Annotated in this window: 73 protein-coding genes, 1 tRNA gene and 1 other RNA gene (2 of these 75 running past the window's edge); 13 read left to right on the top strand and 62 right to left on the bottom strand. The window is 38.7% G+C overall.

Annotated elements, in window-relative coordinates; genetic code table 11:
- Positions 1-234 carry the 3' end of a Cof-type HAD-IIB family hydrolase gene (locus AUF14_RS04895; RefSeq protein WP_016182166.1) on the top strand. It extends 573 nt beyond the left edge of the window, so the window shows 234 of its 807 coding nt (coding positions 574-807); its start codon lies beyond the left edge, outside the window; it ends in the stop codon at positions 232-234.
- 196 nt (positions 235-430) lie between these two features.
- Here the strand turns inward: AUF14_RS04895 and AUF14_RS04890 are convergent, their stop codons facing one another.
- From AUF14_RS04890 to AUF14_RS04875, 4 genes are all read right to left on the bottom strand, one after another.
- Positions 431-1213, bottom strand: a complete 783-nt coding sequence (locus tag AUF14_RS04890) for a DUF4357 domain-containing protein (protein WP_016182165.1) — start codon at positions 1211-1213, stop codon at positions 431-433.
- A 180-nt stretch (positions 1214-1393) separates the two neighbouring features.
- Positions 1394-2071, bottom strand: a complete 678-nt coding sequence (locus AUF14_RS04885; RefSeq protein WP_016252573.1) for a DUF2922 family protein — start codon at positions 2069-2071, stop codon at positions 1394-1396.
- A gap of 63 nt (positions 2072-2134) precedes the next feature.
- Positions 2135-2518: a hypothetical protein gene (locus tag AUF14_RS04880; RefSeq protein ID WP_016182163.1), complete on the bottom strand. Its 384-nt coding sequence runs from the start codon at positions 2516-2518 to the stop codon at positions 2135-2137.
- A gap of 699 nt (positions 2519-3217) precedes the next feature.
- Entirely contained in the window at positions 3218-3445 is a 228-nt protein-coding gene (locus AUF14_RS04875; RefSeq protein ID WP_016182162.1) for a hypothetical protein, read from the bottom strand.
- Positions 3446-3865: 420 nt separating this feature from the next.
- Here AUF14_RS04875 and AUF14_RS04870 point away from each other — a divergent pair, with 420 nt between their 5' ends.
- A complete protein-coding gene (locus AUF14_RS04870; RefSeq protein ID WP_016182161.1) occupies positions 3866-4636 on the top strand; it encodes a homing endonuclease associated repeat-containing protein in 771 nt (256 codons plus the stop codon).
- A 276-nt stretch (positions 4637-4912) separates the two neighbouring features.
- On the opposite strand, the gene AUF14_RS04865 is transcribed toward AUF14_RS04870, so the two are convergent.
- Together AUF14_RS04865 and AUF14_RS04860 are read right to left on the bottom strand one after the other, a co-directional pair.
- Positions 4913-5000, bottom strand: a tRNA-Ser gene (locus tag AUF14_RS04865).
- A gap of 41 nt (positions 5001-5041) precedes the next feature.
- Positions 5042-5614 carry a TetR/AcrR family transcriptional regulator gene (locus tag AUF14_RS04860; RefSeq protein WP_016182160.1) on the bottom strand — a complete coding sequence of 191 codons (573 nt, stop codon included), beginning with the start codon at positions 5612-5614 and terminating at the stop codon, positions 5042-5044.
- Positions 5615-6005: 391 nt separating this feature from the next.
- On the opposite strand from AUF14_RS04860, the gene AUF14_RS04855 reads away from it, so the two are divergent.
- From AUF14_RS04855 to AUF14_RS04840, 4 genes are all read left to right on the top strand, one after another.
- The gene (locus AUF14_RS04855; RefSeq protein ID WP_016182159.1) at positions 6006-6758 is read left to right on the top strand and encodes a threonine/serine exporter family protein; all 753 of its coding nucleotides are present in this window, start codon (positions 6006-6008) and stop codon (positions 6756-6758) included.
- Positions 6759-6784: 26 nt separating this feature from the next.
- The gene (locus AUF14_RS04850) at positions 6785-7234 is read left to right on the top strand and encodes a threonine/serine exporter family protein (RefSeq protein WP_016182158.1); all 450 of its coding nucleotides are present in this window, start codon (positions 6785-6787) and stop codon (positions 7232-7234) included.
- A gap of 188 nt (positions 7235-7422) precedes the next feature.
- Positions 7423-8019: a TVP38/TMEM64 family protein gene (locus AUF14_RS04845; RefSeq protein WP_049219434.1), complete on the top strand. Its 597-nt coding sequence runs from the start codon at positions 7423-7425 to the stop codon at positions 8017-8019.
- A gap of 417 nt (positions 8020-8436) precedes the next feature.
- Positions 8437-9900 carry a glycerophosphodiester phosphodiesterase family protein gene (locus tag AUF14_RS04840; RefSeq protein WP_225844259.1) on the top strand — a complete coding sequence of 488 codons (1464 nt, stop codon included), beginning with the start codon at positions 8437-8439 and terminating at the stop codon, positions 9898-9900.
- 48 nt (positions 9901-9948) lie between these two features.
- Here the strand turns inward: AUF14_RS04840 and AUF14_RS04835 are convergent, their stop codons facing one another.
- From AUF14_RS04835 to gdhA, 5 genes are all read right to left on the bottom strand, one after another.
- Positions 9949-10749 carry an ABC transporter permease subunit gene (locus tag AUF14_RS04835; protein ID WP_016182155.1) on the bottom strand — a complete coding sequence of 267 codons (801 nt, stop codon included), beginning with the start codon at positions 10747-10749 and terminating at the stop codon, positions 9949-9951.
- On the bottom strand, positions 10742-11686 hold the full coding sequence (locus AUF14_RS04830) for an ABC transporter ATP-binding protein (RefSeq protein ID WP_016182154.1): 945 nt from the start codon (positions 11684-11686) through the stop codon (positions 10742-10744). Before AUF14_RS04830 ends, AUF14_RS04835 begins: the two co-directional genes overlap by 8 nt.
- Before the next feature lie 294 nt (positions 11687-11980).
- The gene (locus AUF14_RS04825; RefSeq protein WP_016182153.1) at positions 11981-12208 is read right to left on the bottom strand and encodes a hypothetical protein; all 228 of its coding nucleotides are present in this window, start codon (positions 12206-12208) and stop codon (positions 11981-11983) included.
- Between the two features lie 309 nt (positions 12209-12517).
- Positions 12518-13864, bottom strand: coding sequence for a glucose-6-phosphate isomerase (locus AUF14_RS04820; RefSeq protein WP_016182152.1), 1347 nt, complete (start codon positions 13862-13864; stop codon positions 12518-12520).
- Positions 13865-13948: 84 nt separating this feature from the next.
- Positions 13949-15292 carry an NADP-specific glutamate dehydrogenase gene (gene gdhA / locus AUF14_RS04815; RefSeq protein ID WP_016182151.1) on the bottom strand — a complete coding sequence of 448 codons (1344 nt, stop codon included), beginning with the start codon at positions 15290-15292 and terminating at the stop codon, positions 13949-13951.
- Positions 15293-15453: 161 nt separating this feature from the next.
- Here gdhA and AUF14_RS04810 point away from each other — a divergent pair, with 161 nt between their 5' ends.
- Positions 15454-16710, top strand: coding sequence for a BaiN/RdsA family NAD(P)/FAD-dependent oxidoreductase (locus tag AUF14_RS04810; protein ID WP_016182150.1), 1257 nt, complete (start codon positions 15454-15456; stop codon positions 16708-16710).
- Here AUF14_RS04810 and ybaK read toward each other — a convergent pair.
- Complete coding sequence (gene ybaK / locus AUF14_RS04805; RefSeq protein WP_016182149.1) at positions 16707-17192, bottom strand: Cys-tRNA(Pro) deacylase; 486 nt, start codon at positions 17190-17192, stop codon at positions 16707-16709. The two genes, AUF14_RS04810 and ybaK, sit on opposite strands and share 4 nt — an antisense overlap.
- Positions 17193-17322: 130 nt before the next feature.
- On the opposite strand from ybaK, the gene AUF14_RS04800 reads away from it, so the two are divergent.
- Entirely contained in the window at positions 17323-18360 is a 1038-nt protein-coding gene (locus AUF14_RS04800; protein ID WP_016182148.1) for a tagatose 1,6-diphosphate aldolase, read from the top strand.
- A gap of 101 nt (positions 18361-18461) precedes the next feature.
- On the opposite strand, the gene aroD is transcribed toward AUF14_RS04800, so the two are convergent.
- The gene (gene aroD / locus AUF14_RS04795) at positions 18462-19211 is read right to left on the bottom strand and encodes a type I 3-dehydroquinate dehydratase (RefSeq protein WP_049219083.1); all 750 of its coding nucleotides are present in this window, start codon (positions 19209-19211) and stop codon (positions 18462-18464) included.
- A 22-nt stretch (positions 19212-19233) separates the two neighbouring features.
- Positions 19234-20403, bottom strand: a complete 1170-nt coding sequence (locus AUF14_RS04790) for a class I SAM-dependent rRNA methyltransferase (protein WP_048721999.1) — start codon at positions 20401-20403, stop codon at positions 19234-19236.
- Positions 20404-20580: 177 nt separating this feature from the next.
- Here AUF14_RS04790 and AUF14_RS04785 point away from each other — a divergent pair, with 177 nt between their 5' ends.
- The 3 genes from AUF14_RS04785 to AUF14_RS04775 all read left to right on the top strand — a co-directional run bounded on the left by AUF14_RS04785 (position 20581) and on the right by AUF14_RS04775 (position 25048).
- Positions 20581-22692, top strand: a complete 2112-nt coding sequence (locus AUF14_RS04785; protein WP_016182145.1) for an LTA synthase family protein — start codon at positions 20581-20583, stop codon at positions 22690-22692.
- Positions 22693-22817: 125 nt separating this feature from the next.
- Positions 22818-23474 carry a hypothetical protein gene (locus AUF14_RS04780; protein WP_016182144.1) on the top strand — a complete coding sequence of 219 codons (657 nt, stop codon included), beginning with the start codon at positions 22818-22820 and terminating at the stop codon, positions 23472-23474.
- A 134-nt stretch (positions 23475-23608) separates the two neighbouring features.
- On the top strand, positions 23609-25048 hold the full coding sequence (locus AUF14_RS04775; RefSeq protein WP_049219086.1) for an NCS2 family permease: 1440 nt from the start codon (positions 23609-23611) through the stop codon (positions 25046-25048).
- Positions 25049-25081: 33 nt separating this feature from the next.
- On the opposite strand, the gene AUF14_RS04770 is transcribed toward AUF14_RS04775, so the two are convergent.
- Both AUF14_RS04770 and AUF14_RS04765 read right to left on the bottom strand, forming a co-directional pair.
- Positions 25082-26563: a sensor histidine kinase gene (locus tag AUF14_RS04770; protein WP_016182142.1), complete on the bottom strand. Its 1482-nt coding sequence runs from the start codon at positions 26561-26563 to the stop codon at positions 25082-25084.
- Entirely contained in the window at positions 26560-27282 is a 723-nt protein-coding gene (locus AUF14_RS04765) for a response regulator transcription factor (protein ID WP_016182141.1), read from the bottom strand. The genes AUF14_RS04770 and AUF14_RS04765 overlap by 4 nt, the downstream gene beginning before the upstream one ends.
- 211 nt (positions 27283-27493) lie before the next feature.
- Here AUF14_RS04765 and ssrA point away from each other — a divergent pair.
- Positions 27494-27860, top strand: a transfer-messenger RNA (tmRNA) gene (gene ssrA, locus AUF14_RS04760).
- A gap of 175 nt (positions 27861-28035) precedes the next feature.
- Here ssrA and AUF14_RS04755 read toward each other — a convergent pair.
- The 44 genes from AUF14_RS04755 to AUF14_RS04550 all read right to left on the bottom strand — a co-directional run bounded on the left by AUF14_RS04755 (position 28036) and on the right by AUF14_RS04550 (position 55369).
- On the bottom strand, positions 28036-29112 hold the full coding sequence (locus tag AUF14_RS04755) for a GH25 family lysozyme (RefSeq protein WP_102865934.1): 1077 nt from the start codon (positions 29110-29112) through the stop codon (positions 28036-28038).
- A gap of 1 nt (position 29113) precedes the next feature.
- Positions 29114-29500 (bottom strand): phage holin family protein, encoded by a 387-nt coding sequence (locus AUF14_RS04750; protein WP_102865933.1) that lies wholly within the window; start codon positions 29498-29500, stop codon positions 29114-29116.
- A 62-nt stretch (positions 29501-29562) separates the two neighbouring features.
- Entirely contained in the window at positions 29563-29691 is a 129-nt protein-coding gene (locus tag AUF14_RS04745) for an XkdX family protein (protein ID WP_083284995.1), read from the bottom strand.
- A complete protein-coding gene (locus tag AUF14_RS04740) occupies positions 29691-30065 on the bottom strand; it encodes a hypothetical protein (protein WP_102865932.1) in 375 nt (124 codons plus the stop codon). Before AUF14_RS04740 ends, AUF14_RS04745 begins: the two co-directional genes overlap by 1 nt.
- A gap of 11 nt (positions 30066-30076) precedes the next feature.
- Positions 30077-30571 carry a hypothetical protein gene (locus AUF14_RS04735; RefSeq protein ID WP_028020977.1) on the bottom strand — a complete coding sequence of 165 codons (495 nt, stop codon included), beginning with the start codon at positions 30569-30571 and terminating at the stop codon, positions 30077-30079.
- Positions 30571-31080, bottom strand: a complete 510-nt coding sequence (locus AUF14_RS23220; RefSeq protein WP_102865931.1) for a hypothetical protein — start codon at positions 31078-31080, stop codon at positions 30571-30573. Before AUF14_RS23220 ends, AUF14_RS04735 begins: the two co-directional genes overlap by 1 nt.
- 4 nt (positions 31081-31084) lie before the next feature.
- On the bottom strand, positions 31085-31879 hold the full coding sequence (locus tag AUF14_RS04725) for a hypothetical protein (RefSeq protein WP_070510234.1): 795 nt from the start codon (positions 31877-31879) through the stop codon (positions 31085-31087).
- 2 nt (positions 31880-31881) lie between these two features.
- Entirely contained in the window at positions 31882-32757 is an 876-nt protein-coding gene (locus AUF14_RS04720) for a phage baseplate upper protein (RefSeq protein ID WP_028020958.1), read from the bottom strand.
- A complete protein-coding gene (locus AUF14_RS04715) occupies positions 32750-33205 on the bottom strand; it encodes a CHAP domain-containing protein (protein WP_227656329.1) in 456 nt (151 codons plus the stop codon). Before AUF14_RS04715 ends, AUF14_RS04720 begins: the two co-directional genes overlap by 8 nt.
- A 46-nt stretch (positions 33206-33251) precedes the next feature.
- Positions 33252-36011 (bottom strand): phage tail spike protein, encoded by a 2760-nt coding sequence (locus AUF14_RS04710; RefSeq protein ID WP_102865929.1) that lies wholly within the window; start codon positions 36009-36011, stop codon positions 33252-33254.
- On the bottom strand, positions 36008-36757 hold the full coding sequence (locus AUF14_RS04705; protein ID WP_102865928.1) for a phage tail protein: 750 nt from the start codon (positions 36755-36757) through the stop codon (positions 36008-36010). Before AUF14_RS04705 ends, AUF14_RS04710 begins: the two co-directional genes overlap by 4 nt.
- Complete coding sequence (locus AUF14_RS04700; RefSeq protein ID WP_102865927.1) at positions 36754-39363, bottom strand: phage tail tape measure protein; 2610 nt, start codon at positions 39361-39363, stop codon at positions 36754-36756. The genes AUF14_RS04705 and AUF14_RS04700 overlap by 4 nt, the downstream gene beginning before the upstream one ends.
- Positions 39364-39377: 14 nt before the next feature.
- Positions 39378-39587 carry a hypothetical protein gene (locus tag AUF14_RS04695; RefSeq protein WP_102865926.1) on the bottom strand — a complete coding sequence of 70 codons (210 nt, stop codon included), beginning with the start codon at positions 39585-39587 and terminating at the stop codon, positions 39378-39380.
- An 8-nt stretch (positions 39588-39595) separates the two neighbouring features.
- The gene (locus tag AUF14_RS04690; RefSeq protein ID WP_102865925.1) at positions 39596-40099 is read right to left on the bottom strand and encodes a hypothetical protein; all 504 of its coding nucleotides are present in this window, start codon (positions 40097-40099) and stop codon (positions 39596-39598) included.
- The gene (locus AUF14_RS04685; protein WP_102865924.1) at positions 40099-40671 is read right to left on the bottom strand and encodes a major tail protein; all 573 of its coding nucleotides are present in this window, start codon (positions 40669-40671) and stop codon (positions 40099-40101) included. Before AUF14_RS04685 ends, AUF14_RS04690 begins: the two co-directional genes overlap by 1 nt.
- Positions 40672-40683: 12 nt before the next feature.
- Positions 40684-41001, bottom strand: coding sequence for a hypothetical protein (locus tag AUF14_RS04680; RefSeq protein ID WP_102865923.1), 318 nt, complete (start codon positions 40999-41001; stop codon positions 40684-40686).
- Entirely contained in the window at positions 40998-41384 is a 387-nt protein-coding gene (locus AUF14_RS04675) for a hypothetical protein (protein WP_102865922.1), read from the bottom strand. Before AUF14_RS04675 ends, AUF14_RS04680 begins: the two co-directional genes overlap by 4 nt.
- Positions 41384-41701, bottom strand: a complete 318-nt coding sequence (locus AUF14_RS04670; protein WP_102865921.1) for a phage head closure protein — start codon at positions 41699-41701, stop codon at positions 41384-41386. Before AUF14_RS04670 ends, AUF14_RS04675 begins: the two co-directional genes overlap by 1 nt.
- Positions 41694-41966 carry a hypothetical protein gene (locus tag AUF14_RS04665; RefSeq protein ID WP_102865920.1) on the bottom strand — a complete coding sequence of 91 codons (273 nt, stop codon included), beginning with the start codon at positions 41964-41966 and terminating at the stop codon, positions 41694-41696. Before AUF14_RS04665 ends, AUF14_RS04670 begins: the two co-directional genes overlap by 8 nt.
- Positions 41967-41968: 2 nt before the next feature.
- Complete coding sequence (locus tag AUF14_RS04660) at positions 41969-42340, bottom strand: hypothetical protein (protein ID WP_102865919.1); 372 nt, start codon at positions 42338-42340, stop codon at positions 41969-41971.
- Between the two features lie 11 nt (positions 42341-42351).
- On the bottom strand, positions 42352-43638 hold the full coding sequence (locus tag AUF14_RS04655; RefSeq protein ID WP_102865918.1) for a phage major capsid protein: 1287 nt from the start codon (positions 43636-43638) through the stop codon (positions 42352-42354).
- A complete protein-coding gene (locus AUF14_RS04650) occupies positions 43638-44228 on the bottom strand; it encodes an HK97 family phage prohead protease (protein WP_227656328.1) in 591 nt (196 codons plus the stop codon). Before AUF14_RS04650 ends, AUF14_RS04655 begins: the two co-directional genes overlap by 1 nt.
- Complete coding sequence (locus AUF14_RS04645) at positions 44225-45421, bottom strand: phage portal protein (RefSeq protein WP_102865917.1); 1197 nt, start codon at positions 45419-45421, stop codon at positions 44225-44227. The genes AUF14_RS04650 and AUF14_RS04645 overlap by 4 nt, the downstream gene beginning before the upstream one ends.
- A gap of 4 nt (positions 45422-45425) precedes the next feature.
- Positions 45426-45647 carry a hypothetical protein gene (locus tag AUF14_RS04640; RefSeq protein ID WP_102865916.1) on the bottom strand — a complete coding sequence of 74 codons (222 nt, stop codon included), beginning with the start codon at positions 45645-45647 and terminating at the stop codon, positions 45426-45428.
- Positions 45629-47413, bottom strand: coding sequence for a terminase large subunit (locus tag AUF14_RS04635; RefSeq protein ID WP_102865915.1), 1785 nt, complete (start codon positions 47411-47413; stop codon positions 45629-45631). Before AUF14_RS04635 ends, AUF14_RS04640 begins: the two co-directional genes overlap by 19 nt.
- Positions 47414-47417: 4 nt before the next feature.
- A complete protein-coding gene (locus tag AUF14_RS04630; protein ID WP_227656354.1) occupies positions 47418-47774 on the bottom strand; it encodes a P27 family phage terminase small subunit in 357 nt (118 codons plus the stop codon).
- A gap of 92 nt (positions 47775-47866) precedes the next feature.
- Positions 47867-48205, bottom strand: a complete 339-nt coding sequence (locus AUF14_RS04625) for an HNH endonuclease (protein ID WP_102865913.1) — start codon at positions 48203-48205, stop codon at positions 47867-47869.
- 131 nt (positions 48206-48336) lie between these two features.
- Complete coding sequence (locus AUF14_RS04620; protein ID WP_102865912.1) at positions 48337-48540, bottom strand: hypothetical protein; 204 nt, start codon at positions 48538-48540, stop codon at positions 48337-48339.
- A 342-nt stretch (positions 48541-48882) separates the two neighbouring features.
- Positions 48883-49350, bottom strand: a complete 468-nt coding sequence (locus AUF14_RS04615) for an ArpU family transcriptional regulator (protein WP_102865911.1) — start codon at positions 49348-49350, stop codon at positions 48883-48885.
- Positions 49351-49446: 96 nt separating this feature from the next.
- On the bottom strand, positions 49447-49752 hold the full coding sequence (locus tag AUF14_RS04610) for a hypothetical protein (protein WP_048719862.1): 306 nt from the start codon (positions 49750-49752) through the stop codon (positions 49447-49449).
- Positions 49753-50148 carry a YopX family protein gene (locus AUF14_RS04605; RefSeq protein ID WP_102865910.1) on the bottom strand — a complete coding sequence of 132 codons (396 nt, stop codon included), beginning with the start codon at positions 50146-50148 and terminating at the stop codon, positions 49753-49755.
- Positions 50149-50159: 11 nt separating this feature from the next.
- Positions 50160-50321 carry a hypothetical protein gene (locus AUF14_RS22480; protein WP_193756242.1) on the bottom strand — a complete coding sequence of 54 codons (162 nt, stop codon included), beginning with the start codon at positions 50319-50321 and terminating at the stop codon, positions 50160-50162.
- A 228-nt stretch (positions 50322-50549) separates the two neighbouring features.
- Positions 50550-51077 (bottom strand): DUF1642 domain-containing protein, encoded by a 528-nt coding sequence (locus tag AUF14_RS04595; RefSeq protein WP_102865909.1) that lies wholly within the window; start codon positions 51075-51077, stop codon positions 50550-50552.
- Positions 51078-51149: 72 nt separating this feature from the next.
- Positions 51150-51743, bottom strand: coding sequence for an N-6 DNA methylase (locus AUF14_RS04590; RefSeq protein WP_028020912.1), 594 nt, complete (start codon positions 51741-51743; stop codon positions 51150-51152).
- A complete protein-coding gene (locus AUF14_RS04585; protein WP_028020911.1) occupies positions 51718-52245 on the bottom strand; it encodes a hypothetical protein in 528 nt (175 codons plus the stop codon). Before AUF14_RS04585 ends, AUF14_RS04590 begins: the two co-directional genes overlap by 26 nt.
- A gap of 14 nt (positions 52246-52259) precedes the next feature.
- Positions 52260-53210 (bottom strand): site-specific integrase, encoded by a 951-nt coding sequence (locus AUF14_RS04580; protein WP_070509400.1) that lies wholly within the window; start codon positions 53208-53210, stop codon positions 52260-52262.
- A 30-nt stretch (positions 53211-53240) separates the two neighbouring features.
- On the bottom strand, positions 53241-53423 hold the full coding sequence (locus tag AUF14_RS04575; RefSeq protein ID WP_070504224.1) for a hypothetical protein: 183 nt from the start codon (positions 53421-53423) through the stop codon (positions 53241-53243).
- A 31-nt stretch (positions 53424-53454) separates the two neighbouring features.
- Positions 53455-53682 (bottom strand): hypothetical protein, encoded by a 228-nt coding sequence (locus tag AUF14_RS04570; protein ID WP_102865908.1) that lies wholly within the window; start codon positions 53680-53682, stop codon positions 53455-53457.
- The gene (locus tag AUF14_RS22475) at positions 53679-53855 is read right to left on the bottom strand and encodes a hypothetical protein (RefSeq protein ID WP_193756241.1); all 177 of its coding nucleotides are present in this window, start codon (positions 53853-53855) and stop codon (positions 53679-53681) included. Before AUF14_RS22475 ends, AUF14_RS04570 begins: the two co-directional genes overlap by 4 nt.
- Positions 53852-54163 carry a replicase gene (locus AUF14_RS04565; protein WP_102865907.1) on the bottom strand — a complete coding sequence of 104 codons (312 nt, stop codon included), beginning with the start codon at positions 54161-54163 and terminating at the stop codon, positions 53852-53854. Before AUF14_RS04565 ends, AUF14_RS22475 begins: the two co-directional genes overlap by 4 nt.
- Positions 54160-54507 carry a hypothetical protein gene (locus AUF14_RS04560; RefSeq protein WP_070504221.1) on the bottom strand — a complete coding sequence of 116 codons (348 nt, stop codon included), beginning with the start codon at positions 54505-54507 and terminating at the stop codon, positions 54160-54162. The genes AUF14_RS04565 and AUF14_RS04560 overlap by 4 nt, the downstream gene beginning before the upstream one ends.
- Positions 54504-54671: a hypothetical protein gene (locus AUF14_RS22470; protein WP_158408728.1), complete on the bottom strand. Its 168-nt coding sequence runs from the start codon at positions 54669-54671 to the stop codon at positions 54504-54506. The genes AUF14_RS04560 and AUF14_RS22470 overlap by 4 nt, the downstream gene beginning before the upstream one ends.
- The gene (locus AUF14_RS04555) at positions 54668-54877 is read right to left on the bottom strand and encodes a hypothetical protein (RefSeq protein ID WP_028020905.1); all 210 of its coding nucleotides are present in this window, start codon (positions 54875-54877) and stop codon (positions 54668-54670) included. Before AUF14_RS04555 ends, AUF14_RS22470 begins: the two co-directional genes overlap by 4 nt.
- Positions 54878-54901: 24 nt before the next feature.
- Positions 54902-55369 (bottom strand): class I SAM-dependent methyltransferase, encoded by a 468-nt coding sequence (locus AUF14_RS04550; protein ID WP_102865906.1) that lies wholly within the window; start codon positions 55367-55369, stop codon positions 54902-54904.
- Positions 55370-55393: 24 nt separating this feature from the next.
- Here AUF14_RS04550 and AUF14_RS04545 point away from each other — a divergent pair, with 24 nt between their 5' ends.
- Positions 55394-55681: a hypothetical protein gene (locus AUF14_RS04545; RefSeq protein WP_127478966.1), complete on the top strand. Its 288-nt coding sequence runs from the start codon at positions 55394-55396 to the stop codon at positions 55679-55681.
- On the opposite strand, the gene AUF14_RS04540 is transcribed toward AUF14_RS04545, so the two are convergent.
- Positions 55656-55877: a hypothetical protein gene (locus AUF14_RS04540; protein WP_102865904.1), complete on the bottom strand. Its 222-nt coding sequence runs from the start codon at positions 55875-55877 to the stop codon at positions 55656-55658. The two genes, AUF14_RS04545 and AUF14_RS04540, sit on opposite strands and share 26 nt — an antisense overlap.
- Positions 55878-55912: 35 nt before the next feature.
- Positions 55913-55917: the 3' end of a nucleoside triphosphate pyrophosphohydrolase family protein gene (locus AUF14_RS04535; protein ID WP_102865903.1), read on the bottom strand. 328 nt of this gene lie beyond the right edge of the window; 5 of the gene's 333 nt are visible here — the last part of the coding sequence; its start codon lies off the right edge, out of view; its stop codon occupies positions 55913-55915.

Genomic DNA, 55917 nt, shown 5'->3' with positions numbered 1-55917 from the left:
ATTCAAAAAGCTCATGGACTTAAACGGGTGATTAATAGTCTTAACGTGCAGCAAGAAGATATCTTAGCATTTGGCGATGAACACAACGATGTGGACATGTTAAAATTTGCCGGCTGGGGTGTTTCCATGGTAAACGGGACAGATCAATTAAAATCTGTCGCGGATGATATCACGGAAAAGCCAAATAGTGAAGACGGTATGGCCGATTACTTAACAAAATATCTAGACCTATAAAAAAGCATTTTCGTGAAATCGGGCATGAATATACCCGCTGTAAAGCGATTCATTCATGTGAAAATTTTATACTTTCCTTATAAAAATTGAGGGGGAAATCAGATGATTTTCCGCCTCAATTTTTTTGTATGGTTTGAAAACATAAAAAAGAAATTGACCTTTAATAAGCCAATTTCATTTCAGACTGAATTTCTATTTATTTTACCACGGTATATTCATCAATTGTTTTGCCATCCTTGTCCTTGAAGACGAGCCAGCCATTCGTTCCGGCATAATAAAGAAAGATACCGACTTCATTCACACTCTTAAAGATTATATCCTCTGTTGTTGTATAGTTAGAGATTTTATCGGCATAATCCGCTCTCAATTTTTCAGTTAAGCGTGCACTAAATCCCACCGAACCATCTTTGTTCAAAGGCATTTCCTGTGTTAATTTCGCACCAGCCAACAGCCGCATTTCATTGCGCTTTTGCCAGATAACTTCCCCTTTTGCATTATTATAATCAATATAAAATGGAATTTCGTTGACTTGCTTATTCCAGCGATGCTGAGCCTTTGCTGGTTTAGCCTTGACTTTTTTATTCTCAAAGCCAAAGGTAGTTAATAGCTCGAAAAGTCGTTCCTGATGTCTTGCTACAATAGGATAGCGGTTCACGGCAATTTTTTGCTCCTCAAATAACCCGGCCGTTTTCAGCGCGTTTTTTTGCCAAACCTCCAGCATTTGTTGAGCTAATTCACGGCCTTCAATATCCCACGGAACACTGATCGTTACCAGACTGTCCGCTTCCTTCAGGATTTTTTGGTCAATCGTCTGACCATAATCCACCGACTGCGCTTCACGGCCTTTGAAATACAGTACAAGCTGATCCTTAGTCAAGGCAGGCACCTTTTTCAAGTTGCGAAAAATCATCATCGTACCCTCTTCATCAAACTGGATGCTGGTTGTATCATGATCAATCTCCACTATTAATTTCATCATGGGATTTCCCTCAAATCTTTTTTCTTTAGCATAGTAAAAAAGTTTGATCGAGTCGAGTGATAGGCCTCAGCGAGTCAAAGAAAATCCCTGTCTAAATTTTGATAAAAATGGTACAGAACATTTTACTCAATGATCCACCTCATACCAACGTTGGATTTTTTGATGAGCTGAACACAATGATTACTCTCGTTTACGAATTCGCTCGAGTAACCGCTTTCGTTTTTTCTTAGGTTTTGCAGGTGGAGATTCCTTGTTCACCGCAGCGACGATCGCTTCCTGTGGTGCCTCTTGCGTGCGTTTTCCGGTGACAATCAGCTTCGCTGGGACGGATTGATCGTCTGCCTCGATAGTCAATGGTTCGATTCCCGCAGGAAAACACGCATTGATCAGCATGAATGCTTGACTCTCATTCAAATCCCACGAATGGTAGCCACTTGGCAGCTCAATTGTTTGGACGAAGCGATTCGGCTGCGGCCATTCTTCTGTAATGATTAAATCCTCCGGAATCCGAATCGTTTCCGGAACTTCTCGATTATTATCAGGTGTCTTCGCCTGTTTTATTGGTTCTTCCATTGTTTGGACAGCTGCTGTTTGGTCCGTTTGAGACTGTGCTGATTTTTTGGCAGCTTTTCCATCATTAAAAATGGTTCTTTCTGTTTTTTTGATGATTTTGGCATGGCGGACTTCCTGAAATAATTCAACGCCATTTTTTTCAAATAGTTTTAGTTTCGTCAATTTTGTTAGTGAAGCTTTAATCTCTTCTGCTGATTTGGATAAATCAACATCCTTTATGCGCAGTCGATGGGATTTGCCATCGCTTTTGCCGAATTCTGCTGCTAATGTATAGGTTGTTTGCATATTTTTAGTCCTTTCTAGTTTCTTTTATCTCACTATTTTCTCCATTTTCTCCGCAGGTCCTCGTCATGAGCCGACCAATCCTGCTAAAGGTTCTTTAATAAATTGTGTAAACAAGGTCTTCAGCTTTTCCACAACATAGGTCTTTGCTGGAAACAATTTGATTTCTAATAAGCGCCATTCCTTCTTCTCGAAGTATTCTGTAAAAAACAGATAGTAGCGGCGCAATGAACGATTCGAACGTGTCCGCATAAAAATGTGACGCACAAGATCGGCTAGTACAAAAGCGAAATCCGCCTCTGTTAATTCTTCTCGTACTTGAAGCGCTATCAAACATTCGAGCGCGCCATCGCCATCATTTGTGTCACGATAATACTGACTAATACGTTTTTCTAAATTCTTACGTGTTAAAGTGAATAGTTGGGACTCACTTAAGCCATAATTTTTCATTGATTTATCTCCTTTTTCAAAATAATACTTGTAACTCCTTTTTTAACCCACTGGTGACACCCACTCACCAACCAGAAACATTACTTGTCCACCCTTGAGGAAACCATAAGCCTTTTTCTGAGTTACTTCAACATCAATTTTTTTATATTTTTTAAAAAATAATTAGGGTTTAAGTGGAAAAACTGAATTTTCCGTCATAAATTACAATTATTTCAGCATTTCAAAAAACCTTTTGACCATTTTTAGTAGACGTAAATAACGAAAAAATATGTTTTCTTAATTAGAGGAAAGTATAAATCCCTCACATGAAGGAATAATAGGTATATTCATGACCGACTGCACGAATGAACTTTTCTACACAAGCTATGCATTGAGTTACTGCTAAACGCCGTTAAGCAGAACTAGCATGTCGACAATAAGCAAAAATACTTCAAGATTTTAAAAGCTGTTCTTAATAAAAGCCCCAAAACAAAGAGCTGATCCAAAAATCTCTTAGACTTTTGGATCAGCTCCTGTTCATGAATAAAAAGCAACTCATACGCAGAGTTAGCCGAAATAAACCGAAAATTCATAAAAATTTGAGAAGCACAAAGTAGGTTCCTTCAACCTCGATTCCTATGTTATTGATTTTCTTGGCAACTTGCGAAATTTCTTTCTTAACTTTTTGACACTGAGCACTTATGAATCAGCATTTTCTATTTACTCAATAATCTTTTTTACTTTAAAGGGTTCGGTCCGTTCTGAAGGTTCTTCTTGATCCGCTAAATCAAACAAGATCAGCGCTTCCTTTCCCTCACCCTCCACAATCACTAATTTGCCTAATGGGTCACGGTTATCCTTGACGATCTGAGCTTCTTTCATCAATTCTTTTGGGTCACGTTTTGAAGCGATCGCGTTGCCCAAATTAAAGAATACAGTCTCTTCCATCTTTATTCACCTCTAGTCGTAGCTTTTATAATGTTAAGCGATCAATTCTCTTCACTTTTAAAAAATAAAATTTGCTTATCCTTAGCATAACAGAACCAGCAGTGAACATTGAATAATTGAAAACTTTAGTCCTCTTACATCGATTTCTTAAGGTAAAAAAACATGACACTTATTATCTGTGTTTTAAGCTGAATAATTCTTTTAAAAGGTCCTTATTCATTCTTAATAAATAGAAAATCTATCTAACTTTTCTCGATCTATTGTTGCTATCGCTTAATCTATTAAGTGATAATCTCTTGTCTGTCTCGTCGGAAAATATTTTTTTCGTTTCAAAATTTTAAAATTATTGATAACAATCCTTCATTTAATTTATGGTATCGTTTTCTTAGTCATCGAATGATGTAAAGGAGGATATTGGCCGTGGCAGTAAGAATTACTGAAGAATATTTGATTAAAAAGCTGACCAAATTTGTCGAACAGCATCACCGAACACCAACCGTTAAGGAATTTGGCTATCAAACCCCGATAAGAACAATGTTTAAAAATTATACAACTTTCCTAGAAAGTCAGGGACTCGGCAAAAAACAAGTAATCGAGTATTATACAAAAATCGAAATAGCAGAAAAGCTCCATGCTTTTGTGAGATCGCATCAGCGTGCTCCCAAAGCAAGTGAGTTCGGCTATCGCTATGCCATTAAAAATTATTTTGATTCCTATTTTGATTTTATTAAAGCCCATGGATATGAGTCGTTGTATGACAAATCCCTAGAACTGAAACCTAGAGCTAAACCAAAAAGTAAGCCAAAAAAATCGAGAAAAACAAAACCTAGACAGCCTATGACAATAGACATGGTGATCAACGAATTGCATTTATTTGCAAAGGAGCATGGGCGAACACCGATTTCAACAGAATTGGGGCATATGCATATTATCAACAAATACTTTGGAACCTACAATAACTTTCTTCGCAGCCAAGGCTACCCGCTGAATACTCCTGGTAAAAACAAGCCGCTCACAAAAGATGGATTGATAAAAAAGCTGAATGACTTTATTTCAATAAATGATCGTGTCCCGACACGCAAGGAATTCGGTCAAATCAATCAAATCAAAAAAATCTATGGCTCATTTGACGCCTTTATTAGAGCGAACGGGTATGAACCACTTCCTTCTCGCAGAGCTAAAAAAAGTTAGTATGACCAAGTTTTTCATTGTATTTACCTAACAACTGTTACTTTAAAAAGGAAAAGTAGCGAAAGCAAGCAAAATTGACTTTTTATCAAATGCGAAAACTCATTTTGGATAGTTTAAGCCCCATTTAAGCTTTTTTCCTTATAGTCTACTCAACCCTAATAAACTTTTCATTTTGCTAGCTGCTTTAGTTACCGAAGCAGCTAGCCTCTTTTTGTTTTAACAGCAAAAAAGAGTTGCTCAGCCTAAGCTAAACAACTCTAAACAGGTTGATAAATAAGGAAGGTACGGGACTTGAACCCGTGCACCACATTACTGCGGCTCGCCGGATTTCGAGTCCGGTGCATTACCACTCTGCCAACCTTCCGCAACATTTATCTTACCTTTTTTTGCTTAAATGTCAAGATATTATAAACTATCCAAAACTGAAGTATCTTCATCTTCCAAGATGTTATTAAGGGTACGATTGATCAAATGAACGATCTCATCTTGTGTCGGTGAGATAATACCCGATGACATCAATGTCGCGATACCTGTAACGCAAATCCAAATTCCTACATGTAACGCGTTGATACGTTTTTCAGATAACTGGCTGTATTTCGGATGCTCTAAAATTAATTGGTGGAAGTAATTATAAGAGAAGTCGTGCATTTTCTTTCCGCCACCATACTCTTGTACATATAATGCATTGTATAGATTACTTTGTTCTTTCGCAAAATAAACATAGCTCAATCCTAGGTCAATGATCGTATCACCTGTGCGAACTTCTGGGAAAATATCGTAATATAGGTGATTGCAAATTTCATCTAACAAAGTGTTCTTAAGATCACTCATGTTTTTAAATTCTAAATAGATTGGTTGCGTACTGATTCCCATCTTCTTGGCAATGTTTCGTGCGGTAAATCCAGAAAAACCTTCATTTTCGACAACTTCATAGGCAGCCTTTAGAATCTGGTCCTTGGTGTAAACTTTTCTTCTCATTGTAATTCCTCCCAGAATGTTATTATTTTTCCCGTCATTTTATTTTAATCAAAAACTGATTAGTTTTGCAACCCCTATGTAGGATGTTATCTAAATTTACAGAAACTTTTTTCTAAAATGTGGTGAACTTATGCGGATTTTTTCTTACAAAGGCAGTGTAAACGTTTCATTATTTATGCAATATTTAACTTATTTCATTAAAAAACAAAAGTGTCGTTATACATTAGAATACATTTTTGTTTCTTTAAAGTAAAAATCGTAGCTCAAAAAAAAAGTTTGCTGTTACTTTATTATACTTTCTCTAAGGTTTTCTGACAATCCTTATTCTTTTTCTTGTCTAATTTATTCTTATTCTCTACTATAGTATAGAATAGTAAAGGTGGTTAGCTTGATGGAACAGCAAAATTATGCGCAACTTGTTTTAAATACCTGCTTAAAGGCCGGGAAAATTATGATGGAATCTGGGTCAGAGGTCTATCGGGTGGAAGATACAATGAAACGAATCGCCCTGAACGCGGGGCTTGATGATATACAAACCTACGTAACAGCAACAGGGCTGATCGTTGGCTTCCCATCAGAACAGAATAGCCAGGTGATTCAAATCACACCTCAGTCGATCAATTTGGAAAAAGTGACCGCAGTCAATCAAGGCTCCCGCCAATTCGCTGATGGCGAGCTTTCTCTACCAGAATTTTATCATTATCTAGAAGAAGTCGATCAGGACACACCCGACTTTCCTTATATTTGGAAAATTATTTCGGCTGGTATCGTCAGCAGTACCTTGATGATCATCTTAAATGGTACTTGGTTTGATTTTATTCCGACTTTCATTATCGGAATGATTGGTTTTGGTGTTCACACGTTTTTTGGGAATAAATTGCAGATGAAATTTCTGAATGATTTTGCGGCGGCGCTAATCATTGGCTGTTTGGCTTTATTGACAGTCTCAACCTCGTTTGCTCGTGACGTAAATAGTTTAATTATCGGCTCCATTATGCCTCTTGTTCCAGGTTTAGCTATCACGAATGCTTTTCGTGACATTATGGCGGGCCACTTAATCAGTGGTGTCGCTCGTGGAACAGAAGCTTTATTTATCGCTGGTGCGATCGGCGGCGGGATTATTGTCGCATTTAACTTCTTTTAACGAATAAATTTAGTTGGAGGTCACTCATGAATTTTATTGTCAATTTTCTATTTAGTATGTTTAGCACAATCGCCTTTAGCGTCATAACCAATATTCCTCGGCGAGCTTTTTTAGCGTGTGGTGTCACGGGAGCTGCGGGCTGGATGACTTTTTGGATCTTACAAACGTATTTTCATCAAAATATCGGTATCTCCAATTTTTTAGGTGCCTTAATGATCGGTTTGATTAGCATTCTCTTCTCTAAGATCATGCATATGCCTGTGATTGTATTCAACGTCCCCAGCTTGGTTCCATTAGTTCCTGGAGGCCCAGCTTACATGGCTGTCCGCCATATGATGAATCAGGAATTTACCGAATCAATGGAAAAAGTGGTTACTGTACTCGTCACAGCTGGTGCAATTGCAATCGGCTTTATGTTCACGAATGTAATCGAACGAGCCCTAAAAAGGACCCGTTCTAATTTACGAATGAGATAAACGTGTATAAAACAGAAATTTCTTTTTCTGTTTTATTTGTTTAACCGCTAATGTTGTAAGCGCAACCAATAAATATCTAAAAATATTTTAAGTTTCGCACGAAATTTACAAATTACTACCTCAGACCTATGCATTTTGTGAATTTATCCTTTATACTTCATTTTAGAAAGACAAAGGAGTTGAGTCAGATGAGTGTTGTTCAATCTAGGAAGCTATTAAATATTATTTCGTTGATGGGAATTGCTGTAACCATTAGTTTATCAATCTACTTCTATCGCTTAGGAGTATTTGATGATATGAATTCATTGCAGCAGCTCGTTGGACAATCCCCGATCGCTGGCCCGCTCATTTTTGTTTTGATTCAAATTATTCAAGTAGTCATCCCGATCATTCCAGGTGGAATCAGCCTTGCAGCAGGAGTGTTGATTTTTGGACCGTATTGGGGATTCGTTTATAATTATGTCGGTATCGTAATTGGCTCATTGATTCTTTTCCTAATGGGACGACAGTATGGCAAGCCATTTATTATGCATCTCGTCAGTGATAAGGTTTATCAGAAATACAACCATTGGCTTGATGATCCGCGTTTTGATAAATTGTTCACCTTAGCGATTCTCTTCCCTGTTGCACCAGATGATGCCTTATGTTTAATGGCCAGTCTAACCAATATGTCCTTTAAAAAATACAGCGCGATCATCTTTTTAACTAAACCGGCTTCAATCTTTTTATACAGCTTGGCCTTATTACAAGGTGGCGCCTTATTAGAAAAATTACTCCTCCACTAATTCGCGTTAGTGGTTTTTTTACAGTCTTGTAGGTATCCTTTGTGTAATGCTCTTCAGACACTTAAATACACATTTAATTGACAAATAAGCTGCGAGTTACGTTTTTCGCAGCTTATTTGTCATTCGATATAAGACATTTACAAAATGATCTGTATTAGAGACGCAGCTTCCTTATTTTCGAATGAAGGACCATTCCATTTTCGCGAATTTCATGAAATAATCAAACTTTGAATCGCAGACTTGTGATACCCTAAATAAAAAGCACGATTTATTTTAGATAAATCATTCACTGTTAGAATTGTAGGAGGAATAATGAATTACTTTCGACAACAAATAACGCATTTTTTTAATACGTTTTCCATATATAACTTTATCATGCTTGTCTTTGGTCTTCCTTTTTTATCAGAGGGACTCTTTTTGTTTTTTCGACAAAGCTTTCTAAATAATCTGTATCATCCTTTGTATTTGTTACTGTTTGCGGCTCTGATCTTTCTATACGGAAACTTTTTCAGCCAGGTACAGTCAAATGAAAAAGGGTTTCAGAACTTTTCTTTAAAGGCAGCATTTGTTAGCTTTGCCTATTGGCTACTTTTATCTCCAATTTTTTTCTTTCGCTTTTACCAACTATTGTTAGCTTGGCAGCCGCTTCCAGCTAGAATGCTTTCTTTTATTTTTCTTTATCGTTGGAAAATACTGCCGGTGATTATTTTCCTGTACTTGATTGTTCTTTATTTTTTATATCGGATGATATTAGTGCCAAAATATCTAAAGCAAGGAAAAAGTATAAAGGAAAGTCGGAAGCTTAGCTGGCAAAAAACGGAAAATAAATTGGGAAAACAGCTGCTGCTCTTCGTCCTAATTCCATTCGCCTTTTTAACTGTCAGTCTTTTGATGGAAATCGGCGTTATTTGGCTCTCGCAATTCTTGATCAGACAAACTAGCGCAATGATCTTTTTGGTCATCTATCGTGTATTACAAAACGTATGGTGGGGCCTTTTCTTTCTCTACTTGACTGCATCGGATAAAAAGCCGGTCATTGATGACTCTACAACAAAGGGAACAATCGTCTGGCTGGGCTTGACAATTCTTGTTTGTCTTGGCTTATACTCGCTGCATTATGCTCATGCCTTTCAAATAGAAGATGCAAATGAACCCTTCACAATCTCACATCGAGGGGTTACTAACCGCAATGGTGTCCAAAATTCAATCGCAGCTCTGAAAAGAACCAGCCTAAGAGATCGACCAGATTATATAGAGATGGACGTTCAAGAAACTGCAGATCACCAATTAGTCGTGATGCACGATGAAAATTTGAAGGATTTGGCTGATAAAAATTTACGCATTGATGAAACAAGTTGGGATGAATTAAAAAAAGTCACACTGGAGGATAACGGCTACACTAGTAAAATCCCATTATTTGCGGATTATCTCGCAGAAGCAAACCGTTTAAACCAAAAATTACTGATTGAGCTTAAGGTCACTAACAAGACTAAAAGTACAATCGTTCAACAATTATTACCATTAAAAGAGCAGCTAGCCAATCATCAACTACAAAGTATGGACCTAGACAGCGCCAATAAAATGAAACAACTTTTTCCAACAATGAAGGTTGGTTATATCTTGCCTTTAGATCTGATCGGGGCTCCAAAAACCTCACTGGATTTCATGAATATCGAAGCACGAACTGCCAACAATGATTTGATTCAAGTTTTGCAAAAACGCAATCAAGCTGTTTATGTTTGGCCGGTCAATTCAAATCGGCAAATGGCCGTCTATCGTTGTCAGAACGTGACAGGTATCTTGACAGATGATCTAAGTGTCTTTTCGGTTGACTCAAACCGTATCAGTATAAAGACAGCAAGTATTCTACAATTTGACTAAAATAAAAATCGTAAACAGTCCTCTATTGAAGGTTGTTTACGATTTTTATTATCGCTCTAATAGACGTTCGTAGGTGAAGCCAGTCATGGAAAATCTGAGTAGCAGCAGGGCAATCAACAGTAAAATAAGACCAATTGAAATCACTACCCATCCGCCAAAAACGAGAATACCAGTAAATTGGCCAATAAGAAGCAAAGCTATCGGCATGATCAAAAAGGCCGCTTTCTGTTGTGATTCTTCGATTGTCGTAGATTTTGCTGAACCTTTGACAATTAAGACAATCGAGATAATGGTGATTGCCGGTACAATGAGAAGCATCACCCACAGCCAATTAAGACTTAAAGGAAGCATCATCCCTGTAATAAAATACAGCTCTGCCTCGATCACGATGACAGTTAAAATAAACGAAACATAGGTCACAAAGATTGCTACAAAAAACGAGGCATAGACTTTCGCCTGAAAAATTTCACGAATCGATAAGGGAGAATAAAGCAATGTCTCCAGTGTTCGTTTCTCCTTTTCGCCTACAAAAGAACTTGCCGCCATGACACTCGCTGTCATAATCGGGATGATTAAAAAGAAAATCGGAATGACATTATTGATCATTAAAGACAACAAGTCGCGAATCAACTGTTCTTGATCCAGTTTTTGAAAATCTGGTAAAATACGAGCCATTTCAGTAAATGAAGAAGAATCCGTTGGACTTAGTAAAACCGTTAGCAGCATAATCGTTGGAAAAACTACTGAAAAGATCAACGGAAGAATTGTCAGCACAGAAAAGTAGCGTTTATTTTCAGTAATTCCTCTTACATCCTTGACCATAATCGCTTTTTGCCGATTATTAAACATGCGTCTCTCCTCCTTCCAATAAAGCAAAATAGATTTCCTCTAACGAAAAATCCTTTGGCGTTACTTGCGCGATATTGCCGCCCTGTTTGACAATTTCTCTCACCAGTTGAGGGATCTCTGCCTTTTCCTGGATCACTAATTCATAAATATTATCTTTGATCCGTTCGCTCTTGAGCAAAGGCGGCATGAAGTCTGTCTCGATCGTTACTTTATAGCTGTTGAAGGTACGCTTTCGTAATTCTGGTAGACTGCCTAATGCTAGAAGCTGGCCTTTGTCCATCAGACCATATTCATGACAAATTTCTTGGGCGTATCTTAATTGATGTGTACAAAGGAAAATCGTCGTCCTCTCTTCTCTTGAAAGCTCTAGCAGCAATTCATTAACCTTCTTTGTACTTTCAGGATCAAGTCCGCTGGTGGGCTCATCCAAAAAAAGCACACTTGGGCGATGAATCAAGGTACGTGCTAAGGAGAGTCTTTGACGCATCCCGGTAGAATAGCTCTTTAATGTTACTTGAGCCGCATCTGAAAGCTCTAGCTTTTCTAGCAATTGCATTCCTCTTGCTTGACTTTCCGATTTTGTCAGACCGAAAAGCTGCCCAAAGAAAATCAGATTATCAATACCAGTCAAATGATCATACATGCCTGCATGTTCCGTTAAGATGCCTGTGGATTGATGAAGCTTTTCCGCTTCGCTAACTGGATTAAGCCCTAAAACGCGAATCTCTCCACCAGTCGGATCTAAGATGCCATTTAATAATTTGACTGTCGTTGTCTTTCCAGCTCCATTCGGGCCTAAGAACCCAAAAATCGTCCCTTGAGGAACCGCTAGACTAATGTTGTCTAAGGCCTTCTTCCCATCTGAATAGACTTTTTCTAATTGTTTAATTTCGATTGCCTGCATTTGTGATCCCTCTCTCGTATCAAGCGGTGACATTCATCCTTACCCTCCCGCTATATCTTCTCTTCAACTTCTATTGTATTTCTTCTAACTTAAAGGTTCAATGGACTGTTTGTTAACTTTAAATCGGTAAAATCAACTAATACGATACCTAACTTTTTAAACATGAAATTAAAAAAACGCTTACGTCTCACCGACAGTTTGATAGAGCTCCTCGATTATTCTTAATAGCTAAAAGTAGCAAGGAACAAAAAAGATTCGAACCTCTTTTTTGAAGGGTCCGAATCTAATTCCTGTCAAAATAAATATTTCACATGCATAACTATAAAGTTACGCAGTACACTCAACTTCGATACATGCGTGTACATCTTCGTATTTTACTAATAAACGATTCTGCAATTCGATAACTGTCGCGCGGTCAGAAGGTGCGCAACGTACAACATTGATCAACACTGTATTATTGTAAAGTTGCTCAACAACACCAACAACTTCATTTTTGATTCCAATTGCTTTACACTCGTAAGCAAGTCCAATTTCAATAGTTTCTGTAATTTCCATAATAAATCCCCCTTTAATACTACGTTTTTATAATAACATAATTATTAAAAATTGAAAACGTTTTTTATAAGTTTTTTTGCTTTTATATCAAGGGTAATTCGACAATTGTTAGAAAATTCGTAAAACACCAACATAAACAACCTTGGTTATTTTTAATCTCCTATTCATTTTTTATTTATCTTTAATTGTTTAAAACCGGTTTCTTTATTCTTTCATTATGCTTTTTATCATTAATTTTGATTAGCTATGTATTACTTTTATTCACCCGAAAAAAAGAGCCCTCGTCAAACGAGCGCTCTTTTCTTGATTTTATAGACGATTATTCAATTCTTTTGCTAAATCTTCAAATCCTGGTTTTCCAAGTAGGGCAAACATATTTTTCTTATAAGCTTCCACACCTGGTTGATTAAATGGGTTAACCCCTAATAAATAGCCAGAGATACCAACAGCGATTTCGAAGAAGTACATAGCGTAACCTAAAGTATAAGCATCCATTGTTGGGATGTTTAATACAAAGTTAGGAACACCGCCGTCTGTGTGGGCTAATAATGTGCCTTGATAAGCTTTAGAGTTAACAAAGTCAACATCTTTACCTTCTAAGTAGCCTAAGCCATCTAAATCAGATTCTTGTGAAGGAATCGCCACAGATTTACGAGGTTTTTCCACTTTCACGATCGTTTCGAAGATATTACGACGACCTTCTTGGATGTATTGTCCAAATGAATGCAAGTCAGTTGAGAAGTTCGCACTTGATGGGTAAATACCTTTCAAGTCTTTTCCTTCTGATTCGCCGTATAATTGTTTCCACCATTCGTTGAAATATTGCATACCTGGTTCATAGTTGACTAAGATTTCAGTCACTTTACCTTTGCGGTATAGAATATTACGAAGAGCAGCATATTGATATGCTTCATTTTCGTCTAGGTTTTCGCTTGAATAAGCTTCGCGAGCATCTGCTGCACCTTGCATCAATGCATCAATATCTGCTCCACTAGCTGCGATTGGTAGTAGACCAACTGCTGTAAGCACTGAGAAACGTCCACCAACATCATCAGGAATAACAAAAGTTTCCCAACCAGCTGCATCAGCTTCTACTTTTACTGCTCCGCGAGCTTTATCAGTTGTAGCATAGATACGTTTGTTCGCTTCTTCTTCACCATATTTTTTGATCAATAATTCTTTGAAGACACGGAATGCGATTGCTGGCTCTGTTGTTGTTCCTGATTTAGAAATTACGTTAACAGAAAAATCACGATCACCGATCACTTCGATCAAGTCAGCGATGTACGTTGAGCTGATTGAATTTCCCGCAAAAAATACTTGCGGCGCTTTACGATCTTCCTTATCCAATACATTGAAAAAGCTTTGGTGCAAGAATTCAATTGCTGCACGTGCTCCAAGGTATGAACCGCCGATTCCGATAACTACTAATACATCAGAATCAGATTTGATTTTTTCAGCTGCTTTTTTGATGCGCGCAAATTCATCTTTGTCATAGTTTACTGGAAGATCTATCCAGCCTAGGAAGTCATTTCCTGCGCCAGTACCTTCGCGTAATTCTTTGTGAGCTAGAGCTACTTCAGATTTGATGTACTCCATTTCATGTTCGCTCACGAATGGTGCTACTTTCGAATAATCGAAATGAATGTGTGCCATTGTTTTTCCTCCTTGAAAATCACTTCATAACAATCTATACTTTACGTTTCTTTTACCGATTTTTCAAGCGTAAACCATTAAAATTTAAACAGTTCCTTGTGCCATCATCGCAGCAGCAACTTTCTCAAACCCAGCAATGTTCGCACCTGCCGCGAAATTATCTTTATCCGCATACTTCGCAGCCGTATCACGACAAGTTTCATAGATATTTTTCATGATGTCATCGAGTTTGCTATCGACTTCCTCTTTGGTCCAAGACAAACGTTGAGAGTTTTGACTCATTTCTAATGCAGATACAGCTACACCGCCAGCATTTGCTGCTTTTCCTGGTCCATAAAGTACGCCATTTTCATGATACAGTTTAACCGCGCCATTTGTGCTCGGCATATTTGCACCTTCTGCTACCACTTTTACTCCGTTTTTAACTAAGAGCTCCGCTTTTTTATCGTCAATCTCATTTTGTGTTGCACAAGGCAAAGCAATGTCTGCTTCTGTCTCAAGCTCCCAAACAGAACCTTCGAAATACTCAGCGGTTGAAGATTCTTTGGCATATTCTGTTAAGCGGGCGCGACGAACCTCTTTAATTTCCTTCAATAGTTCGACATCAATTCCGTTTTTATCATAAATATAGCCATTTGAATCCGAACAAGTAAGTGCTGTTGCCCCTAATTCTTGCGCCTTTTCAATCGCATAGATAGCTACATTTCCGCTACCTGAGACAATCACTTTTTTTCCATCGAAGGAATCCTTACGATCTTCTAATAAATGTTTCACGAAGTAAACTGCACCATAGCCAGTCGCTTCCGTTCGACCAAGACTACCGTTAAAGCCTAAAGGTTTACCCGTCAGTACACCCATATCATATTCACGCAGACGTTTATATTGTCCGAATAGGTATCCGATCTCGCGACCGCCGACACCGATATCGCCTGCTGGCACGTCTAAGTTTGGACCAATATGTTTTGATAATTCTGTCATGAAGCTTTGGCAATAACGCATTACTTCAGAATCAGATTTGCCCTTCGGATCAAAATCTGATCCACCTTTGCCGCCGCCAATTGGAAGACCGGTCAAGCTATTTTTAAAGATTTGCTCGAATCCTAAAAACTTCAAGATACTTAAGTTCACACTTGGATGGAAACGCAGACCACCTTTATATGGGCCAATCGCCGAGTTGAACTGAACACGGTAACCGCGATTCACTTGCCAATTGCCCTTATCATCTTGCCAAGGCACTCGGAATTGAACCATTCGCTCTGGTTCAATGATCATGCCTAGAATGTTTTTTTCAACATACTCTGGATGCTCTTCTAGAAAAGGAATCACGGTAGGTAAAAATTCTTCCACCGCCTGTAAAAATTCTTCTTGATTCGGATCTTTTGCCTCTAAGTTCTTTTGAATCTGTTCAACATATTCTCTTACTTCCATCAAATTCCTCCTCACATTTAATACTCATAGTTTACATCATTTTCTAATGGAAGTGAAAAAAAATTCATGATACGCGGCAAATTGACTGAAAATTGTTCGTATTTAAAGTATGATTATACAAGCAAAAACAACAAATCAATTAAAGATAGGAATTAATTAAAATGAGTGAAAAATTTGATGTAATCGTAATTGGTGGCGGTCCCGCTGGGATGATGGCAGCAATTACAGCTGCGATGAATGGCGCTAAAGTCGCCCTATTTGAGAAAAATAAACGACTTGGCAAGAAATTGCTTATGACTGGCGGCGGTCGCTGCAACGTGACGAATAATCGTCCAGTAGAGGATTTGATCACTCATATTCCCGGAAACGGCCGTTTTTTATATAGTACGTTTTCGCAATTTGATAACCAAGACGTCATGACCTTCTTTAACGAACGCGGAGTTGCGTTAAAAGAAGAGGATCACGGAAGAATTTTTCCAGTCTCAGATAAATCGGCTACGATCGTCAATACTTTAAAGGAGGAGCTAGAAAATTTAAACGTTGAGCTGCATTTTAAAGAATCGGTTGAACAAATAATTACTAACGGCTCAACCATTCAAGGCGTTCGCACCTCGGAGGGGGATTATTCTGCAAAAAGTATCATCGTTACGACTGGCGGAATCACCTATCCCTCCACTGGATCGCAGGGCGATGGCTACCGTTTTGCCAAAAGCGTTGGTCATCATGTGACACCCCTCTATCCAACAGAATCACCGATTTTTTTAACTGATGATTTTGTTTCAGCTAAAACATTGCAGGGCTTGTCTCTGCAGGACGTAAAATTATCTGTTGTTGACGAGAAAAGTAAATCAATTGCGAGCCATGAGATGGACTTGCTCTTTACCCATTTTGGGATTTCAGGACCTGCCGCATTGCGTTGCTCAAGCTTTGTTAATCAATTGTTGCGAACCCAACAAACAGTGACCCTGACACTTGATTGTTTTCCTGGAAAATCAAACAGTGAACTACTTGAAGAAATCAGCGAGCGTTCGGCAGCTTCCACCAAACAATTGAAAAACGCCTTAGCCGGTTTCTTACCTGAGCGTCTGTTGCTCTTTCTTTTAGAAAAAATCGGTATTAGCGAATTGTCTTACAACCAAACATCAAAAGAACAATTGAACCGCTTTGTTTCCTATTGTAAAGACTGGTCAATGACTGCAAACAAAACATTTGGTTTAGAAAAATCCTTCGTCACTGGTGGTGGCGTTGAGCTTAAGGAAATCAACCCCAAAGAATTAGCCAGCAAAAAAATCCCCGGCTTGTATTTTGCCGGGGAGGTTCTAGATGTAAATGGCTATACAGGTGGTTACAATATCACCACCGCTTTTTGTACAGGGTATGTTGCCGGAACACATGCCGCTTATAACGCCTTTGCTTAATGCGTCAGCTCCGCAAATTGTCCTCGCGTCAGTTCTAAGATGGCCGCGGGGGCAATTTCCATTTGCAGACCTCTTCTACCAGCCGAAATTGCGATTTGTTCAAAATTTTCAGCCGAAGCATCGACGAAGGTTGGAAAAAGCTTTTTCATTCCTATTGGCGAACAGCCGCCGCGTATGTAGCCTGTCGTAGCCTCTAAATCTCGCAAATGCAGCATTTCAACTTTTTTGTTGCTGCTGACCTTCGCTATCTTCTTCAGATCCAATTCATGATCACTAGGAATCACTGCTACGACTGGACCCGTTTTGTTTCCAACTGCAACGAGGGTTTTAAAAATTCTCGCAGGTTCAATTTCAACCTGTTCAGAAACGTGGCCCGCGCCTAAATCGTCCTCGCTCCAAGCATATTCATGCTCTTTATAAGCGATCTTCTTTTGTTCGACTAAACGAATCGCATTGGTCTTTTGAATTTTCTTCTTAGCCAAGTCAATCCCTCACTTTATTTATTTTCTAAAGTCTAGCAAAAAAGTCATTCCGAGACAAATTGGTCGTTTTATTTGGCTTTTTTTCTGAATCATCCTACACTGGATTTGTAAAGGAAAGGATGTTTTCAGTATGAAAAGAATTTCAAGAGGAAAGTTTGAAAAGATGCAACAATTGTCCAATGATCAAGGCGTCATTGCGGCCTTAGCAATCGACCAACGGGGCTCTATGAAAAAGATGATGCAAGCCGCTGTAGGAGAAGAGAATTTTTCAATGGATCAAGTGTACGAATTCAAAGAACTTGTTTCCCAAGAGTTGACCAAACGTGTCAGTGCGATCTTACTGGATGAACAATATGGCTTCAAAGGTATCCAGGCCAAAGATCCAAGTTGCGGCCTGATTATGTCTTACGAAAAAACAGGCTATGATGCCAATACTCCTGGACGTTTACCTGAATTATTACCTGATGAATCTTTAGAACGCCTATTAGAAAAAGGCGCAGACGCTGCTAAAGTCTTGGTTTACTATGACCCAGATGAACCGCAAGAAATCTTGGATGTCAAACATGCATTTCTTGAGCGATTAGGAACAGAAGCGTTAGCGGCGGATATTCCTATTTTTGTGGAACCGATCGTTTATGACAAGAAAATCACTGATGATCACTCCCCGGAGTTTGCTGAAATCAAACCGCAAAAGGTAATCGACACGATCAAAGAATTTACCAAAGATAAATATCATATTGATGTCTTGAAAGTCGAAGTTCCTGTGTTGTTTAAATATGTCGAAGGCTTCAATCAAGGGGCAGACCCAGTCGTCTATACGCAAGAAGAGGCTGCCGCTTATTTCAAAGAAGCCGGTGAAGCAGCCACTCGCCCGTTTATTTATCTAAGCGCTGGTGTGCCTGCTGATGTTTTTCGGGAAGAATTAGAATTTGCTGGTCAACATGGTGCCAACTACTGCGGAATTCTTGGCGGTCGAGCTACTTGGCGCAACGGTGTCCAAGTTTATGCCGATGGCGGCAGGGCCGCCCTGATTGATTGGCTGGATACGCAGGGTCGTGAAAATATCGAAGAATTAAATGAGATTTTAAACAAATACGCAAAACCTTGGTACGAAATCTACGGTGGTTTAGATAATATCGAAGTCTTTGATCTTGATGTTATGGATTAGATCGTATTTTAAAAAAAGTACAAAAGGAAAAGCCGAATGATCTTGTATTATCAAATTGATAAGACAAGATCATTCGGCTTTCTAGCTATCATTTTTAAGTTCTATCTTAACTCATTAATCATCAGAGTCAACTTATCCGCTTCAATCTGGGCATCAGAACAAACCTGCCCTTCTAAACAACCATAGGTCATGCAGGAGCCATCCAATGAACCGCTGATTTGTGAAAATTTCCCGAGTCTGCCTAGAGAAACGGACACGACTGGCAGCGTAACAAAAGTCTGAGCCTTCATTACAATACCCATTTGGCGCAAGACATCAGCCTCGTTCTGTGGTTCAAGGACGATTTTCGCGATATCTGCTCCCCAATGCTCCATTAAATTTAAGCGAAACAGAATCACTGCATCCTCTGGCGTTTCCTTAAAGTTGTAATAACTCAAAATCACCCGCACATCTAGGGCCTGCATCCATTTGATAAACGTGGTCGATAATTGATCGATGATAGAAACCTCCACATCAGCCAGATCAATCGCACGTGAAGAAACAGCAAATTCGTTAATATGACGGTATTGGTTTAGAGATATATCAAGCAGTCCACCAGCTTCTGTCGTCCGTAAATTAAAAATCAATGGAATATTCCTGATCTCATCCCTTAATGCTAGCAAAGTCGAATTCAACTTATCATCATCTAAGACATCTTCATAATAATCCGCTCGCCATTCGATCACTTCGGCAACCTTCTTGGCTTCATTTGCTTGCTCAATGATCTCCTCGAAAGTTTTTCCAACAATCGGCACGCAGATTTTAGGTTTTCCCGCATCAAATCGTACCTCTCTTACTTGAATATCCATCATATGCATCCCATCCCATTTTCTTCTATTTTTTTATCCTATAAAACAATACTTTCAAATAATTGCTTTCTTCAAAATTACTGGCTGGAAAATCCGCAGGCAATCGATAGCTTTCAGTCAATTGATACGTTACGTTTTTATTTTGAAAGGCTGTCTCGATCGCTTGCTTGAATTTTTTGATTGGAAGATTCGCTGCATTAGTTGACGCAATGATCATTCCATCGTTAGTAAGTATTTCCACACTGTCTTCGATCAAACGTCCATAATCTTTTGCCACAGAAAATGTTTTTTTCTTATTACGGGCAAAACTAGGTGGATCCAAGACAATCAAATTATAACTTAAACCCTTCCTTAATGCATAGCGAAAATAGTCAAATGTATCCATAACAATTATTTTTTGTTTTTCTAAAGGCAAATCGTTCACTTCGAATTGTTCTTGTGTTTTAGGCAGGCTTCGCTGTGCCAGATCAACACTTGTCGTTTCTAACGCTCCGCCATATGCAGCTGCCACAGAAAAGGCTCCTGTATAACTGAACATATTCAAAACTTTTTTTCCTGCAGCCAAGCCCTCTGTCAAGCGACCTCTGACTTCCTTTTGATCTAAAAAGATCCCCGTCATATAGCCTTCATCTAAGTACACGGCATAAGAAACACCATTCTCTAATACTATTAAAGGCTCCTGTGGTTTTTCTCCTGCTAACCAGCGACTTTCCTTCCCTTCGCTCTTAAAACGAATTTTCTCAACGATTCCCTTAGCACTTGGAAAAACTGCCAGCAAACTATCTACAATCAGCTTTTGAAAATGGTAAATTGTTTCGTTGTACCAAGATATCACTAAATAGTCCGCGTAGTAATCAATAGTCACGCCTCCGATGCCATCGCCCTCACCGTTAAACAAACGAAAAGTGTTCGTCCCCTGATCAGCAAAGAATGCCTGGCGTTGATTAATTGCCTGCTGGAATTTTTCCATTAGAAAAGCTTTGTTGATTGGGCGTTGTGTTTGATCTAACACCCAACCAAAGCCTTTGTTTTGTTTCCCTAAATAACCAGTTGCAATATATTTATGTTTATTATCGACAAACTTTACCCATTCTAGAGGAATTTTTTTTATATCTTGCTTCAGGTCGTCTTGCTGAATTAATGGGTTTCCCTGACGAATACGTTTAATACCGTAATTATTTAATTCTATTTCCACTCTCATCCCCGCTTTCTTCTATAGTATAGCAAAAAAAAAGCGTATATTTCGCTTATAAAGTTTTCTTTAAGCCTGATTGCTCAAAATTTAATAAGAATTGACTGACTTGATGGAACCGAGTAAACTAAGTAACAAGTGAACATTCGCATTTTTTCTGCGACAGAAAGGAAGTTACTATTGAAAAAACTAAAAGCTCCTACTTTTTTGAATAAACGTCTCGGCTTTTATGCGTTACTGACATTCTTATTATGGGCGAAAAGTGTTTTTGCATACTTATTTGAATTTAATTTAGGGATCGAGAGTCTGACACAATACTTCATCCTATTTATCAATCCAATCGCATCGACGATGTTCTTACTGTCGATTGCTTTATATGTGCGACGGTCCAAAGCCTCTTATGCCACGATGATGGTCATCTACGCACTGGCGAGTTTCCTGCTTTTTGCCAATGTCGTTTATTATCGTGAATTTACCGACTTTATTACCGTAAACACTTTCCTAGGTGCTGGTAAAGTTGCCAGTGGTTTGGGTGAAAGTGCAGTCCGACTATTCCGCCCTTACGACGTACTATACTTGATTGATATTGTGATTTTACCAATTCTTTTATGGCGGAAAGGCATTAAAAGAGAAGAACGACCTGTACGTGCTCGGATGGCTATCGCTATGACTGCTCTTTCGATCATGATTTTCTCAGGAAATCTTTTCCTAGCTGAAGCGGATCGTCCTGAACTATTGACTCGTACCTTTTCTCGCGACTATTTGATCAAATATCTGGGAGTAAATGCCTTCACTGTATACGATGGTATCCAAACCTATAAGACCAACCAAGTTCGCGCCGAGGCTAGTCCCAATGATTTAAAAGAAGTCGAATCTTATGTAAAAGATCACTATGCAGCTCCAAATAGCGACTATTACGGTATCGCTAAGGGACGCAACGTTATTACGATCCATTTGGAAAGTCTTCAGCAATTCGTGATTGACTACAAGCTAAAGGATGAAAATGGTCAAGAGCATGAAGTAACACCGTTCTTGAACAGTATTTTCCATAGTAACAGCACCTTCTCATTTGATAATTTCTTCCACCAAGTAAAAGCTGGAAAAACCTCAGATGCAGAAACATTGATGGAAAATTCTTTATTTGGTTTGAACCAAGGGTCCTTATTCTCGCAATTAGGCGGAAAGAACACTTTCCAAGCAGCTCCAAACATTTTGAAACAAACTGAAGGCTACACAAGTGCTGCCTTCCACGGAAACTCTGGAAGTTTCTGGAACCGTTCTGAAACTTATAAAAATCTTGGCTATGATTATTTCTTCGACTCTTCGTATTACGATGTAAACGATGAAAACTCATTCCAATATGGCTTACACGATAAACCTTTCTTCCAGCAATCTGTGAAGTATTTGGAACGTCTGCAGCAGCCATTCTATACGAAGTTTATCGCCGTTTCGAACCACTATCCTTACAGTGAATTCAAAAATGACGAAGCTGGTTTCCCAATGGCTAACACCAATGATGAAACCATCAACGGCTACTTTGCGACAGCCAATTATTTAGACAAAGCAGTTGAAGAATTTTTCAATTATCTGAAAGCTTCTGGCTTGTATGATAATTCGATCATCGTTATGTATGGTGACCATTATGGTATTTCAAATTCAAGAAACTCTGACTTGGCACCACTGCTTGGCAAGTCAAAGGAAACTTGGTCAAACTTTGATAACGCACAAATGCAGCGTGTTCCTTACATGGTCCATGTTCCTGGTCAAGATAAAGGCGGAATTAACCACACATATGGCGGTGAGGTTGATGCTTTACCTACTTTGTTACATCTTTTAGGAGTGGATACGAGCAAGTATATTCAATTAGGTCAAGATCTGCTATCAAAAGATCATGATCAAATCGTCGCTTTCCGTGATGGCGATTATGTGACACCAGAGTATACCTACTACAGTGGAAGCTTATACAGCAATAAAGATGGTATGGCAATCACTGAACCAGACGAAGCCTTGCAAAAACAATCTGAAGCATGGAAAGAAGCTGTTTCTACTCAGTTGAGCACCTCAGATAACATCAACAACGGCGATCTGCTTCGCTTCTACTCAGCCAGCGGGTTGAAACCGATTGACGCTTCACAATTTGATTATAAAGACGGTCTTAAAAAGATGGAAAAAACCGAGAATAAACTAGGAGATAAATCAACCAGTCTGTTCGATCAAAAAGGAAAAAAATCCACCCAAGAACTTTACAAGACTGAAACGTATAAGCAATATCAAGAACAAAATCAACAATAATCTCCAACAAAGACCTTTCACAAAAACTGTGAAAGGTCTTTGTTTGTTTGCACTTATTTCTTCCGATAGAATTCATATTTCTTTCAAATTAGGATTTTATACTTATTAGTAAGAGGTGGGAATCTATGGAACTTTTTTCAACGACGCTTTCAACTATCAAAAGACATCGAATTCAATTTTCAATATCTTGGGTGATCTATTTAGTCGCTCTCTTTATCCTAACCAGTTTAGGGATGTTGAGACTCGTTTTGAATCAGTTAGATTCTTCCCATCAAATCCAATTATTTACCAGAAAAGAAATTGAGCAGTTGCAACACTATTTTTCTTTCCGACTGCTTGTCAGCGCGATTACCCTATTTGCCATATTACTAGTATTTTTCGCTATTAGGATACATCGCCAAAAAAATTCGACAGCTTCAATCAAACAGCTGATCTATTCAACTGGACTAGAATTTATTATCGGTTTGCTGATCGCAGCTACTTGTTTAATTGTATTTTTTACCATTTTCGAACCTGTTTACGAATCCATTTTGCAGGCTATTTATCATCAAGGTTTGAATCAAATAAAGGAGTTGCCAAATTTTGTCTTGAGTAATGGTACAAGTGGAATTGCCTACTCTATTCGTTCTTCCTTATCATTTGAGCTATCCTCAACGACTTTGCTAGATCTATTTTTCTGCGCCCTTGCCAAAGCTGTTTTCTCCCTTTTCTTATATTTATGTGTACTAATCATCTCCTTCCGTTTGATTAGTACCACCACAAGGAAGAAGAATGTTCGCTAAACACGAACATTCTTCTTTTTATTTGTTCGCTTAATGAACTTATTATTGAAAGTCGATTGTTTCTTCATTATACTTTAAAAGTATTCGGTTTTTACCGATATAATGAACTTATTCTTAAGGAGCGTTTAATTATAATGGAGAAATTCTTTAAATTAAAAGAACAAGGTACCAACATTTCTACTGAAGTGATGGCAGGGATCACAACATTCTTCGCCATGAGTTATATTTTATTCGTAAATCCAAGTATTTTATCAGCTTCTGGAATGCCCTTTCAGGCAGTGTTCCTAGCTACGATCATCGCCTCTGTGATCGGAACTTTAGTAATGGGATTATTCGCTAATGTCCCTTACGCGCAAGCACCTGGTATGGGATTGAATGCATTTTTCACTTATACAGTCGTTTTCGGACTAGGCTATTCTTGGCAACAAGCCTTAGCAATGGTATTCATTTGCGGGATCATTAACATTTTAATTACTGTAACCAAAATTCGTAAATTAATTATTCACGCAATCCCCGAAAGCATGCAGCACGCGATCGGTGGCGGGATCGGAATCTTCGTTGCTTATGTCGGAATCAAAAATGCTGGACTCCTTTCGTTTAGTGCAGACTCATCTGCGATTACCAGCAGTGTCGTTGAAGGCGGCAAAGCGACTAACGTTACAATCAATAGCGGAATTGTTCCTGCTTTAGCAAACTTCAATAATGCGCCGATTTTATTAGCAGTTTTTGGTTTAGTTATTACAACCATCCTAGTTGTTAGAAATGTTCGCGGAGCAATCCTAATCGGAATCGTTGTTACAACATTATTAGGAATCCCTATGGGTGTTGTTCAATTAGGAGCAATTGATTGGCATGCTAATTCATTAAGCAGTTCGATCCAAGAATTAGGCACAACTTTTGGAGCGGCTTTTGGTTCAGCCGGTATGGGTTCGCTTTTCTCTGACTCTTCTAAATTACCACAAGTTTTAATGACGATTTTAGCTTTTAGTTTATCTGATACTTTCGATACGATCGGAACCTTTATTGGTACAGGACGTCGTACTGGTATTTTCTCAAAAGAAGATGAAAATGCGCTTGATAATGATTCAAAAGGCTTTAAAACAAAAATGGATAAGGCGTTATTCGCAGATGCAATCGCGACTTCAATCGGTGCGATCTTCGGTACATCAAACACAACGACATATGTTGAATCCGCAGCGGGTATCGGTGCTGGCGGACGAACAGGTCTAACTTCCGTTGTCGTGGCTATTCTATTTGCACTAAGCAGCTTGTTCTCTCCATTAATTGCTATCGTCCCAGCTCAAGCAACAGCACCTGCATTGATTTTAGTTGGTGTCATGATGTTAGCCTCATTCGCAGACATCAATTGGCTAGATTTAGAAGAAGCCGTTCCGGCCTTCTTTGCTAGTGTCTTTATGGGACTATGCTATAGCATCTCTTACGGAATTGCTGCTGGTTTCATTTTCTACACGATCGCGAAAGTAATCAAAGGTAAATCCAATGAAGTCTCTCCGATTCTTTGGGTCGTAGATCTTTTATTCATTTTGAATTTTATTATTTTAGCCATTCTTTAAAAGCAAATAAAGAAGCGTAAAACCGATTTGGTTTTACGCTTCTTTTTGTTCTTCAGTGGCTTCTACTGCTTCAGGTTTATCTGGAAAGACGACTGTAAATGTAGTTCCCTTGTCTAGTTCACTGGAAACCTCAATCGTTCCATTGTGTAAACGAACCAGCTCCTGTACGATCGATAACCCTAGACCAGATTCACCATATTTTGTATTTTTACGCGATGGATCAGCCTTATAGTAACGATCCCAGATATTTTTCACCTGATCCTCAGACATTCCGATGCCAGTATCGGAAATCTTAATCTCCGTTGCTTTCTCCAATTTTGTGATAGCAACAGCGATCGTTCCATCATTAGTAAACTGGATCGCATTTTGGATTAAATTCACCATTACTTGAACAAAACGATCGTAATCAGCATAGACCATGATCGGTTCCTCTGTTTGGAGAATTAATTGATCCCCTGAAGCTTCCGCTTTCGCTGATAATTGAGTCAATAATGTTGCTACTGCCTCCGTTGCGTTAAACTCCTGCAACAAGATACTAATTTGATTGGTTCGAATCTTTTCGTAATCCAAATTTTCATTAACTAAACGAATCAAACGAGAGGTCTCATTTTGCATTAGCTTGATGGCCTTCTCTCTTTGATTTTCAGGGATTGCGTTGTATTGCATCCCTTCTAATAAACCGTTGATTGTTGTTAACGGTGTCCGCATCTCATGTGAAGCATCCGCCATGAACTGCTTTCGCCGTTCTTCTTGCCGTTCGATTTCATCCTGCGATTCCTTTAAGGAAACTGTCATCCGATTAAAATCATCCGCCAAATCATCAAATTCGTCGCGATTACGATTCGGCACCACTACATCAAAGTTTCCCGCCGCAACCTCTTTCGTTGCTGAACGCATTCGATTGATACGCTTCACCTGCTGTGTCGCAAAGAAATAGCTGACAATAATCGCAATAATAGAAGCGATGATAAAGGCTTTGAATAAATCGGCTACAATGGAATTAACACTTGTCTCAACGTTCATCGCTGGTTGGCTGACCAGTAAGACGCCAAAAAATACACCCTCAGTAAAAAAAGGAACCATTGCATAAGAAGTCGTTTGACTTTGCCCCATCACATTTTTAGAGCTTGTTTCCTTTTGCTGCTGTCCGGCCTTCAGCGCCTTCCACTGCTCGTCGCTGACTAAGTGCGGATTCACTTTTCCTGATTTATCAGGGTATTGTACCTCTCGATCCTTATCAATAAAAACAAAAGATACGTCTTGCTGATTCAAACTCGATTCAGTCACACCAATGGCAAATTGAAAAATCTCATTACTTGACATGCCTTCAAAACGAATGTCTCGACTTAAGGACAAATTATTTTTTTCCATTGATTGAGCATAACCCAATAACTCTTTATAGTTGTTATCTTCCAATGTTTTACGGGTGAATTGTGTAAAGGATATCCCTAAAGTTAGTAGAATCAACAGAATCAAGCCGCCAAAAGCCAGTAATTGTTGATACAGGTATTTCATCGACCAACCTCAGTGTCATCAAATTTGTAGCCAACGCCCCAAACGGTTTGAATAACCTGTGCACCGACCTTTTCAATTTTTTGACGTAATTTTTTAATATGGGCATCAACAGTTCGTTCATCTCCGAAATATTGATAGTCCCATACTAATTCTAATAACTGTTCACGAGTAAATACTTGGCGCGGCTTTTTCGCCATTGTATATAATAGATCGAACTCTTTGGGTGTCAATCCATCAATTGGCTTTCCATCTAGATAAGCCTCACGAGTTTTCAAATTCATTTTAAAATGCTCCGTTTGAATATCAAAACTATCATTCGTTACAGCGGCTTCTCTTTGTGGTTCAGAAGTCAGTTCACTGCGGCGATGCAGCGCCTTAATTCGGGCAATCAAGGTTAATGGTGAAAAAGGTTTCGTCACATAATCATCCGCACCCATTTCTAACCCAATTACTTGGTCGCTTTCAGAATCTCTAGCTGTCAGCATAATAATCGGAACTGTTTTAGAGATTTTTCGGATTTCGCGCCCAACTTCCATTCCGTCCATGCTAGGCAAATTAAGGTCAAGTGTAATCATGTCCCACTTCTCGGGTTCCGCCTTAAAGGCGTCCAAACCTTCTTTTCCATCGTATTTAAATTCGGCTTCCCAGCCCTCATTCAAGAAAAACATTTGCATCATTTCCGAAACGGATTCATTGTCTTCAATCATTAAAATATTCATACTTTAACCCCCTGGTATCATCTGATTCTCATTCTAAGTATACTCTATTTCATTTTTTTCAACCATTACCTTACCCGTATCTTCACTAACTATTTGTTTTTTCTTCAATTTTTTGAATTCTAGCGCAACAAATTCTTCATTTCTCACTTACTTCTTTGCTTTTTTTATAACGAGATGTTATACTTTTTCTTGCAACAAAAATATTCATTAGGGGGACGTTACGGATTCGACAGGCATAGTTTGAGCTTGAATTGCGCTTCGTAGGTTACGTCTACGTAAAAACGTTACAGTTAAATATAACTGCTAAAAACAACAATAACTCTTACGCTTTAGCTGCCTAAAAACAGTTAGCGTAGATCCTCTCGGTATCGCCCATGTACTCGAGTAAGGGTCCTATTCTAAGTGGGATACGTTACAACTTTCCGTCTGCAAGTTGTAAAAGAGCCTATCAGACTAGCAATGTCCGCGGCCTGTCATGCGGCAGAGGACAAAGCGAAGCTTAAATAGTATGACTATGAGCGTAGATTTTTAAGTGTCGATATGTTTGGACGCGGGTTCGACTCCCGCCGTCTCCATTATGCGGTTTTTCCTAGTTTTCCCTAGATAGGAAAACGGCTAAATTTCCTATTAAATCAGCGTTTTTGCTATATATTTGTTTTTCCTAGTTTTTCCTAAAAATCGATATATGGCATTCAAAATGGCATTCAAAAAAACACCCTCCACAACCACCTAAGGCTGTAGAGGGTGTTTACTTTACTTAATATCGTGATACCAGCGAGTTTCATAGAAATCTTGGAACCCGCCAGCTGTATTACCTTTTGGATCATTTGTTGCTCTCATTAAGACAATAACAGATTTCCCTTTAAATTGAGCAAGATCGAATTCTGTTTTAAACCCAACCTGGTCAAATGAAAGCCCGAGTGCTTTTTTGACATCTGGACGAGAAATTGGCTTAACTTCTTTTCTGGCCAGTTCTTTGTTTTTCACTCGATCCATAATTATGATGAACTCGTGATTAGAAACTGTTGTGTGCCAACCTTCTACAACGAGCTTAGTTCCCACTGGTCCAAAACGATCTAAATGAGCTTTGTTTTGTGGAAACTTTGGATCTTGAAGAATCGAGTATCCTCCACCGGCTGTCGTTGGATCTACTGAAGGTTTAGAAGGAGCGGGTGTGCTTGGTTTTTGCGTGCTACCTGATGATTTGACTCCAGCGTATGCGTCCCAAGCCTTTTTATCACCGTAGAATACATTCAAATCTAATCGGCCACCCCAACCGTTCAATCGACCATTTGATGTGTATTGATACATCGCTGTCGATTTCCAGTAAGGAGAAGCGGGAGGATTGGGCTGAGAGTAACCTTGTGGCGCATCAGATCCGTAATTAGCTACCCACAAACCATAATCAGCATTCGCAATGCTACTAAAGTTGTAACTGTTTAGAACGGCTGTATACGTATAAAACAAAGGTTTCACACCCGTCTTACTTTGTACATGATCTAACCAAGCTTTCGCCCATGCGACATCACCTTTATTGTCAGATTCCCAATCTAAAACGAGAATAGCCTTTCCGATATATCCTTGAACATTCTTCAAAAAGAAATCTGCTTCTTGTTGTGCTGTTCCTTGAAAGCCTAGTTCATGCGCATAATGATACACAGCAACTTTCTTCCCACTTTTGATCGCTTGTTGAAACGCACGGTCACAATCAGGGTTCACATAACCAGTACCACCGGTCGCTTTGATAATGACAAAATCCGCTGCTACACCATTTGCTCCAACATTGATTCCTGATTGCCAGCTTGCAATATCAATTCCGTTTAACGCCATCTTATTTTTCCTCCTTCTTTTCGGTTGTATCTTTCAATTTAGAAAATCTATCTTTTATCCAATCAGGAAAAGGCACGCCTAGTTGCCCTAAGTTTTCGACAATTGAAATACCATAAACTGCAATGTAGAAGAATACAAAGCTTGTCGCAATTGCTTCAAATCCCATTATTTTTAAATATGGATAAGCAACAATTACTAAACAAATAACTAATAGATGCTTAACAATTCCTAGTAATCCTTTCGTACTATTCCCTTCTTTGACAAAAAAACCTTTGCACAATCCAGTTACGATATCCCCAAAAACAAGCCATACAAAAACCTGTAAATATCCATTACTCAACAAATTCTTAAATTCATGTAGTAAAACTCCGTTGTCTAAAATCACCAATTTGTACCACCCTTCCTTAGAATTGAAAAGCCTCGTCCGAAAACGAGGCTAAAAAAATAAGCCTAAAAGGCTTCTCCAGTAATGCGCTCAAATTGTGCTTCAGTAATGCAGTCTGGGACAAACTCCCTTACTTGCTTCGTTGTGAAGCATCCCCAGTCAAACATCATCTTAACGTCTGTGTAAGTGAACATTATTCAGCACCCCCAATTTGCGTTTTTAGCGTTTTAATTTCTTTATTGATTGCCACATCATTCAACATTAATTTGGCATTCAATTGTGCCATCGAATCTGTCTTAGCAGTCAGCGCCGCATTCGATTCTTTTAAAGCTGTATTGTCAACTTGAAGCCCAGCAGAAAGGTTTTCCAATAATTCAAGTTTTTTAGAGTAATCTTGTGTGACTGCTTCTTCCCATTTCTTCTCTGCAAAATTGTAGAATTGAGATTGAACATTTTTTAGTCCTTCTAGCGGTTTAACTTCAACAAAAGGTAAAACTACTGGAAAGCCATCTTCCACTTCGTGCGGCTCATATCCTAATGGATACAACACTTTATAAATTGTTTTCATTGTCTATCCCCCTAAAGTTTGTTCTTCGCAAAATACATTGCAGATCCTGCGTAATACTTATTAGCATCTAATCCCCAAAGAGCGGTAATTTTACCTGATGCATCAATAGTCAATGCTTTATCTTCAGTAACATCAACCTGAATCGAATAAGCAGGAATAATATCTGTTTCTAAATTGCCAATCAGATTGCCACCTGAGTTAATATTTGCTGAACGACATTGAAAGTTAAAGTTAACCAAAACCATATCGCCGTACCGAACGAATCGTACTACCCCAGACTGGATTGAAGAGTCTGTGGCACTTGTGTGATCATATACCTTCTCACCATTCTGGATCAAAACATTTTTGCTTTTTGACTGCACACCATCTTGGAAATTTTTTACTCCTAAAATAGTCTCATTTCCAGTTGCTTTAACCAATTTACCATCCACACCGTCAATCGCATCGGCATGTGTCTTTAGATATTTTGCAACGCCATCTTCTTTTAGTTGTACAATATCCGACATTAAACTTCGCCTACTTTCTCAAATGTAATATTTACCAAACCGTCCAGTTTAACTTTATCTGCTGCAGACATTAATCCAGCTGCTGTGGTCGTGGCTGCACCCGGATTTTTTTGAGCACCTGCCGCAATTCCGTCTAACTTGGATTTATCAGCGGAAGCCATTAAACCATTGGCGGTCGTTGTTGCAACAGCTGTTGTTGTCGCATTTTGCCCGGCTGGTCCCCGTGGACCAGTAGCTCCGGTAGCTCCAGCAGGTCCTGTATCTCCCTTTGGCCCTTTGGGTAAAATAAAATTGAACTTTGCAGCTGTTGTTGTTCCAGCGTTAGTTACTGCTGCAATGTCTCCAGAAGTAACAGTTCCAACGGTAATCGTCGCTGCAGTACCAGCGGGTCCTGTTGCGCCTGGATCTCCCTTATCACCTTTAATGGTAGATAAACCAACAACTGCATTTGCATGCGTTTGAGGATAAATCTGAACACCATCCTGTTTCACTTTTACAATATCTGTCATTTATTTAAACCTCCCCTACCTTTTCGAACGTCATACTCGGAATCTTAGAGTCTGCATAAGCTTTGGCGTTTTGATAGGCTTCGCTTGCCTTTTGATCAACATACTCTTGGCTAACCCCACCACCTTCTCCACCGCCTGTTGCGGAAATCACGCCAGTGTTGGAAATAGAAATATTTGCGCCTGCAGTGTAATTCATTTGCCTTTCGGCTGATAAAACATCCTCAGTCATTATCAATCCATCACCGATTCGAACACCGCCCTTTTGAAATTCGGTCGCTGTTGGCAAATTATAGTTGCCTGATCCACCAGTAGAGCTAATTTCGCCATCCTCCGTGATCGTGATATTCTCTCCTGCAGTGTAGTTTTTTAGTGAATCCAATTTATTTTTCAGATCTGTTGAAAAATTGTTGTCTGTCTGTTTAATTGCAGACAACTTTCCTGTAGCTTCGTCAATTGCTAATAGATCTCCTAATTTGATTCCGCCTAATTTATCTACTCCAGCAATTGGAAGTACATAGTCGCCTTCTCCAGAATTCAGTATCTTCTTATACATCTCTGCAGTGATAATGCCGTCTTCGGTTTCATTCGCGTAAGGTAATTTTGTGATAGCATTTTCCAGACCGAGATCAGATTTAGTAATCGTGACTGCGCCAATTTTTCCGTTTACAGAAACCACTTTAGACTGACCAGAGATAATTTTATCTAGTCCGATAATCGCAGAGATATGAGTAATTGGAAAAAACTGATATTGGACTCCTGTTTTCTCATCAGTTTCCATCATGAGTTTTGATTTAGCCATTCTTATACCACCCCGACTTTCTCAAGAGTGAATACGTTCTGCTTCGGATCATCGACAGTCGCAATCACCAATGCCCCCTCTTCAATGGGGAAGTTCACTGTACCAATTTTTTCAACTTCATGATTTTCTGAAAATAAATCATCTTGAAGAATATCGGTAACTTCAATCTCACCGTATTCAATCGTGAACAGTGTTGCTCGCAACTTTTGATAGAGATACTCCATATCGGCTAGCAAACGCTTGGAAATCGATTCATGGCGTACCCCTTGAATATCAACACGAGCTTCCATTAGTTCTAGTAACATCGTGCCTCCAGGATCAATCTGTGCCAAAATGTCTTTGATAGAATTGAACCAAGTCAAATAATCCTCTTTTTGAGTATCTCGCCATGCTTCAAATTCTTTTTTACGTGCGTTCATCCAAGCGGTAAAGTCTCCTTTGTTTTCATTGATAAACGCAACCATATCTGCTATCAGGTCTTCGACTGTTTGCCAGTAGGACCCCATTTCACCTTCTGTTTTAGAAACTGCTTTGATAACAAAATAGGAGAAGTCCTGTGTCGTAGCGATCACATCTTCTCCTTGGTAAAAGACAAAATTTGCCGTTTGACGATGTAGTGCCTGCATTGAATACTCATCAAATGTATATTGAATTTTGCCGTTTTTTGCATCAATAATTTTTACAGCTCGTTGGATCGCAAAACCATTACTAAGTATCGCTTCTAAGTAGGCTTTACATCGTGATAAATCCACTGGTATTCCGTTTTGAGAAATAGTTGCTTCCATCGTTTCAGAATTCTTATTCCCCTGTCGAACTTGAATCATTCCTACATAGTTGTATGGCTCTGTTGTGCTTAGTGCAACATTCCATTTAGCCATCAAACAACACTCCTTTCTCAAAATCAGGCGGAATGCAGATCGATGCAATTTGACCTGCTCCAAAGAACTGACGGTCATATTTTGCTACGATTTCTCCGGATTCTGCGTTTTGTTCATAGGTTTGAATACGACCGCTTTCAAGACCACGGATCACGCCTGTATGCCCGTAATATTCGTGAGCGATAAACCCTTCGCTCACTTTAGCATTGCGCTCCCAATTTATGATCGCTCCTACTTCCAACTGGTCGTATTCAGGATGATTGATTACGGTCCATAGATACATTGGCCAGCGATACACTCGCCCAATTTCAGCAGCGGAAAAGATATTCCCTTCACGTACTTTCACTTCATATCTTGTACCAGCGCCCATGTCAGGACCGATCATTACCCCCGCATATTCGGCGCTTAATGCATAGCATTGATGGTTTCCGATTGGTTGATTTATCAAACGTTTTAAATGGTTTAGTCCTTTTTCTTCTATCAAAAAATCACCTCTATTTCTTGGCGCGAGCTAGACAGACATCGCCTCCGTTTAAAAGATATCCAAATGACCAATCGACTCGTCCAACACCAACCCCGCCAGATTGCATACCGCCCATCTCAACAATTGCAGTTGTATAACCGTGCCAGTCTTCAGCAAGCACCGCAGTATGGCCGTCGTTCCCTGCACCAGCGCCTAAGTTCACGATGATTATATCGCCAGCCTTCGCTTCGTTCGGCGATACTTCGGTCAGATATTGTCTTGCTCCTCTCGCGTCATCTCTCATTGATCCTGTGTACCATAATGTGCCTCTCGGAGCTGTTCGATAACCTGCTTTTGTCAACGCCAACCATACAAAGGAAGAGCAGTCGGCATACCCGTTTCTATCTGGGTTTTCCACACTTCCAAAATTCCAACGCATTGGTTGGGAATAGTGGAAATATCCAATCAAGCTCTTTGCTGTACTAAGGATATTTCCTCCAGATTGTATTTGAAGGTCTTTGAACTTGTTGTACCAGTTCACTGCCCATCCTTGACGTTCTGGATGCGCATTGGCTGGACGCTCGTAGTTTCGTTCAAACGTATACGCAGCAGCTCCAGGATCGGTCATTGTTTTGAAACCTGATTGCGTCGCCGGTTGGACAATGCCTAACCATTGACCGTTATACATGGTCCAATCTAACAAATTACCTTGAGCAGACATTGTCCGATAGTCCTCTGTGATACCGGCTGCACCCATTAAACGTTGCACATATTCGCGGCCGTTATAAGTTGGCGCGCCGACTAACGGATAAGCCGAACCATCCCACTGGACAATCCCATACGCCGGTCCACCAATTTGAGCAATATCCGGATTCATGGAAACGCCAGCTTCACCTTGAACATTAGCCAAGATACCTGCAGCTGCTGCTTTGGAGTAACCTTTCGATAGTAGTATTACCCAAAGTTCCCAAGCGAACTTATCGGCTTGAGAGGTTACTTCTGGCGGGTACATGCCATTCCAGCTACCGCCATTATTGTTCCCGCCGCCGCCTTGACCAGGGAATACTTCTTGACCATTGATTGTTAATTTTTGTTGAACATTGACATTTCCGACCATTTCGATTTTTGGCGCTCTGAGTTGAATCAGTTTGCTATGTTTAAGAGTGATGTTTTCCTCGTTTATATAAAACAATTCTGCGGTACTTCCATTTTGAAATTGAAGATTGAAGGACTTTCCTGCATTGTCGTCTGAAGCACTAATGCTAACTAGTTGCTTGTCCTCTTTCGTAAAATAGCTAATAATACCATTCTTGAGTCGAATTTTTGTTCCATTCGGATTCACCGTTTCAAACGTTGACCCGAAAATATCGGTTCCCTTTATAGTCGAACCAGTAATATTAACCCCGATAATATCAATCGCTCTCAGTACTCCAGCACGAATAAAATCAGCAACAAATGTTCCATCTAACGTCCATGCAGTATCGAATGGGCCTTTCCACCCGCTAGATGAAAAACCAATACCGCTTTTATTTATTCGCAAAACTTGTTTCGCTTTTTCAAGCACGGGATTATCGCAAAAGAACAAGTCCGACGGACGATTTTTCGGCCACCAAACGACATGTCCACCATCATTACCAGAGATAATCTGAGTCACGTAATCAATAAAAACACTCGCATAGCTTTTAGTAGGAACCTTTTTGAAAACCTCAGTAAGCTCATGCTTTTGTTCTTCGAAAAAGGTGTATTTCGCATCACCTGCTGTCAGTTTAGTTACTTTCTCCGATAAAGAATCATACTCAATCGCAATTACTTTTGCTGACAGATCAATCTCATATCGTTCATGGAAAATTGAAAAAGTATCACATAAACATAGCTTTCGGAAATCCTTAAACTTCTTCGCTTTATCGGATGTGTCTAATTTGATTAGGTCGATTGAAATATTTACTTTCGGTTTGTCTACACCAGGATTCATAGATGTAAAGTAGTTTTTAGATACATTGTTTAAGCTCTTGACGTCAGTCACACCTTGTTCTTCTGTAAACTGGATGTGCTTAGCATAAACTTCACCATCATAGTTCTTGATGTATTGACTATCTATTTGATTGCCATATATTCGTTCCGTTTGTCCTTCGCTATTTTGAATATCTGCATAGGGGAACACGCGTGTAATCAATCCCGACCAATCTAATTCAACCTTCAATCCACCAAGATTTTTTCTAAACCGAATTGTTGTAACATCATCATGGCCTCTTCTTTCCAGTAAAGATAACTTAAAAGGTTCATGCTTGATTTCTCCTCCATAAGTCTGCAGCAAGGAACCGCTAGTTCCTTTTATACAGGTCAATGGATTCTCAACTTCAAAGCTTGTACTGCCATTACTTTCTATATCACAGAACATTTCAATATCTGATTCGAGATCCATACCGTCATGAAGCAGTTTCATTGCTTGTTTTCCAGATTTTCCTTCAATGACTACTTTTTGAACGGTTCGATTTCCTAATTTGAATGTTCTAGATTTTGCACTAACATGTAAAACGCCTGTTGCCATATCTTTGTAGTGATTATAGATAGTAAAGATATTGTACTCATCTTCATCGTTCGGCTTACACTTGATTTGATAGTTTCGGTCTTCTAAGTATTCTGAATATTTGGTTGTAATAGGAAAGGTTAGCACAGCTTCGTATTGTCCATTTTCTTCTTCAGTGACAATGCAGGATTTGCAGTCGTTCATTGCTCCAATTCCGAAGTGATCGAATTTTGTTTCTTTAGGTTCAAATAAGACTGGAATCATATTTTTGTTTGCCACCTCGGTTCTATTGTTAGTTTTTGAACGTTTCCTTTCCACTTAATCGTGTTTTTACCTTTATCTAAAAACGGGAAGGGTTGATTTGATTTCATTTTTTTATTTTCATTCAGGAGCATTCCGTTACTTTCTCTGTATACTTCCATCACATCTGGATCACTATCAATTTCAATAACTCCACTTACGTTTTCTAAGACAGTTGATCGATCATTGATATACAGTGTGATATTCCCGCTTCCTTCTATTTTGATGTAAGGATCAGAAGGATAATTTTCTGGATTGAATAAAACGAACTCCTTTGTGGCTTCTACAGGGTTTTTCCCCCTAATATTCTTTTTGAATGGAGCAATACTCAAATCAAAAGAAAAAGGAACCGCTAATTGGGTTCCTCTAGTACCTTCGAATTTTGGTTCGTTTATCACAATTACATCGTAAATATAGTTTTCGTCATAATATGGAATGAAATCAGCATATTGGCCACGTGTATCTAATGCCTCTGTGATTCTGTCCTCAAACCATTGAACATTCTCAGTTGAATTAGCAAGGTAGAAACAATTTAAGGTTTGTTCTACGTTGGTATAGTATCCTTTGTCAAATGGAACTAAACGATTGACTCCTGGTATTTCCTCTAAAGTGAAGACTCTTTTTGCTTTTGTCTTTGCAGGCCGTTGTGAAATAAATACAGGTAGTTCTTGGCTATGGACACTCCCTAAAACGAAAGTTCCTTCTCTCAAATGAAATCACCCCCACCGAATGGATTTTTTTGATTTTTTAAGTCTGTGAATTTGTACAAAAGGTACTCTGCCATTTGGTCCATGATCTCTTTTGGAAGATTTCCAAAAGCATTCAAATGTAAGTGAATCTCATCGCCAGTTTTTCCAGAACCCTCTTCCTTAACAGCTTGTCGAATATACCCCATCAACTTATCAAGTGGCGCAATTGCCTCTTTACCAGCCTCTCCGCCACCGAGTAGTTTATTCCCATCTGCGCCAAAGATAGTTGGCTTAGTAAGAATGCCTCCTTCAGCAAACCATTTAACATCAATTCCTGTTGGGTAAGTGAATTTTTTACCGAGAATCTTTTTGCTTGATGTTTTTAAACTGAAATGAGGAAGCTTTATATTACCGATTGCGCTAGCGATTTTTCCAATAGTATTAGTAATCATATTTTTTACAGATTCGATCTTATCTGCTAATCCTTGTATGATTCCTTTTATTCGATCAATCACTGAAGACATTTTCGAAGCCATCTGATCGAATATTGAGCCAACAGAGTCTTTTAAATTGCTTGCAGTTGAAGAAATTACTCCCCAAACATTCGAAAGAGTATCTTTGAATGATCGCCATTTATTTGATATCCGGTCGATGATTGTTCCCCAATTGTTAATCACTAATATCACACCAGTAATACCGGCAACCACTAATGCAAAAATCCCTAGTATTGGTAATATGCTCGCCATCAGTGCTCCAAAGCCTATCGATGCCCCCGCGGCCGCTGCACCTCCTAATCCGAGCGCTCCTGCCAGAGCAGGTAATGCTATAGCTGCTGCTGCGATAATTGGCATTAGTAGTGTAAACAATGCGAATAATCCGCCAAGAATTACGATGAACAGTCGCACTGGTTCAGGCAGTTTCCCAAATGCTTCCGATAAAACTGATAGAATGGAAATAACTGGTAATAGCGCATCAATGATTGTGTTTCCAATTGGTGCTAATGCAATTTGCATTTCTCGAATTTTACCAGTCAGTTCCTGCATCGGAGTCGTAGTATCTTCATTCATTTTTTTTGCTGCTCCACCAACATCATTGTAAGTTGATGTAACTTGCCCCATCGCTTCGATTACTTTGTATCCAGCATCCTCACCTAAAGAACCGAAAATTTGAGACACAAGTCCGGCCTTTTCTTGTTCGCTGCTAACATTCGATAACTCTTGAGCGATTGATTGAAATAATTCTTTCTGTGTTCCACCGCTTGCTTTCCAATCGTTGTAAAGTGTTTGCCACGATCCGCCAATATCTTCAATTGCTGATTCAATAGTTCCGTCACTTACTCGAATACCAAACTCCTTCACTAAATCGTTCACCTTATCAAGATTATATGCTCCACCTTCTAAGCCAGCTTGGAGAATATCGAACATCTCACCAGCGCTATAACCGTTTTCTTCAAACAAGGTGGCATATTCGGCGAGATTGTCCCCAAGTTCATGAGTTTTATCCAATCCGTTTTGGGTTCCGACAACAACGTAATCCATCGCTTCTTGAGCCGTCATACCGAATGTTTGCATCAATGCATTGACACCTCGCATCGTTTCATCCATATCGGCATCATAAAGTTCTTCGAGAATCATCGCTTGTTGAGTTATGTTAGAAAGATCCGTATCATTCAAATTACCCAAATTACGCTTTACAAGAATCACAGCATCACTTGTCTGGTCCATTGACTCTCCGAACCCATCTGTGTAGATTCTCTTAGCGACCTCAGATAATCGAGCAGCCTCTTCTTCGGTACCTTGAAAAGCAGCGTTGATCTTTGCTTGCGCGCCTTGAACATCAACAGCAACTTCCATAGTTTGCTGACCCATTTCGATTGCTTTGTCACCGACGGCTGACAATTTATCTGCTGCTTCCATATTGATTGCTGAATCAACTTTTTCTCCAAGCTTCTCGAAGTCATCGCCAGTTTCCTTCGTAGCCCCAGACAGTGAAGTTAAATCTGCTTCAATAGATTTGATTGAATTACCATCATCAATGGAATCAAGTGATTGTTTCATCTTACTAATATCCGCGTCTTGTCCAAGAGCGGAACGCCCGATCTTATTCAGAGCTTCCTCTAATTGTGAGGAATTGGCTCTACCTTCTTTAATAGCATTCGTCAGTTTGCTACCAAGAATATCAGAGAAATCATCAACGCTAGTTTCGGTCGCTTCAAAAAAAGTGGATAACCGTTTGGTGTTTTGGCCCAACTTGTCTTGTTCAACCTGCATATTGGATAATTGGCTCTTGTAGCCATTTAAAGCTCCCTCGGTAGATTCAAGCTCTCTTTTAAATGATCGATATTGCTCTGCTCCGATATCTCCTGACTTAAAGGCCTTCTCTACGTCAGCTTGTGCCCCTTTCAAAGCTTCAAGTTTATCTGAAGTATTTTCAATCTGCTCAGATAGCAACTGTTGCTTTTGTGCTAACAATTCAGTATTGCCAGGGTTCAATTTTAGTAATCTTTCGACATCCTTCAACTCGTTGCTGACCTGAATAGATTTAGCAGTAATATCTTTCAACCCAGAAGTTACGCCTTTTGTATCAGCGTCTAGCGCAATGGTAATACCTGATATTTTTTTTACCACGTTCTCACCTACCTTTAGAAGCTGTCAAAATCAGCCTGTGTAGCTCTACGAATATTTACCTTGTCCTCATCTTTGTTTTGATCTTTCATCTGGTCAACCCATTCTTGCATCAAATCGAGACATCCTCCGATATCAAGCATGTCCATTTCTTCGATCGACAAATCAATTTTTTTGCAAATAAAAAGAAATGACTCCACAGTGAGGATTTCATCACTTGAAGACATTTCATCATTTACTTTTTTTTCGTTTGAATACTCGCATTCAGTAAATCAGTAATCTCAGGTAAAACTTCTTGTATAGGCAATGATTCCAAACTATCAAGCCACTCCATCGGCTCCGGTATATTGCCATCAGCGGTCTTAGCGAGAACCCAGACGAAATTAAATATGACCGTAGTATCAAAGAAACTCAATTCTTCAAAACTGATTTCTCGAATGTCAAAAACATCAGCGGGAGAGAATTCTTCCTCCATAATGAGCTTAATCACTTCACCGCGATTTTTTTTAGAAACTGAGAGATTGTGAGTTTTGGCAATTTCCTTAAGCTCGATTAAATTGTACTTTTTCAATTCCGTTTTTCTTTGATCCTGCTTATCCGAATTAGGTTGTAGCACCTTTGCTAGTTTTAACAATTCGGAGAAATAGTCTTTTCCAAATTGCATTTTATATCGTAATGGAGTTCCCGCTGTAGTCTTTAAACGAATAGATTGCTCTCCTACCTTAATCGTTTTTTCCATTAGCCACCACTCACTTCTTTTTCATAGACTTTTTTGTACCAATTATCGTAAATAGTTGCAGGCGTAGTTTCTTTGGTTTTTGTCTTAACATGCTTGTCTGATGGACGCGGAGTTGAATTGAAACTCATCTCCGTGGTATTTGGATTTTTACCTGTTGAGCTACCGAGTCCTGGTCGATTTGCTGTACACCAATAAAGTACATGCCTTGTTGCTTTGACATCTCCTTCAAACTGAAACATAAATGCAAATGGAGAATTCTTTGCATTCGACACTTCTGTTTGAACTTGGTCCTCTTCATCGACTTCTTCCCCAAGTATTTCTTGTTCAAAGTCATCTGGTACTAAAGCTGCTGTTAGAGTTCCGTTGTACCCTTTGTTATCCGCAGATGTATAGTAAACGATATTATCGGCTTCAAACTCAATCAGTTCACCGTTAATTTCTAAATTGAGTTCGACTGCACCTGGATAAGGTTTAGGTGCTTCATACGTTACTGTTCCAGATACAGGGTCAAATGTTCCTTTTGCGTAGTAACATTGCTCCAAACCAAATGTTACTTTATTCTTTTTTGTCATCCTATTTCCTCCTTATAGCGATATTTCATATAAAACTTCAAACATGTTCTCCGATTCAATGTCTTGTTCATAAGCATCCCATTCGAGCTTATTTGCATCCAACAAGGCTTCAATTTTGTTTTCTTCACGAGTATTTTTCGTGTTAGTGTATAACTCAATACTTACATCTTGGATTTTATGATACACTCGATTATCAGCCTTAAAATTGTCAGTTCTATCAGCATAGTAAATAATGTAAGGAAGTTCTGGCACTTGCCCCTCTGCCCATTTACGATAGGCCACTGGCAAATTTGTTTTTTCAAGCATTTCAGCTATTTGCTCCAATGTCATCGTTTAATCGCCCTTTCTACTGCTTTTTCAAAATCTTCCACCGCTTTTTTCTCAATCGGTTCGATATGGACTCTTGCAGCAACGTGTCCAACAGAGCGACCGCCGCGCCTCAAAGCGTGCCCTTTTTCAAGTAAGTGAGTAAGCTGATAATCAGTCAAATTATGAACAACATCGCCCTCTCCCTTCACACTTTTGACACGCCAACCTTTTCTGTACTTTCCCCGCCTATTTTTAAAGCTGCCAGCTGTTTTTAGTTCTTGTGCAGCTCTTGTCGTAATTTTCTTGCTTTCTTGTTTTATTTCCTTAACGACATCATCCGTATACTCTGTGACACTTTGTACGATCAATTTCGAAAGCTCTTGAACACTACCTTTAGTAGCCATTATCGATCACCAAGTTTTTCAACACAGGTGAGTTCAATTTCTTCTTGATCAATCTTATATGTCTTGATGACCGACAATTTTATCCCGTTAAACTCAACTGTCTTTTGTCCTGAATATTCATACGGATGAACAATAATAGTTTCAGCGATTTGAATATTATTTTGCTGAGCACTATAGAACTCACTTCTTGTAACTGGTGTTGTGTAACAACAGACTGTCTTTTCTTTGGTTACTGGTATCTGTTGTTTTAAGCTATCTTTTTTATAGCCAGTAACTTCGATCAAGACAACTTCATCATCCCAAGTCGCTTCACTCATGCTTCGCACCTTCTCGAATAACTAAATTATGCAGTCTGAACTGGATACTACGTGGAGTAGTTCCGTCTTCTGGATGGCTATACTTCCATGTGGCCCAATCCAAAACAAAAATCACATGGTGACCGTTATCTTTATCTAGAACAATCCCATGAGTCGTTCTGCAATCGTCAATGATACCTTTTATGATCGCCTTTAAAAGGGGATCTCTAGACTCGCTAGAAATCCCCTTTCTTGCTTTCAATAGTGGTAAAACGAAATCATCCATGATTATTCACCACCGATAGCGATAGATTGTGCCAGTTTTAAAAGTTCTGGTTTTTTCAGACTCGTGTCAAAGTCCTCTTTCTTACTTGAAATATACTTTTTTAATTCTTTAACAGTCATTGCTTCAAGTGGTTTTTGTTCGTCACTATCAATAGAAATCTTCCCTTGAACAGTATCTTTTGCCGTTGTGGTTTCAACAACTTCGATCAGTGGACTTCCTTTTAATGGTTTTGAACGATGATCGCCATCATCTGCTAATAGTTCTTCGATACGCTCCTCTGACGGCTCGTAACCATCGCGTGGGTAAATAGAATCAATTTCATAGATGTGGTCACTATCGACCACATCTCGAAACTTCTTGACTACTTTATACATTTAATCACTCCTTAGCCGGCTGGTGTTTCAGATACATCCAGAGTCACTTCAACAAAGGCTTTAGGCATAACCGGTTTTCCATCGTAACGTCCTAACCCACGAATCGCTGTTTGATCTTCACGGAATTTGTAATGACCTGACATATCCACACGAACGGATTCACGTTCAACTAATGTGTATTTTTCCATGACGCCAAACAACACTTTATCTTTTGGCAGATAGTTGTTAAACACTACCTTTAATCCTAAAAAGTTCGGTGCTGAAAGATTTGGTAGCTGAACAACATCAACTCCTGCTGAATTAGTATGAAGCGTTAAAGTTGCAATCCGATTGTAATAGGTTTGTCGGTGCATAACGGCTACAATTTCACCAGTTGCATCTTCACCAGTGTCAATCAAACCGATAACTGGAATCAGTTCTTCATATTTTGGCTTCTTAGTTACCTTATTAACTGTTGGAATTGCTGGTAAAATCCCTTCTGGTTGTTTGCTAGTAGATCCTTCGCCTACGACAATTGCCTTATCTAATCCTTTCGCAATTGAACGAGCAATCCGTTTAGTAAGATAATCATCTAAGTTGATAACCGAATCTTCTAGTAAAGAGTTGTCGATATAGACAATCCGTCCAATTTTAAACCCGTCAAACTCAACAGCAGTTAGATTTGAATCATCGTCTTCAGGTAACGCCCCACGCATTTCTAACCAAGTAGCCTCTGATGTATCAACATCCAAAATTAGTTTTACGCGACCTTTCGCTACAACTTTATCTACTAAAGGATATAAAGTTGTGAAGTCACCGATTCTTTCACGGATTCGGTTAACAATGATATCTGGAATAATTAATTCAGCTCCACTTGGACCATCTGGTAATACTTGCCCATTAGCACGCATTTGCAAACGTTCGCGCAATTCAGAATAAAAGTTTTTTACATCTGAACGTTCGTAATATTCATTTCTATGTGTATCTCGACTTTGCTTAGCTTTTGGCATGCTTCTTTCCGCTCCTTCGACTTCTTTATTTTTTGGTTGTTTCGAATTTAATTCTTCGAGTTCTGTTTCCATGCTCGCAATATCTGCCTCAAGTTTTGATTTTTGTTCGTCATGCGGCTCTTTTTCTGCTTGGAACTTATTCACTTCATCTTCAACAGCATTTTTTTCTTCATCATTGACAGCTTCTCCAATAGCCGTTTCAAGGTCCGCTTCCCGCTTCTTGAACTCCAGATCCTTCTCACGCAAAGTTTCAAGGATTTTTTTACTGTCATTAATCTTTCTCTGTAACAAAATTTGCTTAAGTGCCATTATTTATTTCCACCTTTCAGTTTTGATAAAACATTTCTTTTCCATAAATCATTTTGCTTTTCTCTATACTGAGTAGCCATCTTTTGTCTAGCTTGAACACCAGTATCTTCATATTGAGGAAATGTGCAGATGGATACTTCATGAAGATCCACTTCTGTAATAGTCCACTTAACACTTCCGTCTTCTCGCCAATCGGTTTCTTCTCCAAGAATATTGAACCCGAAACTGCATTGATCAACATCACCACGTTTTACACGTTCGTATAAATTGACTGCATCTGAGTCTTGTTCATTGATGATGATTTTCCCCCAAAGGCCTCTTGCATCAACTCGAAGTTCAAGCGTCCCTGCTTTGTTTCTCCCAAGAACTAAAGTGGAGTCATGATTTGTTAGACCCCGAATGTCGTTACTCAACGTCTGATCGAAAGCGTTTGGAGAAAGTTCTTCGACAGCGCCCGGCCACAATTCAGTTTCTTTGTTGAATACAGCAAAATATCCCTCGATTACCTTTTCTCCGCTAGTTTCCTCTCTAGTTTCAAATTTAGTAATCTGGGTCCTAGTCTGATTTTCCATTATTCTTTTTTCTGTCAATCTTCACCACCACCTTTCAATTTGTTTTGCTCTCCAATCATTCCAGCTGGAATAAAGTTTTCTAGGATAATTAGTTCATCTAATCCTTCCTTCGGTGAATCACCGATTAAACTCAAGACATCATTCCCTGTGTAAATTCCTCGAATATACAGATTCATACCAATTTCTGCCAGTTCTTTTGTGTCATAGGCCATCAAACTTTTTGAGTTACATTTGAAATACCAGTTTGGATTTTCAATTAATCCTTTTGTTAACGTTTGTTGGAAGACGTCAGCAATTGCTTTAATCCTTGTACGAATAAAGTTGTTGTATTCTTCTTTGTTAAAACTTCCTACACCCAAGATAAATGCAGGGACATCTAAAAGTGCAGCTACAGTTTTTTTATCAATTTCAACTGATTCATTTATAGCGATATCTTTTAGTGTCAACGGTTTTACTATATCCACATCTAGTAACTCTGCCGGAATAACCCATGGTTCTCCTGGTTTAGACTCACCTAAATACTTATCCTTGATTTGTTGTCTACCCGCTGCACTTGCCATTTCTTCGTTCATCGCATCAACCTTAACAATTACATTTGGCATGTATTGACCACTCATAAATGATTTTTTAGTAGCCGTGGCTTGTCTTAAATTCTGAGTTACATCTCTCAATGCGAGCCTGTATCCAGTTCCTCTCCAAGGTTCTTCAGGATCTGGGTTAATGGCAAAATGAAGTACTTCGTCAGGACCATAAATTGAGTCTCCATACTTTATTTTGTATCCCTCATCAAGTTCCACAAAAGAAACCTTTGAGGGTTTCAATGGCTTCAATTCATGAATCAACCCGTCTTTTACAGTTGGAAAGACAATTGCATTTCCATCGCCTGGAAGTAACATTGAGTAAACAATGTTATAAACCCAATTTTTTCGGGTCATATATGAATATGGATCAATATCAATTTTTCGTGATAACGCATTTTTGATTCGAATATCCCCATTGTTGCTGTTTTCCATCAAGTGAATAGTCATTCCAGAAACTAAATCAGCAATTTTTTGACACGCTGTTCGAACTTCGGGATTATCTGATAACCTTGTATAACCAGGAACCAAAATGTCTTTTGCTAAATCCGACATAAAAAATCCAACTGTCGGATCACTTGACCCTGATGGTTGGATTTTTGAACGATTATTTTGTTTTCTTTTCTTTGACAATCTCTCACCTCCGATACTTTTCGGTTAATGCAAAGACTCGTTCATACTCATCTTGCAACCTTTTTCTTTCTTCTGTTGAAAGATTGTGTTTTGTTAACACCTGCTCCAATGATCTTGCTTTTGCCATTAATGCTTGCCAGATTAATTCACGATCTGATTTCAAACAAACTCCATCTTGATTAACAGTTATAGAACTCATCTTCTCACTCACTTTCTGTTTAACCACTTGCTACCAACACTCCCTAAAGCCATATCTTCAAGCATTTGACAGCAACTAAATACACCCGCATCAAACAAATCAATACGCTGAACACCACCATCGCCATCCAACTTGTCATATTGGATCATGTCATCCGTCTTTTCAATGGCACGAACATTTTGAACACAATACTCAAATGCTTCAGAATGAAGATAATAGAACTTTTTATTTTTAGCTTTCACTTCAATATGTCTAAAGCCTTCTGATTTCTTGTAGAAGTATTGCGGCTGATCCAAAATCTTGAAACCAGCCTTTTTCATTTTCAAAAAGAACTCACGACCAAATTTCTTGTCAAATCCAACTAGCTTTATCTTGAAGCCCATTTTTTTCATTTGAATGAACCAGTTGACAATATCATCATGTAATACAGTCGGTGTGTTGCTCATTGTTAACCATCCGTCTTCTTGCCAACCAAACAAAGGAATGCCATCTTCTTCAGCTTTTTGAACTGCGGCTAACTTAGGAAAGAAACCGTGAGTAATACATATATCTACATCTTTGTACGTTCCATATAATGCACCAGCTGTTAAATCATGTAGTTTGGATAAGTCAGCTCCGCCATACCAAACAATTGGTAATCGCGCTAATTCTTCTAAAGTCCACGAATAGTTTTGATCGGATGTTTGAAACTCCTTAATATCGAAATATGCATCAAGAGCATTCGTAAAGATATTTAAAGTCTTATTTAAGAACTCGGATTTCAACTGTGGTTCGTTCATCGCCTGAGCAGCATCATTTTGAAGTTCTTCGAGCGTTACCGTCACATCAAGCGAAGGTGTGCACATTTGTAGAACTTCTGGATCATCAAGAGTTGTAATCTCTCCTTTACTATTGAGAACATTTCCTTCTTCGTCTTGATCGGCACAACAAAGGAAAATGAAATAGGAATCATAGGCATTGTCAGTTATCGTACCGTTTAACACTTTTCGTAACGTTTTAATACGATTTGCAAGGAAACCATCTGGAATATCACCGGCGGTAGAGATACCTATCAATAATTTATTTCGGTAAGCTTTCATCGCATTCTTCATCAACGTATATTTCTTTGCGCCAGCTCTTTTCCACGAATGTAATTCATCTAGAACCAAGCAATTACAGTTGAGCGAGTCTAATTTATCCTCTTGATTGGCAATAGCAAACATATCACTTGTTCCATCGCCAAAATCAATATGAATCGAATGCTCCTGATTGTTGTCTCTCACCCGCAACTTCTTTACGTCGCTCTTTAACTCATTTACGTTATCAACCAAAAAGTTGAAGCACTCTAACGTTTGTTTAACTGAGTTCGCAACTATGTATGCTTTTGATCCTGAAAGACGATCAAGAACACTTTTAGCTTCAGTCAATGCTGCACTAAAAGCAGTCTTTCCTTGCTTACGTGGTAAAAAAATAAGCGCTTCGGTGAAACGCCTAATCATTGTTCCTTTATTGAAAAAGCCAAACAGATTCACACAAACAAACTTTTGCCAATCCGTTAGTAAAAGAGGCTGCCCTTTAAAACTAATCCCGTTTTTATCTTCGCCTTGAATATGATGAACAGCACCCTCAATAAAATCAATAACAAAATCAAACTGCTCCTGCCAAAAATCCAAATCATTTCTCTTCAAATCTGATAGAAATCTCTTACATGCCAAAACACGATCTTGATTTGCTAATACTCTTAATTCCGATAGCTCTGTTGCATAATCGACAGCCGTTTGGAAGTGAACTGAATCAATATGTGATAGATCCATACCATCACATCTTTTGTTTTTCTAATAGTTTTTGGAAAGTTGATTTTTCCTTTTGCGGCTGTTCAATCTCGGCATTGTATGTCTTAGCATTCAACATTAATCGATCGGAATAAGTTCCAATATCTTTTCTTAGATTTTCAAGGCTTGCTAAAATCGGCGACTTTTTACCACCACTTTTTTCAGTTTCGACCAAAACTTCAAAAGATTGCTTCTCAAATTCTCTACTCAGATAATTATACTGATAGAGCATATCTGCATATACTTCAATCACTTGATTGTACTGGGTTTTATAGGTTCCAAGCTGCTTCATGTATTTGATTGTTCGCCGCTTAATTGTGTCGCGTTGAGGAACATTTTTCACCAATTCCACACCTCCATTTCCTCTAGGAAAAAATATTTTCAAATGTCCGCGCTATTGGAAAAAGTTCCCATCCTCGGTTCCCGAAAGTTTTTTCAATTTTTCGAAAAGGAGGGGGTATCATTCTTCGACTTCTTCCATCTATCAAATTCATTTTTTCTTCTTCTTTGCCATTGCTTTCCGATTTCAGTTATTTCATTTGTGTTGCGGTCATGCATTCTATTGTGCTGCTTACTAGATAAGCTGATTAAATTCCAACTAACAAGAGAAAGTTCTGGATATTCTTCAAGCGGATAAATATGATGAACAACTTCTGCTTGCTGAAACGAACCGTATCTTTTTGATTCTTGGCATTCATAACCATCACGTCTCTTTATCCTTGAAGCAGTTATTAGCCACTTCTTCGATTTGTAAAATGGTTTTACTCTTTTCATACTCACTACTCTTTCTGAGTGTTCTATCACCCTCTTATCTTTTCGAATACATAGTATAATCGCAAATACTTAAATATCGTTCTATCCGTTGGTATCACTGGTTTAATCGCTGATTCTTTTAAATGATTAAATCAATCGTTTTTATCCTGTGGATAACTATAGTATTCAATTTGCGTTTCCCACAAAACAATACGTTTCCCACTATCCAACTCAATAATGTATCTATCCTTCTCACCTTGTTGAATCACGCTGCACATAATAATTGTTCCCGGTAATCCCGAGTATAAACCGTTGAATGTCCTTGTTACTCTATCGCCTGATTTGAATAATGCCATTAGTCTTTCTCCTCCCAAAGAAAAAGGCCACTCAAACGAGTGACCCTTTGTTATGTACTGGTCGGCACATGTAAGTAGCATACGAAGAGGAGCTACTCGCTTTCTATAATAGATTTTCTGTACCGACCATGATCGTTAAGAATAAAGAATAGTGACGGAAGGAAGCTGTTCACCTCCTTCATATATTCATTATTTGTTGTGACCTGAGCTGTAGGACACGTTTATATCAACGGCTAAGCCGTATCAATACTTTATTGACACTATCATAATACCTCAGAAATTAGAGGGGTAATGGTTAAGCTTTGTTTATAAAACGTGTAGTAAAAGTGTATAAAATGGTGATTATTTGAAAGCTACTAATTCCAATGCTGCCGCAAACTGAACAACAATTACACTAGACTCTTGCTTTACCGAATCTTCACTGATGTTGTTTCTTTGAGCTGTGATGTAAATAGTTTGCCCTTTGATGTAGCGATCCATAAATATTCTTTTTCGTCTTACTGTTACATCTGGTTTAAATGGATGCTGTATTGCGACATACCCTTTCACAAAAAGACCATGTAAGTATTCAAACTCTTCTTGTGCTTCTTGTTTTTGAATTAACATTTGCTCTGCTTCAAACCCATGGTCTACTGTTGATGGTGGAATTAGAGAATAACTCGTAGTGATTTGCGGTTCTCTAGGCTGACCGACTCTACAGCGTGCAGATTGATAAGCAGATAGAAAAACCGAAACATTATGTTTTGTACTTTCTAAATCCACATCTTTTGGATTTGGTGTTTCATATTTACTTACATCAAAAAGCGCCATATTTTCAATTCCCCCTGTGCTATAATAAACTTGTCGAATTTATTAGTTAGCTGGGGAAACCCGGCTTTTTTGTATGCTATTGGCGACATTAGCGGATTAATTAAATGGTTCTCCCATGTTTAATCTATCCTCACACGCCTTAGTAATCGTTTCTAGCTCTTCTTTATATGTTTTGATGTCGTTAATAGGCTTGTCGCCATGTAACACATAATCGCGTTGTAAGCCGATTAAAGCCTTGCTGACATTAGAATAGTAGCCAATAACACTGCGAGCCTCTTCCATTTCGCCTTTAGGAGTTTTTCTTTCATACAGTTCTCCATCTTCATTTCTCAGCGCTTTACTCAAAATCACTTGACGTGAATCGCTAGTAATTCGATAATCAAATATTTTCATGTCTAACATTTATTCCACCTCCAATAACTCTGGGTTTTCGTAGATGTTGCCTATAACTTCGATATAAGGTTTTAGCTGATACAAAAGTAAATCGCCAGCTAGCCAAGTTAAATTATGATCAGACCATCCGATTAAGTAATCGCCATCTATTTCGATGCCTGCACTGTCTTCTTTCTTTTGAAAAGGATGATTAGTCACTTTCACTATATCCCCCTCAAATATCTCAACGCCGTTCTTGTCTTTTAGGCCTGTTGAATGAACGAATACATAATCATCTTCCGTTAATGAAAGACCATCTTCAAAATCACGCCATGTCTCGTATACTTCTCCATTACTTATTATTGCCTCCTGAACGTTCATCCATTTTCCTGTTCGTTTATCCCAAATCCGATAGATGGGTATCATTGTTTTCCTCCTTACCTAAATCCGTTCATAATTTTCCCTATATATTCACCAATCATTTCTGGATGAAAAACCAAATAGCCAATTGAAAATACAACAAGAATCCAAAACACGATAATAAAAATAGGGATTGCAGTTAACATAAACTCCCCTGCACTAAATTTTTTTCTTTTCATAATTTCCTCCTTTATTGCTTCGGTTACCGGATCTTTAGTGATACAGCATATTTTGGCTGACTATGTTAATTTCAATTATCCTGAACAAGTTTCCTTCACTAGATAAATGATCTACGTAAAACGCACTTGCTTCTTTTCCCGTAGTAAAAGTTTCAGGAAATAGTTTCCATGGCTTGCCTACTCCTGCGCATGTCATGATTCCGTAGCAGTCTACATTCATTCCGCCACCTACACTTTCTCGACTGTGCCGCCGAGATTTTTAGCCACCGAAGAAGCTGTTCCCTCATTTTTATATTTGATAATCGACTCATCTTCACCAAGCACCGTGTTCATCACAAATTGAGCAGTGGTATCTTCCCAACCACAAAAATATAAATTACCAACTTTAACCACCCACTTCCGCTCTTCATCGACCTCGTAGCCGTCTAGCCATGCCTTCATAAATTTTTCTGGATGTCTAACAAGCCAATCAATCGCCTCTTCATTCTCGCTGAGTTTGTCTTTTCTAAAGTACCAATTTTTGAAGCAGATGAGCAGCGCCAATAAGTCGACGTCAGTAGAATTACGATAATAGTCAAGTAATTCTCCAACGAATTTCGGCACTTTGACTGGACTCGCTAACTCATCAATTAAGTCTATAAGTCGATCTGATGGAACAACGTCTACTACTGCTGTTCTGCCAAACATACTAATTTCTGTCATGTGTTGATTGAGTTCTATATGTTTCGTCAATTTTTTCTTATCTTGTTTATTCATAAATACCTCCTAAATTCTATGTGATCAAAAAATCGATTAATGATCACATAGATTCTTACTTGATAGGCTGAGTTAGATGAACTTTTTAATATCCAACTCAGCCATTAACATCTCCGTTTTTGGCATTACAAAGACTTCGCTATACTTTAAAAACTCAGTTGATTCATTTCGAATGAAATAGACTTCTTTGAATGTTCGTTCCAAGCTATCGCCGTGCAATATCACACCATTCATCCCACGGATCGCCATATTGAAGATTAAGAACGGAACGGCTCTATCTGACAGCTCTTCTACTTGATACCAATAGGCCCTTGAATCTAACCTATGTTCGCAAGCTTCAGCTCTGTTCTGATCCCATGCACTGATCAGTAAACCGCCTGACCCTGCTGCTGATTCGAAATAGGTTCTTGAATTTCCAGTCAGTTTATTTAAAAGCTCGGCCATTGGTAATGGAGTAAAATCTTGATTAAATCTCTTACGTTCTGAGTGTTCTTCTTGGAAGTAATCGACAAACCAATCACGATCCAGTTCTTGTTCGATCTTCAAGAAATCATCAAATAATTTGACCCTATCGTCATTATCTAGCATCTTTTTTAAAAGTGATTCAGGCGCTTTGTAGCTGTCATCTACTTCCAAAAGGTTATTTACTATTTTCGCAGTTAACATAAAGTCGCCTCTCATTAATTTCTCTAATTTGTTTGGTTCTCATTTTGTATGGAACAGGCTTGCAGTAGATTTTGTTAATTATCAAAAATTTTACTAATGAAGCCTCATTGATATTCAATTCTTTCGCTATTTCAGGTCTGTAATATCCCTTCTGTATGAGTTCAATAATCTTGTCCTTATGAACGGTAATCGGTCTGATAGTCCTCAGTTCTAATATTTTTTTTCGTTGATCCACTGCTGCGCATGTTCGCCCTAAACGTTTTGCTAACTCATTATTTTTCATGACACGATAGTTTTTTCTAAGAAATTCATCTTCTTTTTCTGACCATTTCCTTTTCAGGCATCGAACATTGCTATCTTTTTTTCGCAAGTATTGTAGTCGTGATACAACAGCCGCTTTTGATCTATTCAAGTATTCAGCCGCCTCTTGAATGCCCGAATCGCCCTCATAAGCAAAATATTCTAGATAAACGTCTTCATCTTCAGTCCATCTACTTGCCATGCTTGATCACCTCGCTATGCAATCTGCATCAGAACGCTCATCATTTTTTGATCGTCTTTTCTCTTTAGTTCGTCTAAAACATGAGCGTATGTCTCTTGTGTCACTCCAACATCCGCATGCCCTAGTCGTGCCGATATTGTGTTGATTGATACACCTTCAGCTAAAAGAACACTGGCATGTGTATGCCTCAAGGCATGCAACGTTATTTCTGTAATGCCTAATTCTCTACATTTTGATAATAAATAGTTGCCGTATGTTGAATTATGCTGCCTTTTGTAGTGACCATCTGCCAATTTCTCAATAAAGATAGGCTCGTTCGGTTCTAGACCTTCTATAAGCGGTTTGAACTGTCCGACGATCTGCCAATCAATAGCGATTTTTCGAATGCTACTTTCGGTTTTAGTCGTTTCAAAACCGCCATTAAATTTTTTGTAATTCCACGTTTTATTTATGCTTAATTGATTCGTTGACCAATCAAAATCTGCTGGTGTAATAGCTAAACCTTCTGCGAAACGCATTCCTGTTTTAGCTAGTAGTAAGATGAACCAATCTTTATTGATTCCGTGCGTTAAATCTAACGAATGAAGTAGTTTAGTTAACTCTTCTTTTTGTAAGAATTTCATGCGTTTTTTTCCTGGTTCTTTTCCTTTAATTACAGCACGATACGTCGGGTCTTTATCAAGTACGCCATCGTGAAACGCGTCCAAGATGCAACCCTTGATTGTGTGGTGGAAATCAACGGTAGTTTGTTTCTCGTGCGTTTTTGCATACTCGTTAATGATTTTTTGATACTCAATGCGATCAAAATTTGACATGAGTAGTTTCGGGCAAATATTTCTCAGTTGCTTACCAGACATATAATACTTATTAAGTGTCACTTGTTTTATTGCCCCGACCTTGTAGGTCTCAACCCATTGATCAAAATAGTCACAAAAGAGTATTTCTTTTTGTTTTTTTCTCGTCATAGGTGCTCCTTCTAATAAAATTGGCTTGGTTTAACGATTCTTTAAGACCATTTCTTTTATATCTTTGATCTCTCTTAGTCGCCCTTCCTTAAGTCCATACATATATCCTTGTCGCCAATCATCAATATTATTTGGCTCAGTTTTTGAGAAATTATCAAATGCATCTTCACTCTGTCGTTCTCTTTCATTCAACAACCTAAGTATGTCCTCCATACTATTTCTCCTTCCTACTTAATAGGCGTGGTTACCGGAACTTTTGTTTGTTAAAAACATTCCCACTTACCGCCATCATTCCACCCAATAAGGCATTAATTCCATTTTGCGTAAACTCCATCGTGATAACTCGTTCTTTCTTTTTACCGGTTGGTAATTCATAAGCTGTCACTAGGTAATTACCACTATCTAAATTTTGAACGCTGATACTTTTCTCAATAAATCCCTTTTCGTCTAATGCTGTATGTTCAATGTTCATTTGCCGTCCTCCTCTGGTAACCCGTTTGGGTATTCCTCTTTTTCATATCGTTCTAGAACACGAGCGTAGAATGCGACCAATTGAAGATATTCTGTTTGATTCATTATTGGTGTGATGTCTTTTGCCATTTTGATGGCTTCCCGCACATCTGGGATTGATACTTGATCTTTCATTCGCCGTCCTCCTCAGTAGTGGAAATTGTAAGAGTGTTGATTTTAGCTCCTATCAACTGCTGTAAAACAAGCTCCGCATTATCTACAAGTATTCCATCACGCTTGATTGATGTCCCTTGAATCCTACCTAATGATATTTCGCTTACCGTCACAGGAAGAGGAATAGACAGTTTCATTTCCTTTGCTAGTTGAAAGAGCCTTTGCGCCTCACTGTGATTACGAACAAGAATGTAGTTTCCTGATAAGGCTGATTCTTTTATAAGGTCCAGTGTTTTACCTGACCGTCTTCCACGAGCTATGACTTTCATTCGCCGTCCTCCTGGTTTGCTTGCTTCCAACTAAATTCTAATTTCTCAGTCGTGTATCTCAGCCTGAATGGGCCTGTTGCCTGCTCTTTGACGAACTCGACACGTATACCTGGCAATTTTTCTTTTAATCGGACTACCGTTCGCGGATCTCTCAAACGCCGATTCAAGTATTCATCTCTTTCTGATAATGGTGTTGTTCGTCTCAACTCAATGCGAAAACCTGAATACCCTTGCTGAGCTGATTTTTTAAATGTGTTAGGAAAATCATTCTTTTCAAACCAACGATCAAACCATTTATCAAAAGACTGATCGCTGGTGCTTTTTAATTCTTCAATTAGACTCATTCGCCGTCCTCCTGTTCTTTTGGCCACACACGAATAGAAATCAATTGCTTGCAGCCTTGTAGTATCCGTGCAGACTCTTCTACCTCTTCTTGATTATTCGCATGCAGATAACAGGTTTTTATGCGATCATTATGTGCAATGTATTTTACTTGGTATTGGTTCATTCGCCGTCCTCCTTGGAATGTGTATTTTGAAAATAATCCACAGCTAGTTGTGTTTGAAGCTCATCCAAATCCAAATAGACTTTGTTTATAAGTGTCTGTGTGAGATTGTTTTCAACTAAGTATTCGTCTATTTTTTTCAACAACTCGCGAATTTGTTTATATCGCAAGCGATTCTCACATTGTTTAATAAAACGTTTATCGTCCAAGTTAAACCTCCTTGATAGTGGTCGTTACAGTAATTCTTTAATGAACGTCAGCCAATGTGTTTTACTTCGTTTATTGCCAAATAGTGGCTCATATGGCGCAATCGCTACTCTAATGTCATGCAACTTGATTTGATCCTCATTCCACTTGAAAATTAAGGTACCGTTTGGTCTCAACACTCGCATACATTCAAAGAAGCCCGATCGAATATCAAATTCCCAAGAGTCTTTATTTAACTTGCCATACTTTTTGGCCAACCATGAATTTTCACCGGCATGGATCAAATGCGGCGGATCAAATACGACTAAATCAAACTCATTGTCTTCAAAGGGCATATCTCGAAAATCTCCAATAACATCTGGATCAACATTGATTACATGGCCTGTTTCAAGTTCTTCATATTCCTGTCGGATATCCATGTGCGTGGTCAATGGATTTTGTTTGTCAAACCAAAACATCCGCGATCCACAACAGGCATCTAGTATCTTTGGCAATTTCCAAGCTCCTTTCCTCCATAATTGGCTGAGACTAAACAAATCGATTTGTTCAAAAAAATCCGTCAGCCATTTGGAACTGAATTAGTTAAAGAGTTTTTTATGTTTATTAACAGTGAAAACAATCTAGAATTATTGAATTCCTACATGGTCTCTTTAGTAACTGACCTTCAAGAAGAAAATAAATTACCACACAATTTGTATGATGTAACCTTTGTAAATATGCCCAATTTACCAAAGATTTCAGTTGTAGATTTAAATTCTTTTGAATCAGTCAAGTTTGTTTCTATTTTCGAAGTTCCAAAAAATTAGATTTGTATTTCAATAAGTTATATGCGTACTGAAGGCTTGCATATGCTTCCTCATATGTTAGGCCTTCTTTGTCTTCCAGTAATTTAACTATGTCTTCACCGTATCTTTTCGAATCGTCCCATCCTAGTTCAGACAAATCATTTTCTCGATCAAACTTTTGCAAATATGCATTTTTCTTTTCTTCAGTAGTATTCATTTTATTCGTCCTTTCTTCTGTAATTGTTGTCGCTACTAGA

It is taken from the genome of Enterococcus avium, from assembly GCF_002891025.1.
Classification (GTDB): domain Bacteria; phylum Bacillota; class Bacilli; order Lactobacillales; family Enterococcaceae; genus Enterococcus_A; species Enterococcus_A avium.
Note: the sequence above shows the minus strand (reverse complement) of the source record. Positions and strands in the feature narration are given on the sequence as shown.

Coding starts and splice junctions, on each gene's coding strand:
- AUF14_RS04690 (WP_102865925.1), bottom strand. CDS start 40,099: ATGGAAAAAACGATTAAGGTAGGAGAGCAATCTATTCGTTTAAAGACT.
- AUF14_RS04885 (WP_016252573.1), bottom strand. CDS start 2,071: ATGCAAACAACCTATACATTAGCAGCAGAATTCGGCAAAAGCGATGGC.
- AUF14_RS04830 (WP_016182154.1), bottom strand. CDS start 11,686: ATGTCACCGCTTGATACGAGAGAGGGATCACAAATGCAGGCAATCGAA.
- AUF14_RS04560 (WP_070504221.1), bottom strand. CDS start 54,507: ATGAGTCTAATTGAAGAATTAAAAAGCACCAGCGATCAGTCTTTTGAT.
- AUF14_RS04820 (WP_016182152.1), bottom strand. CDS start 13,864: ATGGCACACATTCATTTCGATTATTCGAAAGTAGCACCATTCGTGAGC.
- AUF14_RS04775 (WP_049219086.1), top strand. CDS start 23,609: ATGGAGAAATTCTTTAAATTAAAAGAACAAGGTACCAACATTTCTACT.
- AUF14_RS04850 (WP_016182158.1), top strand. CDS start 6,785: ATGAATTTTATTGTCAATTTTCTATTTAGTATGTTTAGCACAATCGCC.
- AUF14_RS04685 (WP_102865924.1), bottom strand. CDS start 40,671: ATGACAAAAAAGAATAAAGTAACATTTGGTTTGGAGCAATGTTACTAC.
- aroD (WP_049219083.1), bottom strand. CDS start 19,211: ATGATGGATATTCAAGTAAGAGAGGTACGATTTGATGCGGGAAAACCT.
- AUF14_RS04570 (WP_102865908.1), bottom strand. CDS start 53,682: ATGAACATTGAACATACAGCATTAGACGAAAAGGGATTTATTGAGAAA.
- AUF14_RS04625 (WP_102865913.1), bottom strand. CDS start 48,205: ATGAAAAGAGTAAAACCATTTTACAAATCGAAGAAGTGGCTAATAACT.
- AUF14_RS04720 (WP_028020958.1), bottom strand. CDS start 32,757: ATGGCTAAATGGAATGTTGCACTAAGCACAACAGAGCCATACAACTAT.
- AUF14_RS04655 (WP_102865918.1), bottom strand. CDS start 43,638: ATGGCACTTAAGCAAATTTTGTTACAGAGAAAGATTAATGACAGTAAA.
- AUF14_RS04725 (WP_070510234.1), bottom strand. CDS start 31,879: ATGGCTAAATCAAAACTCATGATGGAAACTGATGAGAAAACAGGAGTC.
- AUF14_RS04620 (WP_102865912.1), bottom strand. CDS start 48,540: ATGGCATTATTCAAATCAGGCGATAGAGTAACAAGGACATTCAACGGT.
- AUF14_RS04855 (WP_016182159.1), top strand. CDS start 6,006: ATGGAACAGCAAAATTATGCGCAACTTGTTTTAAATACCTGCTTAAAG.
- AUF14_RS04745 (WP_083284995.1), bottom strand. CDS start 29,691: ATGTTCACTTACACAGACGTTAAGATGATGTTTGACTGGGGATGCTTC.
- AUF14_RS23220 (WP_102865931.1), bottom strand. CDS start 31,080: ATGACAGATATTGTAAAAGTGAAACAGGATGGTGTTCAGATTTATCCT.
- AUF14_RS04740 (WP_102865932.1), bottom strand. CDS start 30,065: ATGAAAACAATTTATAAAGTGTTGTATCCATTAGGATATGAGCCGCAC.
- AUF14_RS04670 (WP_102865921.1), bottom strand. CDS start 41,701: ATGAGTGAAGCGACTTGGGATGATGAAGTTGTCTTGATCGAAGTTACT.
- AUF14_RS04880 (WP_016182163.1), bottom strand. CDS start 2,518: ATGAAAAATTATGGCTTAAGTGAGTCCCAACTATTCACTTTAACACGT.
- AUF14_RS04845 (WP_049219434.1), top strand. CDS start 7,423: ATGAGTGTTGTTCAATCTAGGAAGCTATTAAATATTATTTCGTTGATG.
- AUF14_RS04890 (WP_016182165.1), bottom strand. CDS start 1,213: ATGATGAAATTAATAGTGGAGATTGATCATGATACAACCAGCATCCAG.
- AUF14_RS04665 (WP_102865920.1), bottom strand. CDS start 41,966: ATGGATGATTTCGTTTTACCACTATTGAAAGCAAGAAAGGGGATTTCT.
- AUF14_RS04680 (WP_102865923.1), bottom strand. CDS start 41,001: ATGACATTGGAGCAAATAGCTGAAATGCTTGAAAAAACAAATTTGCCA.
- AUF14_RS04580 (WP_070509400.1), bottom strand. CDS start 53,210: ATGACGAGAAAAAAACAAAAAGAAATACTCTTTTGTGACTATTTTGAT.
- AUF14_RS04860 (WP_016182160.1), bottom strand. CDS start 5,614: ATGAGAAGAAAAGTTTACACCAAGGACCAGATTCTAAAGGCTGCCTAT.
- AUF14_RS04575 (WP_070504224.1), bottom strand. CDS start 53,423: ATGGAGGACATACTTAGGTTGTTGAATGAAAGAGAACGACAGAGTGAA.
- AUF14_RS04540 (WP_102865904.1), bottom strand. CDS start 55,877: ATGAATACTACTGAAGAAAAGAAAAATGCATATTTGCAAAAGTTTGAT.
- AUF14_RS04660 (WP_102865919.1), bottom strand. CDS start 42,340: ATGTATAAAGTAGTCAAGAAGTTTCGAGATGTGGTCGATAGTGACCAC.
- AUF14_RS04565 (WP_102865907.1), bottom strand. CDS start 54,163: ATGAAAGTCATAGCTCGTGGAAGACGGTCAGGTAAAACACTGGACCTT.
- AUF14_RS04595 (WP_102865909.1), bottom strand. CDS start 51,077: ATGAATAAACAAGATAAGAAAAAATTGACGAAACATATAGAACTCAAT.
- AUF14_RS04780 (WP_016182144.1), top strand. CDS start 22,818: ATGGAACTTTTTTCAACGACGCTTTCAACTATCAAAAGACATCGAATT.
- AUF14_RS22470 (WP_158408728.1), bottom strand. CDS start 54,671: ATGAACCAATACCAAGTAAAATACATTGCACATAATGATCGCATAAAA.
- AUF14_RS04615 (WP_102865911.1), bottom strand. CDS start 49,350: ATGGCGCTTTTTGATGTAAGTAAATATGAAACACCAAATCCAAAAGAT.
- AUF14_RS04810 (WP_016182150.1), top strand. CDS start 15,454: ATGAGTGAAAAATTTGATGTAATCGTAATTGGTGGCGGTCCCGCTGGG.
- AUF14_RS04765 (WP_016182141.1), bottom strand. CDS start 27,282: ATGAATATTTTAATGATTGAAGACAATGAATCCGTTTCGGAAATGATG.
- AUF14_RS04590 (WP_028020912.1), bottom strand. CDS start 51,743: ATGTTAACTGCGAAAATAGTAAATAACCTTTTGGAAGTAGATGACAGC.
- AUF14_RS04735 (WP_028020977.1), bottom strand. CDS start 30,571: ATGTCGGATATTGTACAACTAAAAGAAGATGGCGTTGCAAAATATCTA.
- AUF14_RS04695 (WP_102865926.1), bottom strand. CDS start 39,587: ATGTCTTCAAGTGATGAAATCCTCACTGTGGAGTCATTTCTTTTTATT.
- AUF14_RS04825 (WP_016182153.1), bottom strand. CDS start 12,208: ATGGAAATTACAGAAACTATTGAAATTGGACTTGCTTACGAGTGTAAA.
- AUF14_RS04610 (WP_048719862.1), bottom strand. CDS start 49,752: ATGTTAGACATGAAAATATTTGATTATCGAATTACTAGCGATTCACGT.
- AUF14_RS04800 (WP_016182148.1), top strand. CDS start 17,323: ATGAAAAGAATTTCAAGAGGAAAGTTTGAAAAGATGCAACAATTGTCC.
- AUF14_RS04635 (WP_102865915.1), bottom strand. CDS start 47,413: ATGGATCTATCACATATTGATTCAGTTCACTTCCAAACGGCTGTCGAT.
- AUF14_RS04770 (WP_016182142.1), bottom strand. CDS start 26,563: ATGAAATACCTGTATCAACAATTACTGGCTTTTGGCGGCTTGATTCTG.
- AUF14_RS04710 (WP_102865929.1), bottom strand. CDS start 36,011: ATGATTCCAGTCTTATTTGAACCTAAAGAAACAAAATTCGATCACTTC.
- AUF14_RS04675 (WP_102865922.1), bottom strand. CDS start 41,384: ATGGCTACTAAAGGTAGTGTTCAAGAGCTTTCGAAATTGATCGTACAA.
- AUF14_RS22475 (WP_193756241.1), bottom strand. CDS start 53,855: ATGAAAGATCAAGTATCAATCCCAGATGTGCGGGAAGCCATCAAAATG.
- AUF14_RS04585 (WP_028020911.1), bottom strand. CDS start 52,245: ATGGCAAGTAGATGGACTGAAGATGAAGACGTTTATCTAGAATATTTT.
- AUF14_RS04835 (WP_016182155.1), bottom strand. CDS start 10,749: ATGTTTAATAATCGGCAAAAAGCGATTATGGTCAAGGATGTAAGAGGA.
- AUF14_RS04755 (WP_102865934.1), bottom strand. CDS start 29,112: ATGGCGTTAAACGGAATTGATATTGCAAGCTGGCAATCAGGAATCAAT.
- AUF14_RS22480 (WP_193756242.1), bottom strand. CDS start 50,321: ATGAAAAGAAAAAAATTTAGTGCAGGGGAGTTTATGTTAACTGCAATC.
- AUF14_RS04605 (WP_102865910.1), bottom strand. CDS start 50,148: ATGATACCCATCTATCGGATTTGGGATAAACGAACAGGAAAATGGATG.
- gdhA (WP_016182151.1), bottom strand. CDS start 15,292: ATGGAAGTAAGAGAATATGTTGAACAGATTCAAAAGAACTTAGAGGCA.
- AUF14_RS04875 (WP_016182162.1), bottom strand. CDS start 3,445: ATGGAAGAGACTGTATTCTTTAATTTGGGCAACGCGATCGCTTCAAAA.